This window comes from Burkholderia sp. BKH01 (genome assembly GCF_025685725.1).
Taxonomy (GTDB): domain Bacteria; phylum Pseudomonadota; class Gammaproteobacteria; order Burkholderiales; family Burkholderiaceae; genus Burkholderia; species Burkholderia pyrrocinia_C.
Map to the genome: position 1 here is coordinate 395,412 of NZ_JAOTQT010000003.1, position 53,458 is coordinate 448,869.

57 protein-coding genes (2 of these 57 only partly in view) are annotated in these 53,458 nt (G+C 68.3%); 23 read left to right on the top strand and 34 right to left on the bottom strand.

Annotation, left to right across the window (positions count from 1 at the left end):
- On the top strand, positions 1 to 329 hold the end of the coding sequence (locus OEJ37_RS07415; protein ID WP_152856690.1) for an MFS transporter. 874 nt of this gene lie to the left of the window's left edge; only the last 329 of its 1,203 coding nucleotides appear in the window; its start codon lies off the left edge, out of view; its stop codon occupies positions 327 to 329.
- Between the two features lie 45 nt (positions 330 to 374).
- Here the strand turns inward: OEJ37_RS07415 and OEJ37_RS07420 are convergent, their stop codons facing one another.
- Positions 375 to 1,253 carry an aldo/keto reductase family oxidoreductase gene (locus OEJ37_RS07420; RefSeq protein WP_263343774.1) on the bottom strand — a complete coding sequence of 293 codons (879 nt, stop codon included), beginning with the start codon at positions 1,251 to 1,253 and terminating at the stop codon, positions 375 to 377.
- A 104-nt stretch (positions 1,254 to 1,357) separates the two neighbouring features.
- On the opposite strand from OEJ37_RS07420, the gene OEJ37_RS07425 reads away from it, so the two are divergent.
- Positions 1,358 to 2,257: a LysR family transcriptional regulator gene (locus OEJ37_RS07425; RefSeq protein WP_263343776.1), complete on the top strand. Its 900-nt coding sequence runs from the start codon at positions 1,358 to 1,360 to the stop codon at positions 2,255 to 2,257.
- Between the two features lie 32 nt (positions 2,258 to 2,289).
- On the opposite strand, the gene OEJ37_RS07430 is transcribed toward OEJ37_RS07425, so the two are convergent.
- From OEJ37_RS07430 to OEJ37_RS07445, 4 genes are all read right to left on the bottom strand, one after another.
- Entirely contained in the window at positions 2,290 to 3,135 is an 846-nt protein-coding gene (locus tag OEJ37_RS07430) for a helix-turn-helix domain-containing protein (protein ID WP_263343777.1), read from the bottom strand.
- A gap of 48 nt (positions 3,136 to 3,183) precedes the next feature.
- Positions 3,184 to 3,741: a carboxymuconolactone decarboxylase family protein gene (locus OEJ37_RS07435; protein WP_263343778.1), complete on the bottom strand. Its 558-nt coding sequence runs from the start codon at positions 3,739 to 3,741 to the stop codon at positions 3,184 to 3,186.
- A 136-nt stretch (positions 3,742 to 3,877) separates the two neighbouring features.
- A complete protein-coding gene (locus OEJ37_RS07440) occupies positions 3,878 to 4,639 on the bottom strand; it encodes an isocitrate lyase/phosphoenolpyruvate mutase family protein (RefSeq protein WP_263343779.1) in 762 nt (253 codons plus the stop codon).
- Positions 4,626 to 5,684, bottom strand: coding sequence for a saccharopine dehydrogenase family protein (locus tag OEJ37_RS07445; protein WP_263343780.1), 1,059 nt, complete (start codon positions 5,682 to 5,684; stop codon positions 4,626 to 4,628). The genes OEJ37_RS07440 and OEJ37_RS07445 overlap by 14 nt, the downstream gene beginning before the upstream one ends.
- A 117-nt stretch (positions 5,685 to 5,801) precedes the next feature.
- On the opposite strand from OEJ37_RS07445, the gene OEJ37_RS07450 reads away from it, so the two are divergent.
- The gene (locus OEJ37_RS07450) at positions 5,802 to 6,395 is read left to right on the top strand and encodes a TetR/AcrR family transcriptional regulator (RefSeq protein ID WP_174420284.1); all 594 of its coding nucleotides are present in this window, start codon (positions 5,802 to 5,804) and stop codon (positions 6,393 to 6,395) included.
- Between the two features lie 31 nt (positions 6,396 to 6,426).
- Here OEJ37_RS07450 and OEJ37_RS07455 read toward each other — a convergent pair whose 3' ends face one another.
- A complete protein-coding gene (locus tag OEJ37_RS07455; protein ID WP_175917470.1) occupies positions 6,427 to 6,894 on the bottom strand; it encodes a MarR family winged helix-turn-helix transcriptional regulator in 468 nt (155 codons plus the stop codon).
- Between the two features lie 81 nt (positions 6,895 to 6,975).
- Here OEJ37_RS07455 and OEJ37_RS07460 point away from each other — a divergent pair, with 81 nt between their 5' ends.
- Entirely contained in the window at positions 6,976 to 7,344 is a 369-nt protein-coding gene (locus tag OEJ37_RS07460) for a hypothetical protein (protein ID WP_263343781.1), read from the top strand.
- Between the two features lie 88 nt (positions 7,345 to 7,432).
- Positions 7,433 to 8,050, top strand: coding sequence for a glutathione S-transferase family protein (locus tag OEJ37_RS07465; RefSeq protein ID WP_263343782.1), 618 nt, complete (start codon positions 7,433 to 7,435; stop codon positions 8,048 to 8,050).
- A gap of 127 nt (positions 8,051 to 8,177) precedes the next feature.
- Here the strand turns inward: OEJ37_RS07465 and OEJ37_RS07470 are convergent, their stop codons facing one another.
- The 5 genes from OEJ37_RS07470 to OEJ37_RS07490 form a co-directional block, all read right to left on the bottom strand.
- Positions 8,178 to 8,900: an HAD family hydrolase gene (locus tag OEJ37_RS07470; RefSeq protein ID WP_263343783.1), complete on the bottom strand. Its 723-nt coding sequence runs from the start codon at positions 8,898 to 8,900 to the stop codon at positions 8,178 to 8,180.
- 29 nt (positions 8,901 to 8,929) lie between these two features.
- Positions 8,930 to 9,901: an ornithine cyclodeaminase family protein gene (locus tag OEJ37_RS07475; RefSeq protein WP_263343784.1), complete on the bottom strand. Its 972-nt coding sequence runs from the start codon at positions 9,899 to 9,901 to the stop codon at positions 8,930 to 8,932.
- 111 nt (positions 9,902 to 10,012) lie between these two features.
- Positions 10,013 to 11,143 (bottom strand): DSD1 family PLP-dependent enzyme, encoded by a 1,131-nt coding sequence (locus tag OEJ37_RS07480; protein WP_263343785.1) that lies wholly within the window; start codon positions 11,141 to 11,143, stop codon positions 10,013 to 10,015.
- Between the two features lie 130 nt (positions 11,144 to 11,273).
- Entirely contained in the window at positions 11,274 to 12,200 is a 927-nt protein-coding gene (locus OEJ37_RS07485) for a LysR substrate-binding domain-containing protein (RefSeq protein WP_263343866.1), read from the bottom strand.
- Between the two features lie 342 nt (positions 12,201 to 12,542).
- A complete protein-coding gene (locus tag OEJ37_RS07490; RefSeq protein ID WP_263343786.1) occupies positions 12,543 to 13,457 on the bottom strand; it encodes an NAD(P)/FAD-dependent oxidoreductase in 915 nt (304 codons plus the stop codon).
- 141 nt (positions 13,458 to 13,598) lie between these two features.
- Between OEJ37_RS07490 and OEJ37_RS07495 the strand changes: the two genes are divergently transcribed.
- The 4 genes from OEJ37_RS07495 (at position 13,599) to OEJ37_RS07510 (ending at position 19,538) form a co-directional block, all read left to right on the top strand.
- Positions 13,599 to 14,039 (top strand): Rrf2 family transcriptional regulator, encoded by a 441-nt coding sequence (locus OEJ37_RS07495; protein ID WP_174422016.1) that lies wholly within the window; start codon positions 13,599 to 13,601, stop codon positions 14,037 to 14,039.
- 260 nt (positions 14,040 to 14,299) lie between these two features.
- The gene (locus OEJ37_RS07500; protein ID WP_263343787.1) at positions 14,300 to 14,893 is read left to right on the top strand and encodes a DUF2760 domain-containing protein; all 594 of its coding nucleotides are present in this window, start codon (positions 14,300 to 14,302) and stop codon (positions 14,891 to 14,893) included.
- Positions 14,890 to 16,731, top strand: a complete 1,842-nt coding sequence (locus OEJ37_RS07505; RefSeq protein WP_263343788.1) for an Hsp70 family protein — start codon at positions 14,890 to 14,892, stop codon at positions 16,729 to 16,731. Before OEJ37_RS07500 ends, OEJ37_RS07505 begins: the two co-directional genes overlap by 4 nt.
- A 5-nt stretch (positions 16,732 to 16,736) precedes the next feature.
- Complete coding sequence (locus tag OEJ37_RS07510) at positions 16,737 to 19,538, top strand: Hsp70 family protein (RefSeq protein WP_263343789.1); 2,802 nt, start codon at positions 16,737 to 16,739, stop codon at positions 19,536 to 19,538.
- 154 nt (positions 19,539 to 19,692) lie between these two features.
- Here OEJ37_RS07510 and ctlX read toward each other — a convergent pair whose 3' ends face one another.
- Complete coding sequence (gene ctlX / locus OEJ37_RS07515; protein WP_263343867.1) at positions 19,693 to 20,679, bottom strand: citrulline utilization hydrolase CtlX; 987 nt, start codon at positions 20,677 to 20,679, stop codon at positions 19,693 to 19,695.
- Positions 20,680 to 20,791: 112 nt separating this feature from the next.
- Here ctlX and OEJ37_RS07520 point away from each other — a divergent pair, with 112 nt between their 5' ends.
- Complete coding sequence (locus tag OEJ37_RS07520; RefSeq protein WP_263343790.1) at positions 20,792 to 21,925, top strand: RNA-guided endonuclease InsQ/TnpB family protein; 1,134 nt, start codon at positions 20,792 to 20,794, stop codon at positions 21,923 to 21,925.
- Between the two features lie 122 nt (positions 21,926 to 22,047).
- Here OEJ37_RS07520 and OEJ37_RS07525 read toward each other — a convergent pair whose 3' ends face one another.
- Positions 22,048 to 23,127: an ornithine cyclodeaminase gene (locus tag OEJ37_RS07525; RefSeq protein ID WP_174422021.1), complete on the bottom strand. Its 1,080-nt coding sequence runs from the start codon at positions 23,125 to 23,127 to the stop codon at positions 22,048 to 22,050.
- 295 nt (positions 23,128 to 23,422) lie between these two features.
- On the opposite strand from OEJ37_RS07525, the gene OEJ37_RS07530 reads away from it, so the two are divergent.
- Complete coding sequence (locus OEJ37_RS07530; RefSeq protein WP_006753967.1) at positions 23,423 to 23,854, top strand: Lrp/AsnC family transcriptional regulator; 432 nt, start codon at positions 23,423 to 23,425, stop codon at positions 23,852 to 23,854.
- 73 nt (positions 23,855 to 23,927) lie between these two features.
- On the opposite strand, the gene OEJ37_RS07535 is transcribed toward OEJ37_RS07530, so the two are convergent.
- Both OEJ37_RS07535 and OEJ37_RS07540 read right to left on the bottom strand, forming a co-directional pair.
- Complete coding sequence (locus tag OEJ37_RS07535; protein WP_263343794.1) at positions 23,928 to 24,851, bottom strand: LysR family transcriptional regulator; 924 nt, start codon at positions 24,849 to 24,851, stop codon at positions 23,928 to 23,930.
- A gap of 116 nt (positions 24,852 to 24,967) precedes the next feature.
- Positions 24,968 to 25,108, bottom strand: coding sequence for a hypothetical protein (locus OEJ37_RS07540; protein WP_263343796.1), 141 nt, complete (start codon positions 25,106 to 25,108; stop codon positions 24,968 to 24,970).
- Between OEJ37_RS07540 and OEJ37_RS07545 the strand changes: the two genes are divergently transcribed.
- Complete coding sequence (locus OEJ37_RS07545; protein ID WP_263343797.1) at positions 25,107 to 25,958, top strand: NmrA family NAD(P)-binding protein; 852 nt, start codon at positions 25,107 to 25,109, stop codon at positions 25,956 to 25,958. The genes OEJ37_RS07540 and OEJ37_RS07545 overlap by 2 nt on opposite strands.
- A 240-nt stretch (positions 25,959 to 26,198) precedes the next feature.
- Here the strand turns inward: OEJ37_RS07545 and OEJ37_RS07550 are convergent, their stop codons facing one another.
- Positions 26,199 to 27,620 (bottom strand): sensor histidine kinase, encoded by a 1,422-nt coding sequence (locus tag OEJ37_RS07550; protein ID WP_263343798.1) that lies wholly within the window; start codon positions 27,618 to 27,620, stop codon positions 26,199 to 26,201.
- Entirely contained in the window at positions 27,607 to 28,272 is a 666-nt protein-coding gene (locus OEJ37_RS07555; protein WP_263343800.1) for a response regulator transcription factor, read from the bottom strand. The genes OEJ37_RS07550 and OEJ37_RS07555 overlap by 14 nt, the downstream gene beginning before the upstream one ends.
- 238 nt (positions 28,273 to 28,510) lie before the next feature.
- On the opposite strand from OEJ37_RS07555, the gene OEJ37_RS07560 reads away from it, so the two are divergent.
- Complete coding sequence (locus tag OEJ37_RS07560; protein ID WP_175943593.1) at positions 28,511 to 29,527, top strand: ABC transporter substrate-binding protein; 1,017 nt, start codon at positions 28,511 to 28,513, stop codon at positions 29,525 to 29,527.
- A gap of 113 nt (positions 29,528 to 29,640) precedes the next feature.
- Positions 29,641 to 30,951, top strand: coding sequence for an MFS transporter (locus OEJ37_RS07565; RefSeq protein ID WP_263343801.1), 1,311 nt, complete (start codon positions 29,641 to 29,643; stop codon positions 30,949 to 30,951).
- 12 nt (positions 30,952 to 30,963) lie between these two features.
- Here OEJ37_RS07565 and OEJ37_RS07570 read toward each other — a convergent pair whose 3' ends face one another.
- Positions 30,964 to 31,644, bottom strand: coding sequence for a hypothetical protein (locus OEJ37_RS07570; protein WP_263343802.1), 681 nt, complete (start codon positions 31,642 to 31,644; stop codon positions 30,964 to 30,966).
- Positions 31,645 to 31,775: 131 nt separating this feature from the next.
- Between OEJ37_RS07570 and OEJ37_RS07575 the strand changes: the two genes are divergently transcribed.
- Entirely contained in the window at positions 31,776 to 32,066 is a 291-nt protein-coding gene (locus tag OEJ37_RS07575) for a prevent-host-death protein (protein WP_317891523.1), read from the top strand.
- A 120-nt stretch (positions 32,067 to 32,186) separates the two neighbouring features.
- On the opposite strand, the gene OEJ37_RS07580 is transcribed toward OEJ37_RS07575, so the two are convergent.
- Together OEJ37_RS07580 and OEJ37_RS07585 are read right to left on the bottom strand one after the other, a co-directional pair.
- Positions 32,187 to 33,974 (bottom strand): sensor histidine kinase, encoded by a 1,788-nt coding sequence (locus OEJ37_RS07580; RefSeq protein WP_263343803.1) that lies wholly within the window; start codon positions 33,972 to 33,974, stop codon positions 32,187 to 32,189.
- Positions 33,971 to 34,618 (bottom strand): response regulator transcription factor, encoded by a 648-nt coding sequence (locus OEJ37_RS07585; protein ID WP_174422029.1) that lies wholly within the window; start codon positions 34,616 to 34,618, stop codon positions 33,971 to 33,973. The genes OEJ37_RS07580 and OEJ37_RS07585 overlap by 4 nt, the downstream gene beginning before the upstream one ends.
- A gap of 322 nt (positions 34,619 to 34,940) precedes the next feature.
- Between OEJ37_RS07585 and OEJ37_RS07590 the strand changes: the two genes are divergently transcribed.
- Positions 34,941 to 35,393: a hypothetical protein gene (locus OEJ37_RS07590; RefSeq protein ID WP_174422030.1), complete on the top strand. Its 453-nt coding sequence runs from the start codon at positions 34,941 to 34,943 to the stop codon at positions 35,391 to 35,393.
- A gap of 102 nt (positions 35,394 to 35,495) precedes the next feature.
- Entirely contained in the window at positions 35,496 to 37,514 is a 2,019-nt protein-coding gene (locus tag OEJ37_RS07595) for a VTT domain-containing protein (RefSeq protein WP_263343804.1), read from the top strand.
- 24 nt (positions 37,515 to 37,538) lie between these two features.
- On the opposite strand, the gene OEJ37_RS07600 is transcribed toward OEJ37_RS07595, so the two are convergent.
- Both OEJ37_RS07600 and OEJ37_RS07605 read right to left on the bottom strand, forming a co-directional pair.
- Positions 37,539 to 37,868, bottom strand: coding sequence for an addiction module antidote protein (locus OEJ37_RS07600; RefSeq protein ID WP_263343805.1), 330 nt, complete (start codon positions 37,866 to 37,868; stop codon positions 37,539 to 37,541).
- On the bottom strand, positions 37,865 to 38,197 hold the full coding sequence (locus tag OEJ37_RS07605; protein WP_263343806.1) for a type II toxin-antitoxin system RelE/ParE family toxin: 333 nt from the start codon (positions 38,195 to 38,197) through the stop codon (positions 37,865 to 37,867). Before OEJ37_RS07605 ends, OEJ37_RS07600 begins: the two co-directional genes overlap by 4 nt.
- A 500-nt stretch (positions 38,198 to 38,697) precedes the next feature.
- Between OEJ37_RS07605 and OEJ37_RS07610 the strand changes: the two genes are divergently transcribed.
- Positions 38,698 to 39,207: a GNAT family N-acetyltransferase gene (locus OEJ37_RS07610; protein WP_174420722.1), complete on the top strand. Its 510-nt coding sequence runs from the start codon at positions 38,698 to 38,700 to the stop codon at positions 39,205 to 39,207.
- A gap of 16 nt (positions 39,208 to 39,223) precedes the next feature.
- Here the strand turns inward: OEJ37_RS07610 and OEJ37_RS07615 are convergent, their stop codons facing one another.
- The 3 genes from OEJ37_RS07615 to OEJ37_RS07625 all read right to left on the bottom strand — a co-directional run bounded on the left by OEJ37_RS07615 (position 39,224) and on the right by OEJ37_RS07625 (position 41,062).
- Positions 39,224 to 40,177, bottom strand: coding sequence for a leucyl aminopeptidase (locus tag OEJ37_RS07615; protein WP_174420721.1), 954 nt, complete (start codon positions 40,175 to 40,177; stop codon positions 39,224 to 39,226).
- Positions 40,178 to 40,235: 58 nt separating this feature from the next.
- A complete protein-coding gene (locus tag OEJ37_RS07620) occupies positions 40,236 to 40,358 on the bottom strand; it encodes a hypothetical protein (RefSeq protein ID WP_006766865.1) in 123 nt (40 codons plus the stop codon).
- Positions 40,359 to 40,606: 248 nt separating this feature from the next.
- Positions 40,607 to 41,062 carry an Lrp/AsnC family transcriptional regulator gene (locus OEJ37_RS07625; protein WP_072442157.1) on the bottom strand — a complete coding sequence of 152 codons (456 nt, stop codon included), beginning with the start codon at positions 41,060 to 41,062 and terminating at the stop codon, positions 40,607 to 40,609.
- 117 nt (positions 41,063 to 41,179) lie between these two features.
- On the opposite strand from OEJ37_RS07625, the gene OEJ37_RS07630 reads away from it, so the two are divergent.
- Together OEJ37_RS07630 and OEJ37_RS07635 are read left to right on the top strand one after the other, a co-directional pair.
- Positions 41,180 to 41,725 carry an RBBP9/YdeN family alpha/beta hydrolase gene (locus OEJ37_RS07630; protein ID WP_263343869.1) on the top strand — a complete coding sequence of 182 codons (546 nt, stop codon included), beginning with the start codon at positions 41,180 to 41,182 and terminating at the stop codon, positions 41,723 to 41,725.
- Between the two features lie 276 nt (positions 41,726 to 42,001).
- Positions 42,002 to 43,252: a YbfB/YjiJ family MFS transporter gene (locus OEJ37_RS07635; RefSeq protein WP_175917488.1), complete on the top strand. Its 1,251-nt coding sequence runs from the start codon at positions 42,002 to 42,004 to the stop codon at positions 43,250 to 43,252.
- An 11-nt stretch (positions 43,253 to 43,263) separates the two neighbouring features.
- Here the strand turns inward: OEJ37_RS07635 and hpaC are convergent, their stop codons facing one another.
- A complete protein-coding gene (hpaC, locus tag OEJ37_RS07640; protein ID WP_174420719.1) occupies positions 43,264 to 43,827 on the bottom strand; it encodes a 4-hydroxyphenylacetate 3-monooxygenase, reductase component in 564 nt (187 codons plus the stop codon).
- 351 nt (positions 43,828 to 44,178) lie between these two features.
- Here hpaC and OEJ37_RS07645 point away from each other — a divergent pair, with 351 nt between their 5' ends.
- The gene (locus OEJ37_RS07645; RefSeq protein ID WP_174420718.1) at positions 44,179 to 44,811 is read left to right on the top strand and encodes a response regulator transcription factor; all 633 of its coding nucleotides are present in this window, start codon (positions 44,179 to 44,181) and stop codon (positions 44,809 to 44,811) included.
- A 91-nt stretch (positions 44,812 to 44,902) separates the two neighbouring features.
- Here OEJ37_RS07645 and OEJ37_RS07650 read toward each other — a convergent pair whose 3' ends face one another.
- The 5 genes from OEJ37_RS07650 to OEJ37_RS07670 form a co-directional block, all read right to left on the bottom strand.
- Complete coding sequence (locus tag OEJ37_RS07650; RefSeq protein ID WP_174420717.1) at positions 44,903 to 45,646, bottom strand: SDR family NAD(P)-dependent oxidoreductase; 744 nt, start codon at positions 45,644 to 45,646, stop codon at positions 44,903 to 44,905.
- Between the two features lie 59 nt (positions 45,647 to 45,705).
- Positions 45,706 to 46,830 carry an amidase gene (locus tag OEJ37_RS07655; protein WP_263343807.1) on the bottom strand — a complete coding sequence of 375 codons (1,125 nt, stop codon included), beginning with the start codon at positions 46,828 to 46,830 and terminating at the stop codon, positions 45,706 to 45,708.
- A gap of 31 nt (positions 46,831 to 46,861) precedes the next feature.
- Complete coding sequence (locus tag OEJ37_RS07660; RefSeq protein WP_263343808.1) at positions 46,862 to 47,383, bottom strand: nuclear transport factor 2 family protein; 522 nt, start codon at positions 47,381 to 47,383, stop codon at positions 46,862 to 46,864.
- A gap of 7 nt (positions 47,384 to 47,390) precedes the next feature.
- Positions 47,391 to 47,768 carry a hypothetical protein gene (locus OEJ37_RS07665; protein WP_174420714.1) on the bottom strand — a complete coding sequence of 126 codons (378 nt, stop codon included), beginning with the start codon at positions 47,766 to 47,768 and terminating at the stop codon, positions 47,391 to 47,393.
- Between the two features lie 102 nt (positions 47,769 to 47,870).
- Entirely contained in the window at positions 47,871 to 49,064 is a 1,194-nt protein-coding gene (locus OEJ37_RS07670; RefSeq protein ID WP_263343809.1) for an acyl-CoA dehydrogenase family protein, read from the bottom strand.
- A gap of 174 nt (positions 49,065 to 49,238) precedes the next feature.
- Between OEJ37_RS07670 and OEJ37_RS07675 the strand changes: the two genes are divergently transcribed.
- Complete coding sequence (locus OEJ37_RS07675) at positions 49,239 to 50,792, top strand: sensor histidine kinase (protein ID WP_263343810.1); 1,554 nt, start codon at positions 49,239 to 49,241, stop codon at positions 50,790 to 50,792.
- 98 nt (positions 50,793 to 50,890) lie between these two features.
- Here OEJ37_RS07675 and OEJ37_RS07680 read toward each other — a convergent pair whose 3' ends face one another.
- From OEJ37_RS07680 to OEJ37_RS07690, 3 genes are all read right to left on the bottom strand, one after another.
- Positions 50,891 to 51,277 carry a tautomerase family protein gene (locus OEJ37_RS07680; RefSeq protein WP_131946915.1) on the bottom strand — a complete coding sequence of 129 codons (387 nt, stop codon included), beginning with the start codon at positions 51,275 to 51,277 and terminating at the stop codon, positions 50,891 to 50,893.
- A 65-nt stretch (positions 51,278 to 51,342) separates the two neighbouring features.
- Complete coding sequence (locus OEJ37_RS07685; protein ID WP_263343870.1) at positions 51,343 to 51,846, bottom strand: aromatic-ring-hydroxylating dioxygenase subunit beta; 504 nt, start codon at positions 51,844 to 51,846, stop codon at positions 51,343 to 51,345.
- Positions 51,843 to 53,126, bottom strand: a complete 1,284-nt coding sequence (locus OEJ37_RS07690; RefSeq protein WP_263343811.1) for an aromatic ring-hydroxylating oxygenase subunit alpha — start codon at positions 53,124 to 53,126, stop codon at positions 51,843 to 51,845. Before OEJ37_RS07690 ends, OEJ37_RS07685 begins: the two co-directional genes overlap by 4 nt.
- Positions 53,127 to 53,265: 139 nt before the next feature.
- Between OEJ37_RS07690 and OEJ37_RS07695 the strand changes: the two genes are divergently transcribed.
- Positions 53,266 to 53,458, top strand: partial view of a LysR family transcriptional regulator gene (locus tag OEJ37_RS07695; protein ID WP_263343813.1) — the 5' end (the start) only. 728 nt of this gene lie beyond the right edge of the window; only the first 193 of its 921 coding nucleotides appear in the window; its start codon is at positions 53,266 to 53,268; its stop codon lies off the right edge, out of view.

A 53,458-nucleotide genomic window follows, 5' to 3' on the forward strand; every position in this document is an offset into this window, starting at 1 on the left:
TCGTGCTCGGCATCGCGCTCGTCGCGCTCGGCCGGGCGCCGATGCTCGACGCGGTGCTCGTCGCGTTGTGGGGGATGGCATTCGGCGGCGTGCCCGTCGCATGGTCGACGTGGGTCACGCGCACCGTGCCCGACGAGGCCGAGAGCGCGGGCGGGCTGATCGTCGCGGCGATCCAGCTCGCGATCGCGACGGGCGCGGCAGCCGGCGGCGTCGTGTTCGACGCGAACGGTGCGGCCGGCGTGTTCGTCGGCGCGGCGGTCGTGCTCGCCGTCGCGGTAGCGACGATCGTGACCGGCGTGCCGAAGCGGGTGGGCGTGGTGGTGTCCTAACCGGCCGGGCGGCCCGCGTTTCGCAGGCCCGCCGGCAGTCGTCCGTCAGGCGGCGCCGGCGCCCGCGATGCGGTCGAGTTCCGCGAGCGCATCGTCCGGCAGATCGAGGTCGGCCGCCGCGAGATTCTCGCGCAGATGCGCGACCGACGACGTGCCTGGGATCAGCAGGATGTTCGGCGCGCGGCGCAGCAGCCACGCCAGCGCGACCTGCATCGGCGTCGCGCCGACGCGTGCCGCGACGCCGGACAGCGTCGACGACTGCAGCGGCGAGAAGCCGCCGAGCGGAAAGTACGGCACGTAGGCGATGCCGTCGCGGGCCAGCGCGTCGATCAGCGCGTCGTCGCCGCGATGCGCGATGTTGTAGTGGTTCTGCACGCAGACGATGTCGCAGATCCGCCGGCCTTGCGCGACCTGCGCGGGCGTGACGTTGCTCAGGCCGACGTGGCGGACGAGCCCGCGCCGCTGCAGTTCGGCGAGCGCGCTCAGCGGCGCCTCGATCGATCCTTCGGCCGGCCCGTGTGTGTCGAACATGATGCGCAGGTTGACGACGTCGAGCACATCGAGCCCGAGGTTGCGCAGGTTGTCGTGCACGGCCCGTTCGAGTTCGTCGGGTGCGAACGCGGGCAGCCACGATGCGTCGTCGCCGCGTCGCGCGCCGATCTTGGTGACGATCACGAGATCGTCGCGATAAGGATGCAACGCATCGCGGATCAGCCGGTTGGTGACGTGCGGGCCGTAGAAGTCGCTGGTGTCGATATGGTCGACGCCGGACGCGACGGCTTCGCGCAACACGTTCAATGCTGCGTCGCGGTCCTTCGGCGGGCCGAATACGCCGGGCCCCGCGAGCTGCATCGCGCCGTAGCCGATTCGTCTGACGTTGCGATTGCCGAGCCTGAAGGCGGCGGTGTGCCGAATGTCGGGCATGACTGTGCTCCTGTGAATCCGTGGATGAATGCGCCCAGCATAGGCATTGGCCGTCTGCGCGATAAGCCGTCATAATCCGCACGGGTTGTACGAAAAGGCGAACAATGCAAACCGATCTGGGCGATCTGAATGCGTTCATGGCCGTGGCGCGCGCCAGCGGATTCCGCGACGCCGCACGCATGACGGGCCTCAGCGCGTCGGGGCTGAGCGAGGCCGTGCGCCGGCTGGAGGCGCAGCTTGGCGTGCGGCTGCTGCATCGCACGACGCGCAGCGTCGTGCCCACCGAAGCGGGCGAGCGCCTGCTCGCGCGTCTCGGGCCCGCGTTGACCGAAGTGGCGGCGGCGCTCGACGGTATCGGCGAATTCCGCGACAGACCGGCCGGCACGCTGAAGCTCAACGTGCCGCTCAGCGCGGCCCGGCTCGTGCTGCCCGCGATCGTGCCGCGCTTTCTCGATGCATACCCGGAAATACGGCTGGAAGTGATCGCCGACGAAAATTTCGTCGACGTGCTGGCGGCCGGATGCGACGCGGGCATCCGCTACGACGAACGGCTCGAACAGGACATGATCGCGGTGCCGATCGGCCCGCGCATTCAGCGGTTTGCGACCGCGGCGGCCCCCGCCTATCTCGACCGTCATGGCCGGCCGCGGCATCCGCGCGAATTGCTCGACCATCGTTGCCTGCGCGGGCGCTTCGCGAGCGGCGCGATGCCGCCGTGGGAGTTCGAGCGCGACGGCGAGGTCGTGCGGGTCGAACCGGCTGCCGGGCCGCTGCTGGTGCAGATCGGCGGCGCGTCGGACCTGCTGGTCGACGCGGCGATCGCCGGCACGGGCATCGTGCATCTCTTCGAAGAGTGGCTGCGCCCGCATTTCGAAAGCGGCGCACTCGAACGCATACTCGAACCGTGGTGGCGGCCGTTTTCGGGGCCCTTTCTCTATTACCCGGGGCACCGTCTGGTGCCGCCGGCACTGCGCGCGTTCGTCGATTTCATCAAGGCATCCTGAACGCTGCGGGCGGGCGACGCGCAGCCCCCCGCTCAGCGCACCGGCGCGTGCGCGTCGAGCAACTGCCGGTGGCGCGCTTCGGTCGCGTCGTCGGCGGGAAACATGCACTCCATGCGCAGCTCCTGCGCGGCGGCGCTTTGCGGCGTGCCGACCGTCGTGATCAACGAGAAGTAACGCAGCACGACGCCTTCGTGCACGAAGCCGATCGGGATGACCGGCAGCGCGGGCGCGGCGGCCGGCACCGGCGGCGTTTTCCAGTCGCGCGGTGGATCGGGAAAGGCGAGCAGGTCGTCGAGCAATCGCTGCGTGTCGTCGTCGATCACGCGGCCGACCGATTCGCGATACACGCGCTGCAGCAGGCTGCGCGACACGCTGTCCCAGTCGGCCAGAAACGGCCGCATGCCGTGCGGATCGAACATCAGGCGCAGCAGGTTGCGCGGGCCTTCGCGCGCCGCCATGTCGATGAAGCAGCCGAAAAAGCGCGGCGCCGCATCGTTGGTCATCAGCACGTTCCAGTGGCAATCCATCACGATCGCCGGAAACGGATCGTGCTGGCGCACGACGCGCTCGAGCGCGCGGATCACGCCGTGCATCTCGTGCGCGTTCCACGGCGCTTCCGAATACATCGGCGCATAGCCGGCCGCGAGCAGCAGCGCGTTGCGCTCGCGCAGCGGTACGTCGAGCGTCTGCGCGAGCGTCAGCAGCGTGTCGCGGCCCGGCACGCTGCGTCCGCTTTCGATGAAACTGATCTGGCGCTGCGAGATGCCGGCGTCGAGCGACAGGTCGAGCTGGCTCACGCCGCGCAGGTCGCGCCAGTAGCGCAACAACTGCCCCAGTTCGCGTGGCGGCGCGTTCGGATCGCGACGGCTGGCGTTCATCGGCTTTCCCTGGTCGTTCCGTGATCGACGCGCACGACTATAACGGACTCACGCGGCGCTCGCATGCCATGCGAACGCGTCGAACGGGGCTTCGAGTGTGGGATGCGCCACGCTGCCGACGTAGTTCGTGATCGTCGACGCGGCGACCACCGCGATGACTTCGAGCAACTGTTCTGCGCTGAATCCGGCGTCGAGGAAGGACTGCCGGTCGGCGTCGGCGATGCGGCCACGCGTTTCGATCAGTGTGCGTGCCATGGCCGACAGCGCGGCCAGTTTCGCGTCGCCGGGCAGGCCGCCGCGACGGATCGCGTCGACGTCGGCGTGGAGCACACCCTGTTTCAGCGCGAGCGCGGTATGGAACGCGACGGGCCATTCGCTCGCGTTCGTGACCGCGTTGGTGAGCAGCAGCGTCTGGATCTGCGGCTCCGTGAGGCTGCTGGCGTGCACGCGCTCGAACAGGCCGATGAAGCCGTTGATCAGCACCGGCGATGCGGCCATCGTCGCGGCGATGTTCGGGATCAGGCCGAAGGTTTGCTGAAGCTGCCGGAGTACGGGCTTCGATTCGGCAGGCGCCGAATCGATCGTATGAAGCGGATAGGCGAACATGATGTCTCCCGGGCGACGAGCACCGCCGGAATGGCGGCGCGACACCCGAAGCGTAGGGACGGTCGTGTCGCGCGCCAATTACATCGCATGTAATCGTTCGACGCGCGCCGCGACGCCCGGCCGTCCCGCGAATCCGCTAGCCGCCTTGCTTGACCATTGCCGCAAGCGTCTTCATCGCCTGCAGATACGGATACGGCCCGTGGCTGATGCGGGCCACGCCGTAGTCGGCGAGTTCGGCGAGCGTCGGCGTTTCCGCGACGCGCATCACGTTCACCGGCAGCGGCGACGCGGCCGTCAACTTGCGAATGAGCACGGGCGAGCGCAGGCCCGGCACGAAGAGACCGTCGGCGCCGGCCGCCGCATAGGCGCGTGCGCGGGCCAGCGTTTCGTCGAGCAGGCGTTCGTCGTGCGTGTCGGCCGGCGCCTTGAAGAACACGTCGGTACGCGCATTGATGAAGTAGTCGGCGCCCGCGCGATCGGCCGCCTGCCGTGCAGCCGCGAGACGCGCTACCGCTGCTTCGACGTCACGCAATTCGCCTGTCGCAGGAAAACTGTCCTCGAGGTTGCACCCGACCGCACCCGCTTCGATGCTGAGCGCGATCGTTTCGGCGACATCCTCGGGCCGCTCGCCGTAGCCGCTTTCGAGATCGACGGTGACGGGCAGATTCGTCGCACGCGTGATCCGCTCGAGCACTTCCATCAAGAGCGCGCGCGGCATCTGCTCGCCATCGACGAAACCGTTGGCCGCGGCTACCGACCAGCTCCCGGTCGCCAGCGCGACCGCACCCGCGTCGGCCGCAGTGCGCGCACTGCCGGCGTCCCACACGTTGAACAGCGCCAGCGGCTGGCTCGCGCGGTGAAGCGACCGGAAATACGCGCCTTTCTCATTGCTGCTCATGCTTGTCTCTCCTTGTGAAAACCGGATCGGTGGTCGTGCCGAACGATACTGCCACCGTATCGAGCGCCGCGAGGAAATCGCGCGCATCGAACAATTCGCCGAGGCTGCGCACGCCGCCTGAAACGACGGACTTGCCGGTCATCAGGCGCACGGCCGCCTCGACGATGATCGGCGCGCTGACCGCGTAGATGTCGCGCCCCGACGCCGTGACGCGATGCGTCGTGCCGCCCTGCGCGATGATCGCGTCCATCGCGAACTGCTGCGCCGAGCGGCCCAGCGCATCGGTCGGTTCGGGCGGCGGCGTGGCGGCATCGCGCACGTCGCGCAGCGCGAGCGTCGCGAGCCACGATTCGATCGTATCGATGCGCAGATGACGCGAGAGTGTCATCACTTCCGAAAACGGCAGCAGCGTCACGTCGACGGTGCCGATCGGCGCCGGGAACGGCCACACGCGTTCATGCGCCGTCGACGGCACCGGCGTCGGCTTGCCGTCCTTCTGGACGAGCCGCACCGCGCGATTGCGTTCGCCCGTCACGCGCGTGCCGCGCGTCGGGTGCCAGCTGTCGAGGCCGGTCGCGATATCGACGCGATCGATCGGCTCGCGCTGGTCGACGACGGCCGAAACGAGCAGGTCGGCCAGGCCGCCGTAGAACGCCGCGGCGGGAACGACGGTCACGCCCGCGGCGCGCGCACGGGCATCGGCATGTTCGGCCAGCGCCAGCACCGACGGCTGTTCGGCCGTCAGGTCGAGATAGGGGATGCCGGCCCGCAGCGCGGCATCAGCCAGCGGCAGCGCGGTATCGAGGTACGGGCCCGCGCAGTTGATCACCGCATCCGCGCCGCGCAACGCGGCGTCGAGTGCGGCCGGATCGTCGATCGCCGAGACGCGCGAAGGCGCGGCGTCGCTTGTGCCGCTTTCCGCGAGCCGCGCGGCATCGCGGCCGATGCGGATCGCGCCGATGCCGCGCCGGGCCAGTTCGGCGACGACAAACCGCCCGGTGTGACCCGTGGCGCCATAGACCGCAACCGTCTTTCGATCGTCCATGATCAACTCCGCTACAGAACGGTCTGTTTTATAGTACAGACCTGTATCGTCGTCAACCTCGCGGTGCTATGATCGGTCCACTGTCGCGGTACGGGCGGCCTGGACGGCCGAGCTTGGATGAAAAAGGGAACGGACACACACGGGGGCGCGCCCGACACGCGCGAACGCATTCTGCAAACGGCCAGCGAGCTGTTCTACAGGGAAGGCACGCGCGCGGTCGGCGTGGACCTGATCGTCGCGCAGGCGGGCGTCGCGAAGACGAGTCTCTATCGCCACTTCACGACGAAGGACGACCTGATCGAGGCGTTCCTGCTGCGCGAGGACGCCGATTTCTGGGCGCATTGGGATGTGGTGGCGCAGCAGTACAAGCGCACGCCGCGCGAGGAGCTGGACGCGCAGCTTCAATGGATCGGCGAGCGCATTGCGCGCCCTGGCTATCGCGGCTGCCCGCAGATCAACATCGCCGCAGAATATGCAGACGACAATCATCCGGCCCGCAAGGTCGCCGTCGCGCACAAGCAGGAACTGCGGCGTCGGCTGACGGAGCTGGCGAGCGCGATGCGGATCGACGAGCCGGAAACCTTCGCGCTGCGGCTCGCGACGGTTATCGACGGCGCACTGAGCAGCGGGCGTGCGCTGCATGAACACGGCCCGGTGCATTTCCTGCAGGAATTCGCGCAACTGCTGCTGCCGAAGAAGGGCAGGAAGTAACGCGGCACGCGGCCGCGATCCGCGCGGCGTCTCAGCCGCGGGCAGCCGGCTCCGCCGACAGCGCGCGCAACTGGCCGCGCAACAGATCGACTTCCCCCGGCGCGAATTGCCGCTCGATGTCGGCATGCGTCTGCTGCCACAGCGGGAAGGCCTCGGCCAGCAGGTCGTGGCCGGCCGGCGTCAGCTCGAGCAGGCGGCTGCGCCCGTCGTCCGGATCCTGCGCGATCGTGACGAGCCCGCGCCGCTCGAGCGGCTTGAGCGCGGCGGTCAGCGTGGTGCGGTCCATCGCGAGCAGCGACGCGACCGATTTCATCGGGGCCGGCTGCGGCCGGTTCAGCGACATCAGCAGCGAAAACTGGCCGTTGGTGAGATCCAGCGGGCGCAGCACATCGTCGAAGATGCGCGCAAGGTTGCGCGCCGCGCGCTGCATGTGCAGGCACAGGCAGCAATCGCGCACCATCAGCGTCGTTTCGAAAGGGAGCTTTTCTTTGCGTGCCATGTTGCAATTGTGTTGATATCAACCTATCTTGTCAAGGTCGAGGCGCGGCAGCCCGCCGCGCCCGTCACCGGAGGAGAAAGCATGAGTGCTCAACAGCAGTTGTATCTCGCCGTATTCCTCGGCAGCAAGGACAGCCCGCGGATGAAGGCCTGGGTCGCGCTTTCGGACCAGGAGCGGCGTGCGAAAGAGCAGGAGGGCATCGCCGCATGGAAGGCGTGGGTCGAACGTCATCGCGACGCGATCGTCGAGCTGGGCGGGCCGCTCGGCAAGACCAAGACCATCGATGCTGGCGGCATCAGGGACACGGCCAACGCGCTGAGCGGCTTTACCGTTGTGCGGGCGGCTTCGCACGATGCGGCGGCCGCGCTGTTCGAAGGCCATCCGCATTTCACGATTTTCCCGGGCGAGACGATCGACGTGATGCCGGTGCTGGCGATTCCCGGTGCGTGACGATGCCGGCGCGCAGCGCATCGCGTAGCGTCGATGCGCCGTGGCCTGCATGCGGAGATTTTCCCGACATTCTGGATGGAGACATGCGATGAAGCTTTACGGATTTGCCGGCACCCGCTCGCAACGCGCGCTGTGGGGGCTGAAGGAACTGGATGCGAATTTCGAGTTCGTGTCGGTCAACCTGCTCGCGGGCGAGCACAAGCGGCCCGAATTCCTGCGCCTCAATCCGGCCGGCAAGGTGCCGGTGCTGGTGGACGGCGACCTCGTGATTCCCGAGTCGGCCGCGATCGTGCTGTATCTCGCGGACAAGTATCCGGAGAAGGCATTGCTGCCGGTCGATCCGGCGCTGCGCGCCGAGGCCTATCGGTGGGTCATGTTCGCGGTGACGGAGCTTGAACAGCCGCTGTGGCGGATCACGCGCCATTCGTTCATCTATCCGCCGGAGAAGCGTTCGCCGGCCGACATCGAACTGGCGCGCGAGGATTTCGCGACGATGGCCGCGATCCTCGACAAGCATCTCGAAGGGCGCGAGTTCATCGTCGGCGACACGCTGACGGTGGCCGATTGCGTGACGGCCTACCTGATCGACTGGGCCAGCGAATGCAACCTGATCGAACCGTTCCCGCAACTGCGGGCGTATCTCGACCGCCTTTACGCGCGGCCGAAGGCGCCGCAGCGGATTGCGGAGGCGCGCAAGGCGGCGTGACGGGGCGGTGGCCGGTCATGCGCTGCATTGGCATGGCCGACCGCGATGTTTGCGCAACGGACAACCGGCGGTCAGCCGCGCTTCACAGCGGTGCAGCGTGCAGCGTGAGCGCGGCGCGCGCATGCGGTCACGATACGTTGTCGGGCCCGCCGAGCGCGCGACACAGCATCGACAGGTCGCGGAGGGTGAGGTGCGGCGTCGCGGCATGCTGCGGATCGTGCTCCACTTCCGGCTGATGGTCGCGCACCACCCATGCCGCCTGAAGCCCCGCATTCAATGCACCGACGATATCGAGGTGGAAGTCGTCCCCGATGTGCAGTAATTCCGCCGGCCGCACGTCGAGTGCCTTCGCCGCCGCATGGAATATTTCGGGTTCCGGCTTCGCGATCCCGAACGCACGCGCGCTGAGCGTTTCCCGAAAGAATTCGCCGCCGCCGGTCAGCCGGAGATCCGCGTTGCCGTTCGTTACCGCGATCAACGGAAACCGCGCGCTCAGCCATGCCAGCGCCGGCAACGCGTCTTCATAGAATTCGACGTTGTTCCGAGCGGCATAGAAGACGTCGTAGGCGCGCTCGGTCAGCGCGACATCTTCGTTCGCGCGCTCCAGCGCAAGCCGGATCGAGCCGATTCGCAACGCGCGATAGTCGCTGACGAGGTCCGGGCGCAAACGTTCGTATTCCTCACGTAGCTCGCTCAGCGTCTGTTGCGTGGGCAGCACGCTCGCGGTATCGGGCGCGTGCTCGATCAGCCATGCGCGAAGCGCCGCTTCGGCCCGTGCGACGGAAGGCCCGAACGGCCACAGGGTGTCGTCCAGGTCGAACGAGAGGGCGGATACGTCAGGCAGGCGCATGGCGGATGACGGTGCGGGGTGGAGGGCGTTCACCACGGCCATGGTACTGAGGTTCCCGTGCCGTTTTCAAGGGCCTGCCCATACAGGAAGCGCGCAACGGTCAGGTCCTGGAGCGCGAGTCCGGTCATGTCGAATACGGTGACGTCGCTCGGCGAGCGGTCGATCGACGCCGTTCCGGCGAGCAGGTCGCCGATTTCGGTGCGCGGCAGATCCGGCGCCCACTGACACTCGCCGATGCTGCGCGCCTGATCATGATCGTCCACAAAAACGCGCGCGCGTTCCAGCACGCCTGCCGGTAGCTCGCGCTTGCCCGCGGTGTCGGCACCCACACAGGTCAGGTGGGTACCCGGCTGAACCGCATCCGCATCGAACAACGCACCGCCGCCCGGCGTTGCCGTGATGACCACATCGCTATCGGCCACCGCGTCGTTCCGGTCGCGAGCGACGCGGATCTCGCATCGTTCATGGAAGGCCGATTCGAACACCGGGTCCGGCTCGCCACTGGTGTTCACGTACTGCACCGCGCAACGTTGCGGCAGCAGCCGGAGCGCGTATTCGAGCTGGACGCGCGCCTGCACGCCCGTGCCGAACACGCTGATCCGCGTGCTGTCGCGGCGGGCCAGCAGTTGCAGCCCGAGGCCGCCTGCGGCACCGGTCCGCGCGGTGGTGATCGCGTTGCCGTCCATGATGCAGAGCGGGCGGCCCGTGGCCGGATCGAACAGCGCAACGGTTGCCTGATGCGGCTCGCCGCCGCGGGCCCGGTTGCCGGGCCAGAATCCGGCCGCCTTGAACCCGAGCAGATCCTGGCTCGCGACGTCGCCCGACTTGATGCCGAATACGCCGCCGGTGTGCAGCTTCTCGCGGACCACCGGGAACACGCGTCCGGCTCTTTGGCTGTGCAGCACAAAGGCTTCCCGCACCGCAGCCATCACTTGCTCGGCCTGAAGGGCGGGTTCGACGGCATCGCGGTCGAGAAGAAGGAGTCGGGCGTCTGTCGGCATGTGGGGTCAGGTTTTCCGCCGCAAGGCGAATCGGGAAGGTTTAAAGTGTGTCCAGATTTAGACAAATAGTCAATGTGTGGGCGAGATGGCTTCGATGGGAGGGGGCGCCGCTCACCATCCATAGAAGCGCGGCCATGCGTGTGCGGTGCCGTCTTCTCCGATGGCCTGATATTCGGGATGTTGCGCGCCGGTGGCGCACGCGTGATTCGGCAGGATGCGCAGGCGCGTTCCGATCGGAAGCCGCTGCGCAATGCCCGTGTCGGGCGAGCCCGTGCGCGACACGATGCCGTGCTCCTGGTTCGCTGCGCTCACGATGTAGTCGCCGAGCACTTCGCCGTCTTCGGTGCAGACCTGCCCGTAGCCGAAATCGCGGGCCTGGCGCTGCGTGCCGCGGTCGCGGCTCATCGCCATCCAGCCCGCGTCGACGATCGCCCAGCCTTTTTCTTCCTGATGCCCGATGACGGTGGTCAGCACCGACAACGCGATGTCGGACAGCTCGCACACGCCGATGTTGTGCATCACGAGGTCGAACATCACGTACACACCGGCGCGAACCTCGGTGACGCCGTCGAGGTTTTCCGCCGCGAGGGCGGTGGGCGTCGAACCGATACTGACCACTGGGCAGGGCAACCCGGCGGCCTTGAGGCGTTCCGCGGCCCGCACGGTGCGGCTGCGCTCCTGTTCGGCGATCGCCGCCAGCGCTTCCCGCGTGTCGTATTCGTAGCTGGAGCCCGCGTGGGCCAGAACCCCGCCAAGCATCATCCCGCCGTCGACCAGTGCGCGGCCCATGTCGATCAGCAGGTCGCCTTCGGGCGGGACGCCCGAGCGATGGCCGTCGACGTCGACTTCGATCCAGACCTCGAAGCGTTCGCTGTGCTCGCGCCCGAATTCGGCGATCGCGTGTGCGGCCTGCAGGCTGTCGGCGACGATCTTCAGGTCGCAGCCCTGCCGGCGCAGCGCGAGCGCCTGGCTCAGCTTCGCGGGCACCATGCCGACCGCATAGACGATGTCCCGGACACCGCTCGCGAAGAACTGCTCGGCTTCCTTGAGCGTCGACACCGTGATGCCCTGCGCACCTGCCGCGATTTGTGCGTCGACGACTTGCCGGCACTTGGTGGTCTTGACGTGCGGCCGGAACCTGACGCCGAGTGCGTCCAGGTGTGCCTGCATGCGGTCGATGTTGCGACGCATGCGGCCGACATCGATCAATGCGGCCGGGGTGTTGAGGGTTTGAATGTGCACGATGCGTTGCCTCGGAGTGTTGCCGACGCGAACACTGTAGGGCAACCGACGGTCACGATGTTTAACGCATGACTAATCCATCATTAAGCGACGTTTAATTGGGAATGAATCTCCCGGACCGTGGCGCGGCTCATGCGTTGCCGCGCCACGGTGGCGGATCGAGAAACTGCCGCGCAGCTTCGAGAAAAACCCGTTGCCGTGCGGATCGGCCGGTGCGCGACGGCAACAGCGCCGTGACAGGCGCGGGCGGCAGGCTCCAGTCGGGCAGCAGCCGGACGAGTTTGCCGTTCGCCAGCAGCGGGGCGACGTCCCATTCCGAGCGTTCCACGATCCCGAGCCCGGCCAAGGCCCAATCGGTGATGACGGTGCCGTCGTTGGAGGACAGCGCGCCCGTGACGCGGATCACGGTGGACCGTCGGGACTCGTGTCGACCGTCGCCGCTTGGCGAGAAGCGCCATCGCGGAATGTCCTCGTCGTTCTCGCGCAGGCACAGGCAGTCGTATCGGGCGAGGTCGGACGGATGATTCAGTTCCTTGATGCGGCGCGCGTAGCCGGGGCTCGCGCACAGGAAGCGCTCGTTGGGCGCGAGCGGATAGCCGATCCACGAAGAGGATTTGAGGCTGCCGACGTGCACGACCACATCGGCCGCCGATGCGCTCGTCAACGGGCTCTCCGACAGGTGGAGCGAAATTTCGAGCTTCGGATGCGCGCGTTGTACGTCGCGCACGATCCGCGCGACATACTTGCGGCCGAAGCCGAACGGCGCGACGACGCGCAGCGCGCCCTGCACGTCGCCGTGGTCGCCCGAGATGCTGACCGGCAGCGCCTCCACGCGCTCGAGGATATCGACGGCTTCCTGGTACAGCCGTTGTCCCTCGTCGGTCAACGCAATCCCTTTCGACTGCCGCACGGCGAGCCGCGCGCTCAATCGCGCCTCCATCCGCTGCAGGCGAATCGTGACCGCGGGCGGCGTTAGATCGAGCAGGCGCGCCGCAGCGGCCAATGAACGCGACGCGCCGATCGCGCGCACGAGTCGAAGGTCGTCGAGATCGAGCATTTCAAGTCTCTTAATGCTGGCATTGCCGAGCATTAAACCGCACATCACGCCGCGAATCCATCGATGTGGCGAAATGCCGGCGCGGATTCGGGCATCGGGGCTCGACGTCGTGATCGCGCCGCTGATGCTCACGAACGTCCATACGATGGCCGGCTCGCCGTCGGCCGCGTTGATCGTGCTGCTTGTGCTCGCGTGCCGGGGCCGGTCGCGCGGCCGGCCGGTGGCGGATCAACGGGCGCGAGACGCGGCGGATTTCGCTGGAGGAGTGCAGCACGGAGGGTGGTGCGGAACCGGCGGCGGATGCGGCGGCGCGCGTCTCGTGATCTCCGGCTGCACGCCGCGTCACGCGTGCAGCCCGAAAATCAGCGACCGATGCGCGGCGATCCCCGCCGTCACGCCGGATGCCGACGCGAACGTCGCGTTGGTCATCGGCGTCGACGCGTCGCCGGCCGCGAATACCCCTGCGACGCTCGTCTGCTTCCACGTATCGACTCGGACGACCGGGCCAAGCGGCCCTTCGTCGAACGCGCAACCGAGCTGCTGCGCGAGATCGCTTGCCATTACCGTGCGCGCGCCGACGAACAGCGCATCGATCGGCACGACCTGCCCGTCGGCGAGCCGCAGCGCTTCGATACGCGGTGCATCGCCAAGAATTTCAACGACCGGCGATCGCTCGATGCGCACGCCGCGCGCGTCGAGCAATGCGGCTTCTTCCTCATTCGCTTCGACCACGCCCTGCGTGAACCACGTCGTCGGGCCCCAGTCCGGAATCAGGATCGCCTGATGCACGGAAAGCGGATGCGTGGCGAGCACGCCGAGCCGCTGGCCGCTCACCTCGTACCCATGGCAATACGGACAGTGCAGCACGCTGATGCCCCAGCGTTCCGCGAGCCCCGGCAGCGCGGGCAATTCATCGCGGATGCCGGTCGCGAGAATCAGCCGGTCGGCGCTCGCGCGGCGGCCGTCCGACAGCGTCACGTGGAAGCGGCCGTCCGCATCGCGCTCTGCCGTGCGCACCTCGCCGTCGATCCGCTGCACGGTCGGATACGCGTCCAGTTGCGTGACGGCTTCTGCAACGATCCGCGCGGGCGGCTTGCCGTCCTGCCCGAAAAAACCGTGCGCGTGTTCGGCAAAGCGGTTGCGCGGCCGGCCGGCGTCGATCACGAGCACGCGGCGTCGCGCCCGCGCCAGCTGCATCGCGGCCGACAGCCCCGCAAAGCTGCCGCCGACCACGATCACTTCATGATGGTTATGCATGCACTTGCTCCTGTTCTGAACCTGCGTGAATGACGAACGTGTCCCGATGGCGGCCAACTCATGAAACACGAGAAGTTGCATGATAGGGCGATGGTATCATTCATGCAACTTCATAAGTTTCGAGAGAAGGGAGCACCGCCCGTGAGAACCGACAGCCGTTTGTCGCGCATGCTGCATGCGCTGATCCACATGGACCAGGCCGACGGCCCGCTGACGTCGGAGGCGATCGCGACGATGCTGGCCACGAATCCGGTCGTCGTGCGGCGCCTGCTCGGCGGCTTGCGCGACTGCGGCTACGTGCAATCGGAGAAAGGGCACGGCGGCGGCTGGGTGCTGAGCGTCGCGCTCGACGACATCACGCTGCTCGACGTCTATCGCGCAGTGGGCGAGCCGCCGCTGTTCTCCGATCTGGTGCCGGAGGACGAGCCCGAATGCCTGGTCGAACAGGCCGTCAACTCGCATCTGTCGGCGACGCTTAAGGATGCCGAAGCGTCGCTGTTGGCGCGCTTCGGCGAAGTCACGCTCGGCATGCTGTCGCGCGATTTCGAGGCGAAGGCTGCGCTGCGGGGCTACACGCGCTGACGCGGCGCAGCATCCCGATCGATCGCGCTTGGCGTGCAATTCGGCGCGATCGGGCGCGGCCCAAACCGTCGCGTCGCGATGTTCTGTCCCCCGACTTCTGCCCGGTTCGCCCGCCACAGGGCAAAATACGGGTTTTCCGCACCCGCGAGGGCGCGTCCGAATCACGCGCCGGGCGGCGGCAGTGCGCATTGCGCACGCCGCCACCAGGCGCCCAGGCAAGATTGCTCGCCGTGTCGCGAGCCCACAGGAGTCCAGACCCCATGCCCGAATCCAACCTGTCCTTCTTCGGCCGGCTGTCGCTTGCCGTCGGCACGTTCTTCTCCGTGCTCGGCAACCGCGAGTTCGCGGCCGGTGTGCTGCGCGTGCGCGATGGCGCCCCGGCACCGGTCGCACCGGCACCCGCAGCCGCACCGGCTTCGGCGCCTGCACCCGTGCCCGCGCCCGTGAAGGCACCGGTGCCCGAATTGCGCGAAGCGAGCCCGCAGGCCGCGCTGCAACTGCTCGGCCTGCTGCAGCGTGATGCGCGCTTCATCGACTTCGTCGAGGAAGACATTGCCGGCTACGCGGACGCCGATATCGGCGCGGCCGCCCGCCTCGTGCACGACGGCTGCCGCGCTGCGCTGCGCGAACACTTCACGATCGTGCCGGTGCGCGACGAAGCAGAAGGCAGCCGCGTGACGTTGCCGGCCGGTTTCGACGCGACAGCCGTGCGCGTGACGGGCAACGTGGTCGGCTCGGCGCCGTTCACGGGCACGGTCAGCCATCGCGGCTGGCGCGTCGCCGACGTGCGCCTGCCGAAGCTGACGGGCAGCCACGACGCATCGGTGGTCGCACCGGCGGAGGTGGAGCTGTGAGCGATCCGCGTTATTCGATCGGTATCGACCTCGGTACGACCCACTGCGCGCTGTCGTACGTCGACAGCACCGCGAGCGACGGCGAAAAAATCACGCAGCAGGTGCTGCCGATCGCGCAGCTCACCGCGCCCGGCGCGCTGGAGTCGCGCGACCTGCTGCCGTCGTTCCTCTATCTGCCGCATGAAAGCGAACTGACGCAGGGCGACCTGACGCTGCCGTGGACGGCTTCGCGCGGCTTCGCGGTCGGCGAGATGGCGCGCACGCGCGGCGCGGGCACGCCGATCCGCCTCGTGTCGAGCGCGAAAAGCTGGCTGTGCCACCCGGGCGTCGATCGCCGCGCGGCGATCCTGCCGAGCGACGCGCCGCCCGAAGTGTCGCGCGTGTCGCCGCTGGAAAGCTCGATCCGCTACCTGACGCACCTGCGCGAAGCGTGGGACCACACGCATCCCGATGCGCCGTTCGTCGACCAGGACGTGACGGTGACGATCCCCGCTTCGTTCGACCCGGCCGCGCGCGAACTGACGGCCGAGGCCGCGCGCGCCGCCGGCTACTCGCGGATGACGCTGCTCGAGGAGCCGCAGGCCGCGCTGTACAGCTGGATCCAGAAGAGCGAAGGCGGCTGGCGCAAGCAGGTGCAGGTCGGCGACCTGATCCTGTGCGTCGACGTCGGCGGCGGCACGACCGACCTGTCGCTGATCGCGGTGGTCGAGCGCGACGGCAATCTCGAACTGCATCGCGTGGCGGTCGGCGAGCACATCCTGCTCGGCGGCGACAACATGGACCTCGCGCTCGCGCACGTGGTCGCGCGCAAGCTCGCGCAGCAGGGCACGCAGGCCGATCCGTGGCAATTGCGCGCGCTCACGTACGCATGCCGCGCGGCGAAGGAAACGCTGCTGTCCGACCCGACGGCCGACGCGGTGCCGCTCGTCGTGCCGAGCCGCGGCTCGAAGCTGATCGGCGGTTCGATCCGCACGGAGCTTACGCGCGCGGAACTCACGCAGACGATCCTCGAAGGCTTCTTCCCGCAGGTCGATGCGGCCGCGCGCCCGGTGAGCCGCGCGCGCGTCGGCCTGACGCAGCTCGGCCTGCCGTATGCGCAGGATGCGGGCATCACGCGCCATCTCGCGGCGTTCCTGGGCCGCCAGGTCGCGGCGCTCGACACGCTCGAAGGCGTGCAGCGCACGCTGCCGCAGGGCGCGACGTTCCTGCATCCGACGGCCGTGCTGTTCAACGGCGGCGTGTTCAAGTCGGCGCTGCTCACGCAGCGCGTGCTCGATACGCTCAACAGCTGGCTGGCCGCCGAGGGCGCGCCGCCCGCGCGCCTGCTCGAAGGCGCCGATCTCGATCTCGCGGTCGCGCGCGGCGCGGCTTACTACGGCTACGTGAAGCGCGGCCGTGGCGTGCGCATTCGCGGCGGCACGGCGCGTGCGTACTACGTCGCGATCGAATCGGCGATGCCCGCGGTGCCGGGGCTCGAACCGCCGGTGCAGGCGCTGTGCGTCGCGCCGTTCGGGATGGAGGAAGGCTCGGACGCGGCGCTGCCGCCGCAGGAGTTCGGCCTCGTCGTCGGCGAGCCGGTGCAGTTCCGCTTCTTCGGTTCGTCGGTGCGCCGCCAGGACCAGGTCGGCACGCTGCTCGACTATTGGTCGGCGGAAGAACTGCAGGAGCTCGAGGAAATCCAGGCGACGCTGCCCGCTGAAGGGCGCACGGTCGGCGAGATCGTGCCGGTGAAGCTGCACGCGCGCGTGACCGAAGCCGGCACGCTCGAACTCGAGGCGATCCCGAGCGGCACGAACGAACGCTGGAAGGTCGAGTTCGACGTGCGCGGCGCCGCCTGAGCACGATGAAGCGCTATACGGTCGGCATCGACCTCGGCACGAGCAATACGGTCGTCGCATACGTCGAGGCAGGCTCCGACGCGATCCGCGTGTTCGACGTCGAGCAACTCGTCGGCCCCGGCGCGGTGGCCGCGCAGCCGCTGCTGCCGTCGGTGCGCTATCACCCGGCGGCCGGTGAGCTCGCGGCGGACGCGTTGAGGTTGCCGTGGCAGGCGGCCGGCGCGCGCGACGCGGCCGCCCGTTCGGGCGGCGGCCGTGACGGCGGGTCAGCCGGTCGTGACAGCGGCGCTGGTGATGCGCTGCCGCCCGTGATCGGCCGCTATGCGCGCACGCTCGGCGCGCAGGTGCCGGGCCGGCTCGTGTCGAGCGCGAAGAGCTGGCTGTCGCACGCATCGGTCGACCGGCTCGCGGCGATCCTGCCGTGGGGCGCGGCCGACGGCGTCGACAAGGTGTCGCCGGTCGACGCGAGCGCGAGTTATCTCGCGCATGTGCGCGACGCGTGGGATGCCCGTTTTCCCGACGCGCCGCTCGCGAAGCAGGACGTGATCCTGACGGTGCCCGCGTCGTTCGACGACGGCGCGCGCGCGTTGACGGTCGAGGCCGCGCGGCGCGCGCGGCTGCCCGCGCTGCGGCTGCTGGAAGAGCCGCAGGCCGCGTTTTATGACTGGTTGTACGGGCAGCGCGAGACGTTGCGCGACACGTTCGCCGACGCGCGGCGCGTGCTGATCTGCGACGTCGGCGGCGGCACAACCGACCTCACGCTCGTCGATGTCGCACCGGGCGACGACGGCGAGCCGACCTTTACGCGCGTCGGCGTCGGCAATCACCTGATGCTCGGCGGCGACAACATGGACCTCGCGCTCGCGCGCCTGGTCGAAACGCGGCTGACCGAGCCCGGCACGCGGCTGTCGGCCGCGAGCCTGTCGCAGCTCGTCGAGCGCTGCCGTGCGGCGAAGGAGCGGCTGCTCGGCGACGATGCGCCGGCGTCCGTCACCGTCACGCTGCTCGGCGCGGGCAGCAAGCTCGTCGGCGGCGCGCGCTCGGCCGAGCTGACACGGCAGGAAGTCGAGCAGATCGTCGTCGACGGTTTTTTTCCGCAGGTCGAGGCCGGCGAACTGCCGCGCCGCGCGCGGGCGGCGATCGTCGAATTCGGGTTGCCGTATGCGAGCGACCCGGCCGTCACGCGGCACGTCGCCGCGTTCCTGAACCGTCACGCGGAAGACCCGCTGCCCGACACGCTGCTGCTCAACGGCGGCGTGTTCCGTGCGGGCGCGCTCGCCGGTCGTCTCGCGCAGACGCTCGGCGCGTGGCGCGGCGCGCCGCTCGACGTGCTGCACAACGCGCATCCGGACGTGGCCGTCGCGCGCGGCGCGGTGGCCTACGGGCTCGCGCGCGCCGGGCATGCACCGCGCATCGGCGGCGGTTCCGCGCGCAGCTATTTCCTCGTACTCGACGACGGTGCCGGCGATGCAGCCGCGCGCGGCGTCTGCCTGCTGCCGCGCGGTGCGGAAGAGGGCCGCGAGATCCGGCTCGAGGATCGTACGTTCGCGCTGCAGCTCGGGCAGCCGGTGCGTTTCCACCTCGTGTCGACGGTGGCCGAGACCGCGTACCGGCCTGGCGATCTCGTCGAACTCGACGGCGGCGATTTCGTGCGGCTGCCGCCGATCGCGACGGTCGTCGAACGGCAGGCCGGCAGCGATGCGCGCGAAACGCCGGTGAAGCTCACCGCGTCGCTGACCGAGGTCGGCACGCTCGAAATGCATTGCATCGCGACCGACGACGCGTCACGCCGATGGCGGCTCGAATTCCAGTTGCGCGGCGACGCGCCGGTACAAGGCGGCGATGATGCGCCCGCGCGGCATCCGCGTCTCGACCAGGCCATCGAGCTGATCGAGCGCTCGTTCGGCAGCAAGGCCGCGGACGTCACGCCGAAGGACACGCGCCGGTTGCGCGCGCAGCTCGAACAGATGCTCGGCGCGCGCGAAGAGTGGGACGTCGCGCTCGCGCGCGAACTGTTCGACGCGTTGCTTGCGCGGGCGCGGCGCCGCCGGCGCTCGGCCGATCACGAACGCGCGTGGCTGAACCTCGCCGGGTATTGCCTGCGTCCCGGCTTCGGCCATCCGCTCGACGTGTGGCGCATCGAGCAGCTGTGGCCGCTGTTCGACGATGGCATTCAATACGTGAACGACGGGCAGGTGTGGTCCGAGTGGTGGACGCTGTGGCGGCGCGTGGCCGGCGGCCTCGACGACGACGCGCAGACGCAGGTGCGCGACGCGATTGCGTTCCTCGAACCGTCCGACGACAAGCGGCGCAAGCTGCCGTTCGATCCGGGCAAGGTCGGCCCGGCCGACATGACGCGGCTGTCCGCTTCGCTCGAACGGTTGCCCGTCGAGCGCAAGGTCGAGCTGGCCGAGCGCCTGATCGCGCAATTGCAGAAGCCGGTCGAGCGTGCGCTGTGTGCATGGGCGCTCGGGCGCATCGGTGCGCGCCGGCCGTTCTACGGCAGCGCGCACAGCGTCGTGCCCGCGGAAGTCGCCAACGGCTGGCTCGACGCGCTGTTCGCGCTCGACTGGAAGCAGGTCGAGCCGGCCGCGTTCGCGGCCGCGCAGATCGCACGGATGACCGGCGACCGTTCGCGCGACCTGCCGGACGATACGCGCGACGCGGTGATCAAGCGTCTGTCGGCCGCGAATGCGTCGGCCGCATGGATCGACATGGTGCGCGAGGCGATCGCCTTCGACGAAGCCGACACGGTGCGCGTGTTCGGCGAAACGCTGCCGGCCGGGTTGAAGCTGCTGGCCGGGTGAGCGGCGCGGCGGGCTCCGGTATCGTTCGGATGCCGGAGCATTCCGCGGTGTTGCCGGTGCGGGCTGACGTTTGCTGATTCAATGCCCCGTCGAACAAGAAAGCGGCTGCCGTTGCATCGCATCGGCAGCCGTTTGCGCTTTGTGAGCCTGCTAGTCAGATCCGCGGCGTCGTCTCGCGTGGCGATGCGGTCGATTCCACGGCGATCGCCCGCCGCGCAAGATGAATCCCCGCGAGCATGCAGCGCACCGACCCGCCGGCCAGTTCGATCGTCGGCACGTCGAGCGGCAGCAGCCGTGCGGAGCGCTCGATCGTCGCACGCTGGTCAGGTGTGAGGCAATCGAACGCACGCCGCGACAGCGCGAGCACACGCCCGTTTCTTCCCGACAATTCCAGCGTATTGCCCGCGAAGTTCGCGATCTGCGACTGATCGAGCGCGATCACCGTGCGACCCGTTTCAGTCAGGCGTTGCGCGATCTCGGCGCGGCGCCGGCTGTCGGCGATCAGGTCGAGGCCGACCATCGCGAACTCCGTCGCGACGCTCATCATCACGTTCGTGTGATAGATCGGGCGCCCGTCGGCATCGGCCGTATCGAAGCAGATCGGTTCGAAATTGAAGTGCGTGCAGAAGCGTTCGAGCGCGACCGGATCGGCACGGCGCGACCGCGCGGTGTACGCGATCCGCGCGACGTGGTCGAGCACCATCGCGCCGGTGCCTTCCAGGAACACGTCGTCGTATTCGAGACCCGAATAGTCGATCACGTCCTGCACGCGATACTCGGCCTTCAGCATCTCGACGATGTCCGCGCGCCGCTCGCGGCGGCGGTTCGGGCTGTGCATCGGATACAGCGCGACGTGGCCGCCCGGATGCGTCGAGAACCAGTTGTTCGGGAACACGGAGTCGGGCGTGTCGCGCTCGCCGCGGTCGTCGAACACGTGCACGCGCACGCCCGCATCGGCGAGCGTCTGCGCGGCGGCCGTGACTTCGTCGCGCGCGGCGGCGGACACCGACGACGTGTCGGTTGAGCCGCCGGCGGCCGTGCGCTGGAACGCGTTGTCGGCCGCTGTCTGCGGGTTCGGGAGGAAGCGGTGCGGCCGGATCATCACGACGGCGGCCGGCGCCTGGATCGATACGAGATTCATCATGGTCTCCGAGAAACTCCGGCCTTCAGGCCAGGGAGGAAAGGGACGGTTTTGACATTGCATCCGTGCTCCTGTTGACGGCCACGTAATCGCCGATGGTAGGGTACGAAGCATGGATATCAAACGCGCCTACCGATTCCGGTTCTACCCGACGCCCGAGCAGGCAGCGACGCTTGCCCGGACGTTTGGATGTGCGCGCTTTGTCTATAACGAGATGCTTCGCCGACGCACGGATGCCTGGCATCAGCGACAGGAACGCATGGGTTATCACGAAACCTCCGCGGCGTTGACGGTGCTCAAGAGGACTGATGGGTACGCGTGGCTGAACGAAGTCAGTTCGGTGCCGGTGCAGCAGGCGTTACGCCATTTGCAGACTGCGTTCGCGCACTTCTTCGCGAAGCGGGCGAAGTACCCGACCTTTCGCAGCAAGCACGGCAAGCAATCTGCCGAATACACCGCCAGTGCTTTCAAGTGGGATGGTTCGGCGCTCAAGCTGGCAAAGATGGCTGAGCCACTTGCGATCCGCTGGTCGCGCACGATCCCGAAATCCGCGAGGGTGACGACGGTCACGGTGTCGAAAGACCCGGCCGGCCGATACCACGTATCGATGCTGTGCGACGATGCTGTGAGCCCGCACCCGGGTGCCGACGGAAAGATCGGCATCGACCTCGGGCTGACACATTTCGCCATCCTTTCGACCGGCGAGAAGATTGCCGCGCCGAATACGTTTCGCAAGAACGAGGTCAAGCTCGCGAAGCTGCAGCGGCGGCTGGCGAAGAAGCAAAAGGGCTCGGCCAACCATCGGAAGGCGAAGCTTAAGGTCGCACGCATGTATGCCAAGACGGCGGATTCACGCAGGGATTTCCTGCACAAACTGTCGTCCCGGTTGATCAACGAAAACCAAGTGATCGCCATTGAAAGTCTGTCCGTTAGCCACATGCGGAAGAATCGAAAGCTCGCGAAGTCGATCAGCGATGCAAGCTGGTCGGAGTTCACCCGACAACTTGAGTACAAAGCGCAGTGGTATGGGCGCAGGCTGATCGGCATCGACCGCTGGTATCCCTCCAGCAAACGATGCAGTGACTGCGGGCATACCGTCGCGAGGATGCCGTTGAAGGTGCGTGCATGGGACTGTCTTGAATGCGGGGCCATCCACGACCGCGATATCAATGCTGCGCGCAATGTTTTGGCCGCCGGGCTGGCGGTGTCAGCCTATGGAGAACGCGTAAGTCCCATGTCTCTTTGAGATGATGTCGGGTTGCATTCTGCGAAGTGGGAATCCGCTTCCTTTAGGGAGAGGAGCAGTCAAGGAAGGCAGGAGCGAAAGGCAGGGAACCGGGCAGTGCACAGGCCGCCCGGCGATGAAGGTCAGCGCGCGAAGGCGGCGACGGCTTCGGTGACGAAGGCCGCGTGACCCTGCGCGATCGCGGCCGGATCGTCGATCAGCGCGAACAGGTTCTTCGGATCGACGGCGGGCGGAATCAGCGCGATCTCGACGCCCGCGTTGTGCTGCTGCGCGAGCGCATACAGGTAGCGCAGCGCCGAGTAATCCTCTAGTGCGAAGCCGACCGAGTCGAACACCGTGACCTCGTCCGCGCGTTCGCGGCCGGTCGCTTCACCCTGCAGCACGCGCCACAGCTCGGTGACGGGGAAGTCGGCCGGCATCTGCTGGATCTCGCCTTCGATGCGCGACTGCGGCTCGAATTCGACGAACACGCGGCCCGCTTGCAGCACGCCCGCTTCGAGTTCGGTCTTGCCGGGGCAATCGCCGCCGACCGCGTTCAGGTGCATGCCGGGCTCGATCATGTCGGCCGTGACGATCGTCGCGTACGCCTTGTCGGCGGTGACGGTCGTCACGATGTCGGCGCCGCGCACGGCGTCGGCGGTCGATGCGGCGCGCACGACGCGCAATTTGGGGTACGCGGCGAGGTTTTGCACGAGCTTGTCGGTCGCGAGCGGATCGACGTCGAACACGCGAATTTCGTCGATGCCGAGCAGCGTGTGGAACGCGATCGCCTGGAATTCGCTCTGCGCGCCGTTGCCGATCAACGCCATCGTATGCGAGTCGGGCCGTGCGAGCGCCTGCGCGGCGAGCACCGACGTGGCGGCCGTGCGCAGCGCGGTCGTCAGCGTGAGTTCGGCGAGCAGCAGCGGGTAGCCGGTATCGACTTCGGCGAGCGCGCCGAATGCCATCACCGTGTGCATCCCGCGCGCCGCGTTGACGGGGTGGCCGTTCACGTACTTGAACGCGAACAGCGACGCGTTCGCGACGGGCATCAGTTCGATCACGCCGTCGCGCGAGTGGCACGCGACGCGCGGCGACTTGTCGAAATCGGCCCACTGCAGGTAATCGGCGCGCAGCGTGTCGACGAGTTCGTGCAGGAACGTCGTGACGCCGGTCCTGGCGATCAGTCGGGCGGTGGCGGGAACGTCGAGGAAGCGAGTCATCGGTCTGTCTCCATTGTCTTTGCCGGTACGGGTGTCCTGGCATTCCGGTCGACCGGGCGGTGCTTAGGCTCGGGCGCGGGCTTGCTGAAAAGCGGCGGCACGGCATATTCGGCCGGTCGATGGAGTCATTATTTCCGGGAGTCGAGCCAACAAAAAGACGGCAAAAGTGGCAGATTTATCGATAGACTTGTCAAGATGACAGCCATATCCAGCAGTTTGCCTGGTTCATGCTGGTCGGAATGCGCAGCCTCCGGCACGCTGGCGGCCGGTTCACGCTCAACAGGAAGGCCCCTTCATGATCACGCTCGACGACGTCGACCGGCAGCTCATCGCGCTGCTGCGCGACAACGCGCGACTGCCCGTCGTCGCGCTGGCGAAGGAATTACGCGTCGCGCGCGCGACCGTGCAGAACCGGCTGACGCGGCTGGAGAAAAACGGCGTGATCGTCGGTTATACGGTGCGGCTCAAGCCGGCGGCCGAACGGCACCGGATCCGCGCGCTGATGTCGATCGCGGTGCAGGGCAACCGCGGCGCGGAGGTGGTGAAGGTGCTGCGCGGGCATCCGAACGTCGCGTCGATCCACAGCACCAACGGCCGCTGGGATCTCGTCGCCGAGCTGCATGCCGATTCGCTCGAGCATTTCGATCGCGTGCTCGGCGCGATCCGGCTGATCGACGGCATCGCGAGTACCGAGACGAGCATTCTGCTGTCGACGCACAAGGCATAACGCGGGCCGGGCCCGCGTCGGGAGGTCGGCATGAATCGACCGCGCGTGACAGGCCGGCGCCTGTCGATTCCCGTCAACCGAACGTGTCGACGCGCGCCCGCCAGTCGCTTCGCGAAAACGACTCCGTCAGAAACTCGACGAACGCACGCACCTTCGGTGGCGTGAGGCGCGCGTGCGTGTAGTACACGTAGATCGTGCCGCCCATCGCCGGATAGCGCGTGAGCACGCGCACGAGCCGGCCTTCGTCGAGATGCGGCAGCACATGATGCGCGCCGAGCCGCGCGAGCCCCATGCCTGCCACGGCCGCATCGCAGATGGCATCGAGATCGGTCAGCACGACGCGTCCGTCGATCGGGACCGTCACCGTTTCGCCATTCACCGTGAACGCCCAGTCGCGCACGCGGCCCGTCGTCGCGGAGCGCAACCGGATGCAATCGTGGCGCGACAGCTCGGCGAGCGTCGCCGGCTCGCCGTGCTTCGCCAGATACGCGGGGGATGCGACCGTCAGCAACCGGATCGGCACCAGCTCGCGCGCGACGACGTTTGCGTCGTCCTCGACGCCCGAGCCGATCGCGGCGTCGAAGCCTTCCTTCACCAGATCGACGTGGCGGTTCTCGAGGCTCCAGTCGAGCCGGAGATCCGGAAAGCGTTCGAGAAACGCCGGCATCAGCGGCAACACGTACTGGCGCCCGAACCCCGGCGCGATGCTGATGCGCAGCGTGCCGGCGGGGCGCGCGTCGCGCTCGGTCAGTGTCGCCATCGCCTGGCTCAGCGCGTTGGCCGCCGTCGACGTTTCGGCGTACAGCCTTTCGCCGGCCTCCGTCAGCGTGAGGCTGCGCGTCGTGCGGCGGAACAGCCGCGTGCCGAGGCTGCGCTCCAGTTTCGCGACATGCTTGCTGACGGCCGCCGGCGTGACGCCCAGCCGGCTGGCCGCCGCGGAGAAGCTGCCGGCTTCCACGGTCCGGAGAAAGCTTTCCAGTACACGCAGATCGTTCATGGCGATTCGATCGAAATCGTTGAAATTAATTCGACATATTATGGCCTATTCGGCATGAATGGGCGCGGCTAGGATGATGTCCGTCGGGTCGTGTTCCGCGAACGGGCGGCGCATGTTCAGCTACCCGTGACGAACGCGAACGGGCGCGGAGTTGCTTGCGCGCCGGCACGGCGGCAATGGCGGTTTCGCATGTCGAGGCGGTCGTCGCGGTCCGGCAATACGGCGCGAATTCCATTTGCGATCAGGAGATACATCATGTCCCACACCATTCTCGTGACCGGCGCGACCGGGAACATCGGGCGCGAACTCGTCACGCAACTGAAGGCGGCCGGCGCGCATGTGATCGCCAGCTCGAACAGCGGCAGGGCGGTCGAAGGCGTCGAAACGCGTCGCGCGGATCTCGCCGACGCCGCGAGCCTGGCGCATGCGTTCCAGGGCATCGACACGCTGTTCCTGTTGCTGCCGCTGCAGGCCGACATGGTGACGCTGGCCGGCAATGCGGTCGCGGCGGCCAGGGCGGCCGGGGTCACGCATATCGTCCGCTCGTCGGGCGCGGGTGCCGATGCCGCGTCGCCGGTCGCGATCGGGCGCGTGCAAGGCGAGATCGACCGGCTCGTGATGGAGTCGGGCATCGCATACACGATCACGCGGCCCAACTGCTTCATGCAGAACTTCGTGACGTTCTACGCGGACATGATTCGCGGGGGCGCGCTGTATCTGCCGCAGGGCGACGGGAAGGTGTCGTTCGTCGACGTGCGCGACATCGCCGCCGTCAATGCGACGATCCTGCGGCACCCGGCCGATCATGCCGGCCGGATCTACGAGCTGACGGGCGGCGAAGCACTGTCGAACGCCGATGTGGTCGCACGGATCGGTACGGTGCTCGGGCGCAAGGTCGAGTATGTGCCGGTGACGGACGATGCGGCGATCGCGTCGATGCGCGCCGCAGGTGCCGACGCGTGGTCGATCGATGTGCTGATGAGCCTGAACCGGATAATCGCGGCCGGCCACGCGGCGGCCGTCAGCGCCGACGTGCAGGCGCTGCTCGGCCGGGCGCCGATCGCGTTCGAGCGGTTCGTTGCGGATTACGCCGGAAGCTGGCGCTGAGCGGAGGCGACGCCGCGCAGGTGCGGCGGCCTCCGCGGCGGTACGCACGATGCACGTCGGGGGCGCGCGTTCGGCGGCGGCGACGCATGGCGCGATCGACGAGCGCGTGCGCGATGCTTATCTGGGCGGGGAGGCGGTGGCAGTGTAGTTGGCGTGGCTCAACGGTGACCGACACATGATGACCTGCGGCTCATGAGTTGAAGCAAGTGCCCGATCGACCGTGAGCCGGGTTTCACCGGCCTATGCCTGCCTGGCGCCCATCCCCGCCGCCCGCGGAAACGTCAGCACCACCGCGAACCCGCCCGCGTCGGGAAACGCGAACCCGACGCGCCCGCCGTGCGCCTTCATCACTTCCTGCACGATCGCGAGCCCGAGGCCCGACCCGGTCCGCCGCTCGCTGCCGTCCGGCGCGATTCTCACGAACGGCTGCAAGGCGGCGTCCCAGTGCTCGCGCGGAATTCCGCGGCCGTTGTCGGTGACGGTCAGCATGACCGCGCCGTCGACGTTGCCCGCGGTCGCGACGGATACGACGATGTCGTCCGCATGACCGTGCAGCAACGCGTTGTGCAGCACGTTCGACAGCGCTTCCTGCAGGCTGATCGCATCGCCGTCGATCCACGCGAGCGGCGCGTCGCTCGCGAACGCAACGGCCACGTCGCGCTCGCCCGCGAGCGGAATCGCGCGGCCGAGCACGTCCTTCGCGAGCGCGACGAGTTCGACCGGTTGCAGCGGCACGGCTTCGGTGCGATGGATCACCATCGCGTGATTGAGCAGCTGGCCGGTCAGGCGGCCGACATCCGCAGAAGTCGCGCGCAGCGCGTCGAGGCGTGCCGCGTGGCGCGCGGGATCGGCTTCGCCGTCGAGCAGTTCGATCTGCGCGTCGAGCCGCGCGAGCGGCGTGCGCATCTGGTGCGCGGCATCGGCGATGAAGCGCTGCATCGCGTTGATGCGTTCGGCCAGGCGGCGTATCAACCCGTTGATCGACCCGATGATCGCGTCGATTTCGCTTGGCGTGTCGACGGCCACCGGCCGCAGGTCGGCCGGGTCGCGTGCGGCGATGATCGTGCCGATCTGCGCGAGCGGGCGCAGGCCGCGCCGGATCGCGAGGCCGCTCGCGCCGATCGCGAGCACGCTCATCAGCAGGATCAGCGTCCACACCTTGATGCTCATGTCGTTCGCGAGCTGCTGGCGCGCGTTGGTGGTTTGCGCAACGGTCACGAGCGCCCAGCCCGGCGTGCTTTCCTCGGGCATGTAGCGCGCGATGGTCGCGGTGCGGATCCGGTGCCCCTGGTAGACGGCGTTCGCGAACGCGGGGCCCTGTTTCGCGGCGGCGAGCGTCGCGGGGCTCGCGAGATCGTTGTAGCCGGCCACGACGACGCCGCGCGAATCGACGACCTTGTAGTAGACGAGGTCGTAGCGCGACAGCGTCGACAGCGCGGCCACCGGCGGATTCAGCGCGAGCACGCCGCCCTGCACGTAGAGGTTCTCCGCGACCTGGATCGACGCGCCGGCGAGCAACTGGTCGTACGCGCGTTCGGCCGCGACGCCCGCGTAGTAGCGCGCGATCGCCGCGAGCGCGAGTGCGCCGGTCGCGACGACGAGCGCGATGAAGAGCAGCGTGCGTCCGAACAGCGTCTTCGGGAACCAGTTATTGCGCGGCAATCTGATACCCCATCCCGCGCGCGGTGCGGATCTCGACCGAGCTGCCCTGCAGCTTCCTGCGCACGCGCGTCACATACTGCTCGACCGCGTTCGCGGTCGGCTCGTTGCCGAAGCTGAACAGCTGGTTCAGCAATTCTTCCTTCGAGAAGATACGCTGCGGGCGGCTCGCGAGGATTTCGAGCAGCGCGAACTCCTGGCGCGACAGCGACAGCGGCTGGCCGTCGAGTTCGGCCAGGCGGCTGCTGCGATCGATCACGAGGCCGCCGAGCGTCAGCACGTCGTTCGCGTGGCCGCTGTTGCGGCGCAGGAGCGCCTGCACGCGCGCATCGAGCTCGCGGTAGTCGAACGGCTTCACCAGATAGTCGTCGGCGCCGAGGCCGAGGCCGCTCACGCGGTCGTCGATCGCCGAGCGCGCGGTGACGAGCAGTACGGGCGTCGTGCTGCGCGACGCGCGCAGGTTGCGCAGCACCGAGAAACCGTCCATGCCGGGCAGGTTCGCGTCGAGCACGACGAGATCGAAACGCTCGACGCGCAGCAGCCCGTTCGCGGTCGCGCCGTCGGTTTCGAGATCGACCGCGTGGCCGAGCCGCGCCAGGCGGCTGCGGATCGCCGCGCCGATTTCGGCATCGTCCTCCACGACGAGAATGCGCATGGTGCCGTTTTGCAGGTGGGTGGATTAGGGGTTTTCCCGGGGCCGGGATGTCAGCATTTTCTCAGACTCGGTCGATAACCTGTGTCGAGCCGGAAGAAGCACGCAAGGACGGCATTAATACCAGAAATATTCAAGGAGACGGCAACATGCAGCAAGTCACGGGCACGACGCACGCGCGGCGCAGCGCGCCGCCGGCCCTCGCGTGGCCGTCTGCCGCCCGTCGCATGGCGGCACGCGCATGACGACGTCGCCGCGCCGCCGCGCATTGATCGCCGCCGGGCTCGGCGTGCTCGCCGCGCCGTCGCTCGTGCGCGCGAAGCCGCGCACGGTGCGGATCTCGAAAGGCTACGGCGTGCTGTACCTGCCGCTGCTCGTGATGGAGAAGCAGCGGTTGTTCGAGCGGCACGCGGCGCGGCACGGCGTGCGCGACGTCGCGGTCGACTGGGTGCTGCTCGACGGCGGCAATTCCGTCAACGACGCGATGATGGCCGGCACGCTCGATTTCGCGGGCGCCGGCGCGCCGGGCTTCATCGAGCTGTGGGCGCGGGCGCGCGGCATTCCGAATGTCGAGGTGATCGGCATCAGCGGACTGTCTACCACGTCGCTGTCGCTGAACGCGAATCGGCCGGGCCTCGCATCGCTGCGCGACTTCACGCCGTCCGACCGCATCGCGGTGCCCGGCATCCGCACGTCGCTGTCGGCCGTCGTGCTGCAGATGGTCGCGAGCCGGCAACTCGGTCCGAAGCATTTCGCGCAGCTCGATTCGATCACCGTGAACCTGCCGCATCCGCAGGCGATGCAGGCGCTGATCCGCCGCGAGAACGGCGTCACCGCGCACTTCACGTCGCCGCCGTTCTCGACGCTCGAGTTGCGGCAGCCGGGCATCCACCGTGTCGTGAGCTCGGTCGACGTGCTCGGCCCGATGACGCTCGACGTCGTGTTCGCACCGAAGCGGCTCGTCGATACGGAGCCCGCGCTGGCCGCGGCGTTCCTCGGCGCGCTCGACGAAGCGAACCGCCTGATCGCGCAGGACCCGCGCGCGGCGGCCGCGCTTTATGCGTCGTCGTCGGGCGTCGGCGTGTCGCACGACGACGTGATGCGGATGCTCGCCGCGCCCGACACGCGCTTCTCGGTGCGACCGAACCAGTTGATGGACTACGTCGAATTCCTGTACCTGGCCGGCACGATCAAGGCGAAGCCGCGCGCGTGGCACGAGATGTTCGCGCCGATGCTCGACGACTACCGGTCGGGTTGAGCGCCGCCGACGGCCGACAGGCGACATTCACCGAAACACCCCCGCGCCCGCGCGTTCGTTGCGCGCGGCGCCGAACCAACCGACACGCAACCGATTCACGCAAGGAGCCCGTAGTGAACGCTACCGAAATCCTGGACCCCGCGTCCGCCGAAGAACAACGCATCATGTCGAAGGTGGCGCGGCGCCTGCTGCCCATCCTCGTCGTGATGTTCCTGATCGCGTTCATCGACCGGCAGAACGTCGGCTTCGCGAAACTGCAGATGGTGCACAGCCTCGGGATGACGGAGGCCGCATTCGGGCTCGCGTCGTCGCTGTTCTTCATCGGCTACCTGCTGTTCGAGGTGCCGAGCACGCTCGCGCTGCATCGTTACGGCGCACGCGTATGGCTCGCGCGGATCATGCTGACGTGGGGCCTCATCACCGTGCTGATGGGCTTCACGACGTCGATGCCCGCGTTCTGCTCGCTGCGCTTCCTGCTCGGCATCGCCGAGGCCGGCTTCTATCCGGGCGTGATCTACTACCTGACGCTGTGGTTTCCGCAAAGCTACCGCGCGAAGGTGCTCGGCATCTTCACGCTCGGCAGCGCGCTCGCGAACATGCTCGGCTCGCTGGTCGGCGGCGTGCTGCTGAGCCTGAACGGCGTGTGGGGGCTGGCGGGTTGGCAGTGGGTGTTCATTGCAACCGGCATTCCGGCCGTGATCGTCGCGATCGTCGTGTTCCGCGTGCTGCCCGCGTCGTTCCGCGAGGCGCCGTTCCTCGACGAGCGCGAGAAGCAGATCGTCGCGGCCGCGCTGGAGCGCGAAAAACCCGCGCAGGCCGAGCACGGTCAGCCGTGGAAGGCGCTGCTCGATCCGCGCGTGATGCTGTTCGCGGCGACCTACATGCTGATGTCGACGTCGCTGTACGGCGTCACGTACTGGCTGCCGACGCTCGTGAAATCGTTCGGCGTGTCGAGCAGTACGAACGGTTTCCTGAGCATGCTGCCGTGGGCGCTCGCGGTGCTGCTGCTGCTGTGGCTGCCGGCGAAGCTGCGCCGCGCGAAGAGCATCCTGCGCACGATCGCGATCGTCGCGGCGCTCGGCGCGCTCGGCTTCCTGCTGAGCCTCGTGCTGCCGTCGACGCCGCTGCGCTTCATCGCGCTCGTGCTCGGCGGCGCATGCATCCCGCTGCTGTATCCGTGCTTCTGGTCGATGCCGCCGCGTTATTTCACCGGTGCGCGGGCGGCGGCGAGCGTCGCGGCGATCAATTCGATCGGCAACCTCGGCGGCTTCTTCAGCCAGAACCTGATGCCGTTCGCGGGCAAGGTGACGGGCACCGCGTTCGGGCCGATGATCGTGCCGATCGTGTGCCTCGCGCTGCTCGGGATCGGCGCGCTGGTCGCGTGGACGCGGTCGGAGCGGGGGATGGTGGCGGCGCGGGTGTGACGGCGAGCGGCGTCACCGCATCGTCACCCGGTTCCCGACGACCTTGAAGTTGGTCGATACGTGCGCGTTGTTCGACAGCAGGTACCTGATCGCGCCGATGCTCGGCGCGGTCGTCGAAAAGCGGTCGCCGCCGTCGAACATGAAGTCCCACGTGACGATGCCGCGGCTGTATTCGGGCAGGTCCACGCGGATCTCCTTCAGCGACGCGAGCGGATACGCGCGCTCGTGCCAGTCGAACAGGTGCCGCACGTAGAGGTGATCCGACGTCACGATTTCGTAGCGCCGCAGGAACGGCGTCGCGACGACGAGGAGCACCGCGGTGAGGATCAGCAGCGAGCGGGCCGCGCGCAGCAGAACGGCCCGCGATGCACGACCACGCGGCTTGGTGCGATAGCGCTTGCGCGTGGATGGCACGATCATCAGCACCCCGAACCACAAAATGATCGCGATGAACCCGAGCGGCGCATTAATGAACGGCACCGAAAAGGCGCCGGCGAAGCTGGTCGGAAAATCCATGAGCCGTGCGGTCGACACGAATCCGAGCCCGATATAGCTGCCGGCCGGATGCGGGATGAACAGGGCCGTCGTCAATGTTTGCAGTGCAATCAGGACGGGCCAGCACAGCACCGATACCGCAAGCCAGCCGGCCGCGACGGCGCAGAAGCCGAGTACGTAGGTGAGGATCGTTTTCATCGTGTCGATTGGGGGAGGTGCGTTCGCCCGGCGCGTTGGCATATGACGGATGCGGGGCGGTGATGGCGAGGAATTGTAGCGTCGTGCCGAGGTTCGCGCGGGCAATGCCGAGCGGGGCGGCGGGTAATCGCATGGCCGCGCAGCAAATGCATCGTAGCCGGCAGGCGGACGCATCGCGCATCATGTCGATGCGTTACCATGCGTTGTCGATGTGGCGTATGGAGCGTGCAATGAAAATGACGACGATGACTGTATTTCGCGACGGTATTGCGCGCCGGCGCCTGCAGCGCGAGTTTGTCGCGCGTGGCCTTGCATCGCGCGACGATGCGCGGCGTACCGGCGAATACGTCGATGCTGCGGACTTCCAGGCCGAACTCGAGCGCATGCTGAAAGCGGCACGGGCGACAAAAGCGGTCGAGTAAGCCATCGGGACGGCGATACGTGCATCGCGGACGCAACTCACGATCCTCGCCGTCCGGCATCAACGAGAAGACGACTATCAGTGAACGCGTAGGCGACGCGGCGCAACCGCATTCCGCCGCCTACCCGAGCGACACCCCATCTCCGCCATGCGCAACCGTCACAGGCTCATGCGACAGCGGAATCTCCACCTCGACCGTCGTACCTTCGCCGAGCCTCGTCGCGATTCGCAGCGTGCCGCCGACCAGATACGCACGCTCGCGCAAGCCGACCAGCCCGAACGAGCTCGACTTGCGCGGCGCACCGGGATCGAATCCCGTGCCGTCGTCGCAAATCGTCAGCGCGATCGCCTCGTCCCGGTGCACGAGGTCCACGTCCGCATGCGACGCGGCCGCGTGCCGCGCGACGTTCGCGAGCGCTTCCTGAGCGATGCGGAACACGGCCGTCGCGTACGGTTCGTCGAGTTGCAGTTCGGGCGGTTCGACGTGCAGCGTGCACGCGATCCCGTGACGGTGCCGGAAATCCTCCACGAGCCATTGCATCGCCGCGGCGAAGCCGAGATCGTCGAGCATCAGCGGTCGCAGGTCCGACGCGATGCGCCGCGTCGCGGCGACCGCGCCGCGCGCCATCGTGTGCATTGCCGCAATCTTGCGCGCCAGCAGCGCGTCGTCCTGCGGCACGTGGTCGATCAGCCATTCGAGATCGTTCGTCAGCGTTGCGAGCAGCTGCGCGAGTTCGTCGTGCAACTCGCGCGCGATGCGACGCTGCTCGGCTTCGCGCGCGGTCGCGCTGATCGCGGCGATCTCGCGCAGATCCTCGCGTGACGCCTGCAGCGCACGCTCCGCACGCACGCGCTCCTCGACTTCGCGCCGCAAGTCGCGGTTCGATGCGCTCAGTTGCTCGGTGCGCGCGGCGACGCGCTGTTCGAGCCGTTCGTTCGCCTCGTTCAACTGCGCGCTCTTCTGCACGATGAGCAGATGCTGGTGGCGCTCGCCGGCCAGCGCGCGCACCGTCTGCGCATGCAATCGGCCGTTCTCGAACAGCATCGCGAACAGCACGACGCCGGACGCGACGAGGCCGTACGCGCGGCCCGCGTAGAAGCCGAGATCGTAGCGCCCGTGATTGAGCATCGACGACAGCGCGATGTCGAACAGCCACGCGACGAGCACGGTCATCACCCACAGGTCGAGCACGGAATGGCGGCGCCGCTGCCGCCACATCAGCATCAGCGCAACCAGGTTCAGCCCCCAGACGACCGTGATCGCGTTCTTCATGTTCGCGGCCATCCGGTTGCCGTGCATGATGCGCGGCAGCAGGTCGTGGCCGGCGGTCGCGAGCACCGCGAGCGCGGCCGTCGCGCTGACCGCCGCGGCGATGCAGAGCACCACCGGAATCGCCGCGCGGCGCTGCGGGGCCGGGATCGGGCGCGCGCGCGACGCCGCGCGCAGCAGCGCGTACACGGCGACCGCGAGCGGAAAGCCGCCGTGCCAGAACAGGTACAGCCAGGCCGTGGTCTGTTCGCCGGCGCCGAGCAGGCCCGTCGGCGTGAACAGCCCCGGGAAGGTCAGCATGTGCGTGCCGGCCATGAAGGCCGTGAACAGGTAGCCGCCCGCGAGCGCGAGCAGCGATTTCTCGCGCAGGATCGCGTACTGGCCGAGCAGGAGGCCGGCCGTCACCATGTCGTTGACGACGATCGCCGACTGGTACACGGGGATGAACGCCCAGCCCTGCGCGAGCGGCATGCCCGCGAACGGCGCGAGCGCGGCGAAGATCGCGGCCGACACGAGCACGGTCGCGATCGCGAGCCGCCGTTCGGGCCGGCCCGGCGGCAGCGACGACATGAACAGGCGCGACGTGTCCGGATCGTCGTCGTCCGTGGGGGCGGGCGGTAAGTGGAGGGCGGTCGTCATGCGTCGTCGAAGCCGGGGTCGAGATCGTGGCGCATCGCGTAGCGGACCAGCGCGGCTTCGTGCGGCAGTTCCATCTTCTCGAGGATCCGCGTCTTGTACGTGCTGACCGTCTTCGCGCTCAGCGCGAGTTCGGACGCGATCTGCGTGACGGTCTGGCCCGCGACGATGCGGTGCATCACGTCGAGCTCGCGCGCGGACAGCCGTTCGTGCGGCAGCATCTGGGCCGGCGTGCGCAGCGTGCGCGCGAGGCTTTCGGCCGCCGACGGGCTCACGTAGACGCCGCCCGCCGCGACCTTGCCGACGGCGTCGACGAGCTCGGCGGTCGCGCTGTCCTTCGTCAGGTAGCCGGTTGCGCCGGCCTTGAACGCGCGCGCCGCATACTGCGCCTCCGCGTGCATCGTCAGCACGAGCGTGCGCAGCGACGGCGCGTGGCTCTTGATCATCCGGATCAGCTCGATGCCGGTCGGTGCGGGCATCGACAGGTCGAGCAGCAGCACGTCGGCGGCGCCGCGCTCGGCCAGCGCGAGCGTGGTCGAGCCGTCGCTCGCCTCGCCGACGATTTCGAAACCGCCGGCCGTCTCCAGGATGTGACGCAGTCCGTCCCGCATGACTGCGTGATCGTCAGCCAGAATTACCCTGATCATCGAGCGACCCTCTTCGGGATGACGCCGCGGGCCCTGCCGTCCGGTTGCCGCCGCGACTGTTCTTCCGATCAATATATTCCGCCCAATCCCAAAACGGTACACATCCGGGAAATTTTCGAGATATCCGACCCCGGAATGTGTACCGAACCGAAGTAATCGACGGGAAAGGATGCAGCGTGGACCGCTTGTGTATAGGGTATTCCCGGGTGACTGATGCACCCGGGGCGGACCGGCGCGACGTCACGCGAAGCGCCCCGCGAACCGACCCGATTCGGGACTAAACTGGTGCCCGATGCAACCGCGCCAACCGAGGAGCACCGCGATGATCGACCTTGCCGATATCCTGCCGTCCGCACTGCCTGCCGCCGTCGCGTGGGCCGAAGCGGAGGCGGCGCGCGGGATCGCGCGGGGCGCGCCGCTGACGCCGGCGCAGGCCGACGACGCGCGCAAGGTGGGCGTCGCGCAGCCGCAGCGGATCCGCGTCGTGACCGTCGAGCGCATGCCGTTCCCCGAAACGCCTTCGCTGGCCGCGATCGCACGCGACACCGGGCTGCTGTCGCCGGGGACGATCGGGCTCACGCTCGGCCATGCGGTGTACGTGCTGCGAGGGCAGGACACGCGCCGCCTGCTGACTCACGAATTCCGTCACGTGCATCAATACGAGGCCGCCGGGTCGATCGGTGCGTTTCTCGCGCGCTATCTGTACGAGATCGCGACGGTCGGGTACCACGACGCGCCGCTCGAGGCGGATGCGCGGCAGCACGAGTTCGATTGACCTCCGACGCCGGCGCGACCGCGCGCACCTCGCGATGAACCTTCCCCACGCCACTGCCGGCCCGGTGTTCGCACACCGGGCCGCGCCGCTTTGGAGCGCGCGATGAGCGACACGATCCACGCATGGATCGGCGCGATCGGCGCGCATCCGCTGCTCGTGCTGGCGATCGTGTTCGTGACCGCGTGCGCCGAGGCGATCGCGCTGGTCGGCACGGTCGTGCCGGCCGGTGCCGTGATGTTCGCGGCCGGCGCGCTGATCGGCGCGGGCGCGCTCGACGGGTGGACGACGATCGGCGTCGCGGCCGTCGGCGCCGTGGTCGGCGACGGAATCAGCTATGAGCTCGGGCGGCACTATGGCGGGGTGATCCGCAACGCGTGGGCGCGTTTCGGCTACGCGACCGCTTACTCGCGCGGCGAGGAATTCGTGCTGCGTCACGGCATGAAGAGCATCGTGCTCGCGCGCTTCCTCGCGCCGGTGCGCGCGGTCGTGCCGGTCGTCGTCGGCTGCGCGATGCTGCCGCGCCGGTCGTTTTATCCGGTCAACGTGATATCGGCACTCGTATGGGCGCCCGTGCATGTGGCGCCGGGCATCCTGTTCGGCGCGTCGGCCGTCCTGGCCGCGGCGATCAGCGTGCGGGTCGCCGCGATCCTGGCGGTCGTCGCCGCGCTGGTCGCGCTGGTGTGGATCGGCGTGCGCGTCGCGCTGCGGCGCGGCTGGCCGCTGCTGCGTCGCGCGCTCGTCGAAGTCGTGCACGCCTGCGCGCGCCGCTGGCCGCGCTTCGGCGCGCGGCTGCACGGCACGATCGCGCGCGTGCGCCGCCTGCCGGGCGCGGTGCCCGTGCTCGCGCTGCTGTTCGTCGGCTGCGTGTGGCTGTTCGCGGGGCTCGTGCAGGATGTCGTCGCGAACGATCCGCTGATGCAGGCGGACATCGCGCTGTACGCGTTCCTGCAGAACCTGCGCACGCCGCCCGTCGATGCCGCGATGCGCGCGCTCGCGGTGCTGCACGGGCACGATACGGGGCTGATCGTCGCGGCCGCGTTTCTTGTCTGGCTGATGATTCATCGCTGCTGGCTGACGTCCGCGTGGTGGCTCGCGACGGTCGGCATCGCCGTCGTGCTCGTGCCGGCATTCGGTGCGGGCGTGCCCGGCGCGACGCCCGCGAGCCTGCCGCCCGGCGCGCTGCACGTGCCGCTGCCCGATGCCGATGCGGCGTTCGCGATTCTCGCGAGCAGCGGCCTCGGCTGGGTGCTGGCGCACGACGGGCCCGCGCGGTGGCGCATCCCGGTCGTGACGGCCGTCGGGCTGTGGATCGTGCTCGGCGGCTTCGCGCGGCTGTACGTCGGCGACACATGGCTGTCGGGTTTGCTCGGCGGCTGGAGCCTCGGGCTGGCGTGGTTCGCGGTGCTCGCCGGCGCTTATGCGTACTGGCGCGTGCGCGAGCATGTGCAGCCGAGGGGGGCGCTCGTCGCGGTGGTCGTGGTGCTCGCGACGACCGGCGTATGGACGGTTCCCGCGCAATGGCAGCTCGACCGCGCGGCGCGACCGCATGTCGGCGACGTGGTCGCGATGACCGTCGACCAGTGGATGCGCGGCGGGTGGCAGCGCGTGCCGACGCGGCGCACCGAGATCGGCGGCGATCGTGAGGAATATCTGCCGCTGCAATGGAGTGCGACGTCGGACACGCTCGATCGCCATCTCGCGCAGGCCGGCTGGCAGCGCGCGACGCCGTGGTCGCCGGCCACCGCGCTGCGCTGGCTGTTGCCGCAGGCGCCGGCCGACACGCTGCCGGTGCTGCCGCGCTACGCGCATGGCGAGAGCACGCGCCGCGTGTTCGTCCGCGTCGATCCGGGCCACCCGGAAAGCCGCGTCGTGCTGCGGCTGTGGCGTTATCCGTACGTGCTGCAGGATGCGCTCGGCACGCGGCCGCTGTGGTACGGCGCACTGTATCGCGAGACGCTGCGCCGGCCGGCGCGGCTGCTGACGATCGTGCGGACGACGCCGATCGACGATGCGGCGGCGATCGCGCAGGCGCTGGCGGTCGAGCCGACGATCGAGCATCCGCCGGCGGGGATGACTGCCGCGCCGGCCGGGGTGCTGCTCGTGTGGATGACCAGGCCGTGAGCGAGCGGGCGGGCCGTGCGCCGCTTACGCGCGCGCCGGCTGCGCGGGGACGACGGACAGGCGCAGGCCGACCGTCTTGAGCACCGCGAGCAGGGTTTTCAGCGTCGGGTTGCCGTTGGGGGAGAGCGTGCGATACAGCGATTCGCGGCTGATGCCGGCTTCGGCCGCGACGGCGCCGAGCCCGCCGTACGCTTCCGCGACCGTGCGCAGCGCGAGCAGGGCGGCCGCGCGGTTGTCGGGATCGTCGAGCGATTCCATGGCGACGCGCAGATAGGCCACCGCGAGTTCGCGATCGGCGCCGAGTTCGGCGACTTCCGCGTCGTGGTGCGATACCGCGCCTTTGAGCTTGTTCACATTTGCCTCCGTTTCCAGTTCGACCAGTGTTCCTTTGCGCGCCTGATGTCGTCGGGTTGACTGCCCTTGTCGCCACCGGACACCAGCAGTACCAGTGCACCGCCGTGCCGGCCGAAGTACACGCGATAGCCGGCACCGACATGGATGCGCAGTTCGATCACGCCTTCGCCGACAGGCTCGCAATCGCCGAAGTTGCCCGTCTGCACGCGGCGCAGGCGTTCGCGAATCCGCGCTTGGGCGGGCTTGTCGCGCACAGCGTTCAGCCATTCGGTGAAAGGCTCGCGACCGTCGTCGCGCTGATAGCGAAGCAGTTCGAACTTGGATAGCATTGTAACTTATAAGCTACAAAGGGGTGAAGGGAACGAGGCGGCCATGCGGCCGGCCACAGGCGGTGTGAACGGGGTGCGATGCACGCGTTGCCGGTCGTCGGAGCGAGATGGCGTGCAACGCAACGGCGCCGCGGCCGGAGCGCATGCAGCGCCTTCATGGTTCGGGGTTTCAGGCAGCGAAGCCGGCTTCCCGGACGACGATCATTTTTTCATCCGGTGCGTACGGCGGCGATTCGGCTGAATGGCCGGTGTCGATGGCGCGATGACGAGGCGCGCGCCGAGTGTGGGGTGTCGGGAGGGAATGACGTGAACGGCAAACCTGCCGGCGACGCGCCGACGCAACGGCGAGCGCTTGTCGGGTTTATCGCAGGCATTCAAGCGCCGGTACGGCGTGCCGCCGGGCGCGTATCGCAGCGGCGTTCCGCGGGACGGCGGCCGTCGACGAATCGCGGTACGATCGATCGCATTCCTGCCGACATGCCCTTCACGAGAGAAACCGCATGATCACGCTTCGCCCGATGACCGAGGACGATTTTCCTCGCTTCTGGCCGACCTACCGCGCCATCGTCGCCGCTCAGGAAACCTATGCATTCGATCCCGCGCCGACGCTGGAGGCCGCGCGCGCACTGTGGCTCGACGCGCCGCTCTGCACATGGATTGCCGAAGAGGACGGCGTGGTGCTCGGTTCGTACTACCTGAAGGCGAACGCGGCCGGGCCCGGCAATCACGTATGCAACTGCGGCTACATGGTGAGCGAAGCCGCGCGCGGCCGCGGCGTCGCGCGCCTGATGTGCGAGCACTCGCAGCAGGTCGCGCGCGAGCGCGGTTTCCTCGCGATGCAGTTCAACTCGGTGGTCGCGACGAACGAGGTCGCGGTCGCGCTGTGGCAGAAGCTGGGATTCGAGATCGTCGGCCGACTGCCGCGCGCGTACCGTCACGCGCGGCGCGGGTTCGTCGATTGTTTCGTGATGTTCAAGTGGCTCGGCGACGCGGCGGCCGCCGAAGCCTGAGCACGCAGTGATCCGGTCAGACGGCGAATGCGCCGTCGAACACGATCCGCTCGTCGAGCGCGAGCGTGCCGCGCGCGAAGATCAGGTCGAGATGATGGCTGCCGTTTTCGCCGCCGCCGAGCCCGAGATGCAGGCCCGGATGGCGTTCCTCGAACCCCGCGTTGCGGCCGTACAGCCCGCGGATCCCGAGGTTCGTGCCGATGCCGAATTCCTCGATGCGACGGTGATTCGCGTGCCGGTCGAGATAGGTCGAGAAGTCGCGCCGGAAACCCGCGTCGTCGCTGTCGAAATCGACGATCGTGCTGTTCTCGACGTGCAGCGTCGCGAGCCGCTCGGCCACCTTGTACTTGATCGCGAACGGCACGGTGCCGAGAAACGTACCGCTGAACACGACCGAGCCGTTCAGGTCGGTGACGTGCGTCGCGATCTCGCCGGGCACGACGTCGAGATTGCCCATTCCATCCACGCTCGTCCATTTCTGGTCCGGCGCGAGCGAGCCCGTCAGCGTGTTGCCGGCTTCGTCGATGAAGCGGATCTGCGATGCGCGCGCGGCCGCGTCGATCAGCCGGCCGTTGCGTGCCGCGATGTCGTCGAGCGATTCGGCGAATGCCTCGTCGAGATGCGGGCCGTAATCCTTGAATAAAACCGACTTGCCCCAGTGTTCGACGATCGCGGGGCGGATCGCGGCGAGGAACGGCGGCCCGCTCGGCGACGGCGTCGGCAGGCACGACGAGTCGTACAGCAGCACGAACAGATCGGCGCGATCGAGCGCGGCGGCGATGTCGGCGGGCGCGGTGGTTTCGAGGCAGAGGGTGGTCGCGTCGAGCGAATCGGGCAGGGCGGCAAACGCGCGCAACGCGATGTCGCGGTTGCGGGTGTCATAACCGACCAGCAGTTTTCCCGACTCGCCGCGCGCGAGCTTGTCGCGCAGCGCGGGGTGAAAGCCGAGCGCGCGGTGCAGGTTCAGCATGCGTGTCTCCGGAAGCGGCGGAAGGGCCGCGGCCCTTCCGCGAGAACGGGTGGCCCGCTCAGACCGGCCAGAGCGCGGTGCCGAACGGCACCACGGCGTCCTCGACCATCATGTCGACGGCCTCGGGGTGCGTGTCTTCCTGCATCCAGTCAAGCAATTCGATCTGCTGGGTGTCCTGCATGTCAATTTCTCCTGTGGTGAACATGAGTGATTCAACATGAAAGCGCGGCTAAAAGATCGCCGCTCCTCATCCGGTATTTCGTGAATGCCGGGCGAGTGGCGTCGATATTAGTCTGATGAATTGAGGAAGGCAATGCACTGCAAGGTTTTTAGCCGAGCGGTGCTAAACATCGAGCATGCGCGATCCGGCGCGGCGCAGGAAGCGGATCACGCGAATCGCGCGGGCGCCGAGCGAGGCTGTGACCCGCATCAACCGAGCAGCGCTTTCCCGAGCGGCTTGACCGGCTCGGACCGGAGTACCAGCGAAGTGGTGACTGCGCCGAAGCGGGCAATCGCGTCGACGATGGTTTCCAGTTGCTCCGGTGTCGGCACCCGTACCTTCAGCAGGAAGCAATCCTCGCCGGTCATGCGGTGGACTTCGATCACGTGCGGCATGTCGGCGAACGCGCTCAGGGCGGGCTTGATGTGTTCGTGCGTCGTTCTCAGCCGGATGATGGCCATCATCCCCAGCCCCAGTGCCGCCGGATCGATCCGCGCGCCGTAGCCCGTGATGATGCCCCGCTCTTCCAGGCGTTTGACGCGCTCGGAAGTCGCGGGCTGCGACAGACCGATCTGCCGGCCCACTTCGGAAAGCGGCATTCGCGCGTTTTCCTGCAGGGCTTCGAGGATGGCGATATCCAGGCGATCGAGTTCTCCGTTCGACATTGCCGCCCTCCTGTTCCGTTAAGTCATCGGCATTTTGTCTCAATAACCGATGACTTGCCATTCCGCGCGTGTTTCCGGCCCGTCAGACTGCGAACTCCTGTGTTCATGGAGGCGGGGATGGAACAAGCGATTGTCATCGTGCCGGGTATCGGAAACTCGGGCGCGGATCACTGGCAGAGTCATTGGGAGGCGACGCTTCCCGGCGCCACGCGCATGACTCCGGCTTCGTGGGACGCGCCCGACCTGAGCGACTGGATTGCGGCGTTGGACGAGGCCGTCGCGAAAGCCGCGGCACCGCCGCTGGTGATTTGTCATTCGCTCGGTTGCTTGTTGTTCGCGCATTGGCATGCCGTTTCGACGCGCAGCGTGCGCGGCGCGTTTCTCGTCGCGGTGCCCGATCCGGGCGGCCCGCATTTTCCCGTCGCCGCGAAGGCGTTTGCGAATTTGCCGACCGGTGATTTCGACGGCGTGCCGGTTGTTGCGATCGCCAGTTCGGATGACCCGTACGACCCGTCGGGGCGAGGGGTTGCATGGGCAAGCGCGTACGGTGCGACGCCGCTTCTGCTCGGCGTGCGTGGCCATCTGAACGCGGACGCGGGGTTGAAGGAATGGCGCGAAGGAGGCGCGTTGCTCACGGCCTTTACCGCCGGATTGGGTGGATAGCGCACGCAAGCGGCTGGCGCGCTCCCGCGCTTTTCGTTGCCGTATGGAAGAACCGGAAGCGGTCGCGATCGTCGCGGGATTCCGGTCGCTGCGGCACGCCGTCGGGACGAGCGGTCAAGTATGATCGCTCGACGGCGACGTCAGCCTCGGCAATCGGGATTGACGCATGCCCGGCGGCGGATTCCGCGTCGACGACGCAGCGACTGACGTTCGCGACGTCACGTCGGCATTGCGGGTGCGCACGTCCCGGCCTCGAACAACGATGGAGACGACCTGATGCCCACGGCGCTGCAACCGGAGCGTGCCGGCCCGTCGCGGCCGGACGCCGACGCAACCGACCCCGACCGCATGGCCGCGTGGCGGCTCGCGATCTGCCTGTCGCTCGGCAGTGCGATCGCGCTCGGCCTTGCACGCTTTTCGTATGCGTTGCTGCTGCCGCCGATGAAGGCGGATCTCGGCTGGACGTTCGCGCAGGCCGGCGCGCTGAACACGGCAAACGCCGCGGGCTACCTGATCGGCGCACTCGCGTTTCCGTTGCTGTCGCGGCGCTGGCATGCGGGCACGCTGCTCGCGGCCGGCTGTGCGCTGACCGCGTTGCTGATGGCCGCGTGCGGATTCACGTCGGACATGCACGTGCTGCTCGTGCAGCGGCTCGCGACCGGCGTCGGCAGCGCGTTGATCTTCATCAGCGGCGGCGTGCTGGCCGCGCGGCTCGCATCGGCGTCGCCGCGCGATGCGGGGCTGCTGCTCGGTCTCTATTACGGCGGCACGGGGTGGGGCATCGTCGCGTCGTCGCTGCTCGTGCCGGCCACGCTTACGCAGGGCGCGCACGGCTGGCAGCCCGCATGGTTCGCGCTCGCGATTGCCTGCGTGCTGTTCTCGGCGGTGGCCGTGTCGGCCGCGCGTCGCATCGAGCGCGCGCATGCGGCACCAGCCACGCCGCGCGACGGAACGGCACCGGCCGTCACCGCGAGCCCGGCCCGCTTCGCGCTCGCGCTGGCCGGTTACGGCCTGTTCGGCGTCGGTTATATCGGGTACATGACGTTCATCGTCGCGCTGCTGCGCGGCGCGGGAATGAGCGGCACGGTGGTATCGGCGTTCTACGTGATGCTCGGCGTCGCGACCGTCGTCTCGGCGCGATTGTGGTCGCGCTTGCTCGACCGGATGCGCGGCGGCCAGGCCCTGGCCGTGCTCAACGCGCTGCTCGGCATCGCGACGCTGATGCCCGCGATGTTCGTGCATCCGGCCGCCGCGTTCGCATCGGGCGTGCTGTTCGGCGCGACGTTCCTGTCGGCTGTTGCATCGACCACCGCGTTCGTGCGGCACAACCTGCCGCCCGACGGCTGGGCGAAAGGGATCAGCGCGTTCACGACGGTCTTCGCGTTCGGTCAGATTGCCGGGCCTGTCGCGATCGGCTGGGTGTCGGACAGCGCGGGGCTCGCGCGCGGGCTCGTGTATTCGGCGCTGACGTTGTTCGCGGGCGCCGCGCTCGCGGCCGGGCAGCGTGCGTTGCGGGCTGCCGCGTAGTCACGCGAAGGTCAACGCGCGCACGCCGTGCGCGACACGCGATGGAACGCGCGGCTGAAGTAGATGAGGCTGTCGCCGTCGTCGCGCACACGGATCGACGTCGCCTCGATGAACATCACCGAATGCGAGCCGACTTCCTTCATCTCGGCGATCGTGCCCTGCAGGCTCGCGAGCGCGTCGCGCAGCACGGGCACGTCCTGCTCGCCGCGATCCCACACGGGCAGCTCGAAGCGCCGTTCCATCGGCAGGTCGGTGAGCCCCGCGAAATGCCGCGCGAGCAGTTCGTGTTCGGCCGGCAGCACGTTGATGCAGACATGGCGGTTGCGCTCGAAGGTCGCGTGCATCGCGCTCGACCGGTTCAGGCACACGAGCAGCGTCGGCGGCGCGTCGGTGACGGAGCACACGGCGCTCGCGGTGATCCCGCAGCGGCCGTGCGGCCCGGCGGTGGTGATCACGTTGACGGCCGCGCCGAGGTGGGCCATCGCTTGCCGGAACGCTTTCTGCGCGTCGGTCGGTTCGACGCGTGCAGGTCGCGCGCCAGCGGGCGCGGAGATCGTGGAGGATGTGGCGGACATGGGCGCTCCCGGGTGGACGAAGGCGGCGATCGTGCGCGCTGCCGGTGCAGCGTTCGATCGTCGACGATGACCCAAGCGTACGTCGCGAAAATGCGGACGACCATTCGCACGATTGACGATGAAGATGGCGTTCTCGCCAACGCGTCTGAAGGTTCTACCTAGATGCGCGGCGCGCTGCGCGAAAAAAGCGCGATTGTGCGTTCGTGCGGCACGTAAAAGGGTATTCAGCGGGTTTTCGGCTCGTTATGATGTACCGCACACCCCCAGCGAACGACGCTCGCGACGAGCCGGCAACCGGCCCCATGCGCGGCGCGTGCGATACCCATACCTATATTTTGCGAGACACCCGCGATGACGTCACCCGCACCGATCGTATACATCGTCGACGACGACGGCGGCATGCGCACGTCGCTCGCGTGGTTGCTCGAATCGGTCGGCATCGCGTCCGAAGGGTTCGCGAACGCCGCCGACTTTCTCGCGCGCTTCGACGTGAACCTGCCCGCGTGCCTGGTGCTCGACGTGCGGATGCCGGAGAAGAGCGGCTTCGACGTGCAGGCGGAACTGAATGCGCGCGGCGCGACGCTGCCGGTGATCTTCGTCAGCGGGCACGGCGATATCCCGATGTCCGTGCGTGCGCTGCAGAACGGCGCGATCGATTTCGTCGAGAAGCCGTACAACTCGCAGCAGATGCTCGAGCGCGTGCAGCGCGCGCTGCGGCTCGCGCAGCAGCGGCATGCGGTCGGCCAGCGCCATCGCGAGCTGCGCCAGCGGCTCGATGCGCTGACCGCGCGCGAGAAGGAAGTGTTGCGCGGCGTGGTCGACGGCAAGGGCAGCAAGCAGATCGCGTCGGACCTGTCGATCAGCGTGAAGACCGTCGACGTGCATCGCGCGAGCATCAAGGAGAAGCTCGGCGCGACCTCGATCGCCGCGCTCGTGCGCGACGTGATGGTCGTGTGGGGCGACGACGGGGGGGCGTCGCGCTAACAACGGTCGGTATGCATACGGACGCAGCCGCACCTGCACATGCCCCGTGCGCGGCACCGGTCGGCACCGCACGATCGATGCGCACCGCCGCTCAGCGCATGTACAACCCGCCGTTGATGTCCCAGCACGCGCCGTTCGCGAAATGCGCGTCGCCCGACGCGAGCAGCACGGCTGCGTCCGCAACGAAGCCGGCCGACCCGAGCTTGCCGCCCGGCAGGCTCGCGAGCACCTGACGAAGCTTTTCCGGCGCGACGCTTTCATACACGATCGGCAGATCGAGCGGGCCCGGCGAGATCGCGTTGACGGTCACGCCCTGCGAAGCGAGATCGCGCGCGAACACCTTGGTCAGCGTCAGCGTGCCGCCTTTCGCGGCCGCGTAGTGCGCGCCCGTCGCGGAGCCGCCGTTCTGCCCGGCGAGCGACGCGATGTTGACGATGCGGCCCGCGCCGCGCGCTGCGAAGTACTGGCCGAACACCTGGCAGCCGAACAGCACGCTGCGCAGGTTCACGTCGATCACCTGGTCGAACTGCTCGGCCGTGATCTCCATCGCCGGCACGACCTTCGATGCGCCCGCGTTATTGACGAGCACGTCGATCGTGCCCCAGCGTGCGACGAGTGCATCGCGCGCCGCTTCGAAATCGCGCTTCGACGTGACGTCGAGCGGCAATGCGATCGCGCGTTCGCCGCTCGGGTCGAGTTCGCGTGCATGCGCATGAATCGCGTCGGCGGCGATATCGGCCAGTGCGACGCGGTAGCCGGCCGCATGAAAGCGTTCGGCGATGACGGCGCCGAGCCCGCGCGCGGCGCCGGTGACGAGGACGATTCGCTCTGACATGGTGCGTGATTCCCTGGTTCGCGGGCGCGCGCTTGTTGTCGTCGCGCCCGCATCGTGGTTCATGCGGCGAGTGCCGCTTCGAAGTGTGCCGCGATCGCGCATACCCGTTCGTCCGTGCCCTTGCGCCCGACGATCTGCAAGCCGGCCTTCAGCGGCGAACCGGCCAGCGGCAGCGGCATGCTGAGTGCCGGATGGCCGCTCAGGTTGAACGGCCGGATCAACGACGACATCGCGATGACCGATACGCCGTCGCGCGCCTGCTGCAGCGTGATCGGCAGCGCGGGCAGCGTCGGCAGGACCAGCACGTCGGCGTGTTCGAGCGCGGCGTCGACCTGCGCGGTGAAGCGCAAGCGGACCGCTTCGGCTTCGGCGAGTGCCGCAGGCGTCGTCGTCGCGGCCGTGCGCAGCCGCGCATCGAGATCGGCGCCGAGCTTGGCCGTTGCGACCAGATGGCCGAACGCGCGCGACGTTTCCGCGTTGATCACGGCGAGCCCCGCGGCGAACGCGGCCGGCATCTCGTCGAGCACGATCGCATGCGAGCGCAGGCCCGACGCGCGTAGCGCCGCATCGAGCGCGGCCGCGATCGCCGGATCGGCGTCGACGGTGATTTGCGCGATCGTGCAGTTCGCCGACGATGCCGCCGCACGCGCACGATCGAAGCCCGGCGCGATTGCGGCCATCACCGCGGCCAGCGTGCGGATGTCGCGTGCGAATGGCCCGACGCAATCGAGCGTGGTGTCGACGGGCGCTACACCGCGCCGCGACACGCGGCCGAACGTCGGCTTCAGCCCGACCACGCCGCAGCACGCGGCCGGCCCGCGAATCGAGCCGCCCGTGTCGGTGCCGAGCGCCGCGTCGACCGAGCCGAGCCCGACCAGCGATGCGGAGCCGCTCGACGAGCCGCCCGGAATGCGCGATGCGTCCTGCGGATTGACGGGTGTGCCCGTGTAGTCGTTGATGCCGGTCATGCCGAACGCGAGTTCGTGCATGTTCGCCTTGCCGGCGATCTGCCAGCCGGCGTCGAGCAGCAGGCAGACCACGTCCGCATGCTGCGCTGCCGGCGGCGCATCGGCGAGCGCACGGCTTGCCGCGCGGGTCGGATGGCCGGCGATGTCGATCGTGTCCTTGATCGCGATCGTCGGGCCGGGGCCGCCGAGCGTGAAGGTGTCGATGAAGCCTGTCATGGTCGGTGTCGTGAAGAGGCTATGGAAGGCATCAGGACCGTGGCGCGGTGGTGAGCGGCCACGGGCCGTCGAGCACGCGCTCGGTGCGGAAATGGCGGATCAGCCAGGCGGAACCGTCTGCGGCCGGCGCGAAATCGACGGTCAGCCGCGCGGCGATCAGCTCGGCCGTGCCGTCCGCGTAGCGCGACGCCTGCAGCATGATCCAGCGGCCGCGCGCGCTCGTGCTGCCGGCGCCGACCTCGATCGATTCCGACGTCAGGAAATGCAGGTTCGCCGAGAAGTGCGGATCGGGCGGCAGATAGCGGCGCAGCATCGCGACGATCGCGGCCGTGCCTTCGAGGCGGCCGAACTTGCGCGCGTACTGCGGACCGATGCCTTCCCACACGGCGTCGGCCGTGAACAGGCCGGCGAGCGGCGGGCCGTCGCCGGCATCCTCGGGCACGTCGCACAGCGCCATGTAGCGCGTGATCGTCGCGCGCACCGCGCGCTCGGCGTCGAGCGCCGCGACACGCTGCGCGAGTGCATCGATCAGGCCGGGTGACGGGGCGGTCATCGTTGCCTCACGACGCGGGCCGTGCGGCGGGCGGCACGGCCAGCGCGCGGCCGACGCGCGCCTCGATCTTGCCGTAGCGCCACAGGTTGTATTCGCCGACGGGCGTCGTGCGATACAGGTTACATACGGCGACCGTCGTATCGAAATCGGCGACGTCGGCCATGATGTAGAACGTCCATGGCGCGCCGTCGGCCTGGCCGACCACGAGGCGATCGTCGTCCATCACGCCGAGCACGCGCACGCCGGGCATCGCTTCGACGGCGGCGAGCATCGCGCCGTACGCTTGCCACACTTCGCCGATCTTCTCGCGCGGCAGGTCGAAGAAGTTTTGCGACACGCCGCAGCAGAACAGCACGCGCAGCGGCAGCGGATTCGAATCGGACATGTCAGGTTCTCCTGAGGAATCGGTTGCGTGCATGAGCCGGCCGGCGAGAGCGCTTCGGCATCGGCTTCATGCACGTTCAAAAAAAGCTTCAGTCGATGCGGGTTACAGATAGCCGGGAAACGGCGTGACGCCGGTAAACACCGCGCCGGCGCCGTCGAAGTTGCCTTCGGCGAGAAACGCGTGCTGCGTGACGACCATCGCGTCGCGCAGCAGCCGCTGCAGCGGATGCGACCGGTAGATCGCGGCCGTGCCGCCGAGCCGGTATGCGCGTTCGACGACGCTCGCGCCTTCGCGCGCGATCTGCGTGGCAGCGAGCCGCAGCAGGCTGACCTGGTCGGGCGTCACCGGGTTGCCCGCGAGGATCGATTGCCAGACCGTGTCGGTCGCATCGTAGAAGAACGCGCGTGCCGAGCGCAGTTGCGCCTCTGCTTTCGCAAGCTCGATGCGGAAATACGCTCGATCGGCGAGGCGCGGCGCGCCGGTCGTCGTCTGGCGTCCGCCCGACATGCGGTTCACGACGTCGAGCGCCGCGCGCGCAAGGCCGAGGTTGACGACGGCCAGCACCTGCGCCGCATACGCGACGGTCGGATAGCGGTACAGCGGCTCGTCGACGGTCGGCTCGCCGCCGCGCACGAAGGTCCACGCTTCGGGCACGACACGGTCGTCGATGCGCAGGTCGTGGCTGCCGGTGCCCTGCATGCCGACCACGCTCCAGTTCTCGACGATCTCGACGTCGGCGGCGCGGAATACGGCCGTGCGCGGCTTGTTCGGCGCGGCGTCCTGCGCGCCCGGCACGACGATGCCGACGCCGAGCCAGTCGGCGCCCTTGCAGCCGCTCGCGAATTTCCACGTGCCGTTCACGCGCCAGCCGCCCGGCGCGGGCTGCGCCGGCTGCACCGGGAACAGGCCGCCCGCGAACACCTGGTCGGGGCCGCTCGCGTACAGCTCGGCTTGGGTTTCGAGCGGCAGCGCGGCGAGATAGACGTTCGCGGAGCCGAAGCTCGCGACCCACGCGGCCGAACCGTCTGCGGTCGCGATCCGTTCGACCATGTCGAGGAACGCGGTCGGCGCGAGCGCATCGCCGCCGAAGCGGCGCGGCGTGCCCGCGCGATAGATGCCGGCCTGCTTGAACAGCGCGATCACGTCGCGCGGCACGTGCGACAGGCGGTCGAACTCTTCGCGTCGCGCGGCGACGGTCTCGATCACGGCGTCGAACGGCGACAGCCGCCCGGCCGGGTCGCCCGCCACGGGTGGCGAGGTCGGCGCAGGTTCGATGGCGAGGGCGGCTTGGGGCATGGCTGGCTCCTGGGGGCGGATAGGGTTCGATTGCGGGGCGGCATGCGTGCTGTGCGGCATTTCAACGCGCGGCACGACGATGCAGCCAGTCTAGAAACGCCGATAACACGCAGCAATTGGTGCGTTGGGCCGCGCGACTGGTGAGGTTCCGTGCCGGACTAAAGAAATCTTCAGATGCGATCGGCGCGCGCCGGTGCTATGTTGGGTTTCCGGCTGCGCGATGCCGCGCGCCTTCATTCGAATCCGATCATGAGTTTTCCCGACGAAGACGATTTCCACCGGTTGCTCGATGCGCTCACCACCTGCGTGCTGCTGCACGACGCGCAGACCAAGGCGATCGTGTGGGCCAACCGCGCCGCGTGCATCGCGCTCGGCTTTTCTGTCGAGGAACTGCTGCCGCTGAAGGCGCCGGACATGACGCGCCCCGAACCGAAATACCGGCGCGAGATCGGCGTGGGCGCGATGGACCGCGCGATGGTCGACGGGCCGCAGGTGTACGAGTGGTGCTACCGGTCGCGCACGGGCGTCGACATGCTGTCGGAGGCGATTGCCACCTACGTGCCGCTGCGCGGGCACGATGTCGTGATGGTGCAGTTCCGCGACATCAGCGCGGAAGAAGCGATCCGCCAGCAGTTGCGCCGCTACGAGGCGCGGCTGCGCGAGTTCATGCAGGATCTCGACGAAGGCGTCGCGGTCGTGTCGCCGCACGGCGGCGCGCAGTTCATCAGCGAATCGGGGCGCCGCGTGCTCGGGCTCGCGCCCGACGAAGCGCTCGGCGAGGTGCTCGACTACTGCACCGAGGCCGATCGCGACCGGCTCGTCGCGCAGTTGCGCGATGCGCCGTCGACGTGTCCGTCGGAGCCGCAGCGCTACCGGATCGTGCGGCGCGACGGTTCGACGTGCTGGCTGCGCATCACGTGCCGGCAGGTCGAGATTGAAGGCGACCTCGTCGGGCTGCTCGTGCAGTTCCGCGACGTCAGCGACGAAGTCGCGATCGAGGACGCGCGGCGCGCCGAAGCGCGGATGCTCGAATACGCGGGCCGCTACAACGCGATGGGCGAGATGGCGACGGTGATCGCGCACGAGCTGAGCCAGCCGCTCGCGGCGGTGCGCAACTTCATCGAGGGCGCGGTGCGGCGGCTGAACGGCGGCGGCGCCGTCGACGACGCGATCTGGGGGCTGCGCAGCGCGGATCGGCAGGCCGAGCATGCGGCGCTGATCATCAAGAGCGTGCGCGAATTCATCGTGAAGCGCGAGACGGTCGTCGCGGTTGCGGATCTGCGCGACATCCTGGCCGATGTCGCGTATTTCATCGAGCTGCGCGCGAAGGAGGCCGGCGTGACGGTCGCGATCATGCAGGCCGATACGCCGTTGCCGATTCGCTGCGAGCGCGTGCTGATCGGGCAGGTGATTCTCAATCTCGCGTTCAACGCGATCGAAGCGTTCGCTGGCTGCGAGCGCGTGCCGCGCACGCTGACGCTCGGCACCGCGAACGTGGACGGGTACGCCGAGCTGCGTGCGATCGACAACGGCCCGGGCATCGCGGAAGGCGCGCATGACCGGCTGTTCGACGGCTTCTCGTCGTCGAAGGCGGGCGGTAACGGGATCGGGCTGTCGCTGTGCAAGAGCATCGTCACGCGCCATGGCGGCAGGATCGGCGCGAGCCCGGCCAATGGGGGTGGCCTCGATTGCCGCGTGACGCTGCCGCTCGCCGGTGAGCACGCGTAGCGGCTGCGACGCGCGGTGTGGCGAGGCCCGGCGTATTGAGGCCCGGCGTAGCGACACCCGACGTAGCGATGCCCGACGTACCGACGCCCGCCCCATCGTCAGCGCCCCAGCGCCCGCGCGGTTTGCCCACCGATGCCGAAGTCGGTGTTCGGAATGTCCTTGATGATCACGCGCGTCGCCTGCAGCGGCGCGTCGAGCACGTTCGCGCCGGCATCGGACAACGCGGCGATCAGCGCGCGTTTTTGTTCATCGGTGCGGCCGGCGATCAGGATCGCGACGATCACGGGCAGCGACGGCGGCGCGCCGTCCGCGGCGCTGCGGCCGCCGAGACCGATGTGCGTTGCGGGCAATTCGGTGAGCAGCACGCGCACGGATTCGATCGGCGCGCCGATCGCGTCGACGGTCGCGCGGGTCAGCCGCGCGATCAGCTCGGCCTTGCGGGCGTCGTCATGGCCGGCCGGCAGGAAAACTTCGAGTGTGGGCATGGTCGTCCGGAAAGGTGAAGGTTGCCGGTTCACCGTTGCACTTGCAGCGGCGAACCGGCCACGGCTTACAGCAGGAAGCCGATCGCGCTGAGCGCTTCGGTCGAGTCGATCAGGCGCACGATCTTCTCGGCGATCCGCATCTCGCCTTCGGCATCGACGTGCAGCTTGTGCGTGACGTCGGCCGCGAACAGCGTCGCGACGCCGCGCTTGTACGCGACGACGACCTGCGCGGATTTCAGCTCGACGGTGTCGGCGCCGCCGCTCTCCAGCGTAAAGCGCGACACGGTGCGCACCGTGCGCGCGGCGTCGGTCGCCGACGCCGAGTAACCTGACACCATCCGCTGCACGCGCTTCTCGCGCATGTCCTGGTCGTCGAACACGTAGTTCAGCGTCGCCGCGAAATCGGTCGCGTCGGGATCGATCGGCACCACGTAGTGGCCGGCCGGATCCCACAGGTCGAGCCACGCGCGATAGTCGCGGCGATCGAGCATCTCGGCTTCGCGCCACACGAATTCGATCGCGCGGGCGAAGGTCTGCTGCGAGAAAAGGGCGTTGCGGTCGTCCATTATTGCTGCTCCATCATCTTGCGCCATTGCTGGTAGGCCTCGCGCATGCCGGTCTCGTCGGTCGCATGGGCGGTCTTTTCGCCGTTCGCGGCGGTCGTCTCGCGGTTCAGCCCGCGGTTCACGAGGATCGGCACGTCGGGGCCCGCATGCGCGCCGCGTTGCACGCGCTCCCACGCTTCCGCGTCGTCGGGGCTGCCGAAGCCGAACGGGCCCTGGAAGTGCTCGTGGATGCGCAGCCGCTCGCGGTTCGCTTCGTCGGGGCCGCCGTCCATCGCGAGCGCGACGTGGCGGATCTCGGTTTCGTTCGCGGAGATCGGCCGCAGCACGCGGAAGAACGCCATCGAAAGCGCGAGGTTCGGGAACAGGTTCAGGTTGAAGCCGACGCCCATCAGCGAACGCACGATGCGGCGCACTTCGTCCGGCGCGTGGCGCTCGGCGAGCTTCGCCGCGAGCGGCGCGAAGCGCTCGGGCAGCGGCGCGCCGTCGTCCTCGTCGAGATCGATCAGCTCGGGCATCAGCACCGCGAGGCTGTGGCCGTTGCCGAGCCCGCGGCAGAACGCATCCTCGCTCGTCATGAAGCTCGTGATCGCGGCGGCCGTCTCGTCGTCGATCGACTTCATCCACGACTTGTGCACGACCGGGAAGTGATAGAGGTCGGTCGTGTTCTCGAGCTGGATCTTCCAGTTGCCCTTGAACTTGAACTTGTGCTCGCCGTTCGCCTTGATCGGGTAGCCGGCGCCCTGCTTCATGAACAGGTCGATCCACGGTTTCGCGCCGCCGAGGAAATCCTCGAGCGGTTCGATGTCGTCGTCGAAGCTCGCGAAGATCAGCCCCTGGTACACGCCGACACGCAGCTTCACGAGCGGCAGGTCGCCTTTCTCGCACACGCCTTCGTAGCCGTCGCCGTACGGCAGCGCGCGCAGCGTGCCGTCGAGCGCGTACGACCAGCTGTGATACGGGCACGTGAAGCCCTTCGCGTTGCCTTTGTGCGATTCGCACACGGTCGCGCCGCGATGGCGGCAGCGGTTCTGCAGCACGTTGATCTCGCCGGTCTTGTCGCGCACGACGATCACCGGCTGGCGGCCGATCGTCGTCGTGACGAAGTCGCCGAGCTGCGGCAGTTCGCTCTCGTGCGCAACCCAGATCCAGGTGCGGTAGAAGATGCGGTCGAGCTCGGCTTCGAACAGCGCGGGATCGTGATACATCGCGGGCGCGATGCGGTCGGGCTGCGCGAGGCCGTGCAACGCGCGGGTGTCGATCGTCTGGTAGGGAATGTCGCTCATCGTCGTCGTGGGGAAAGAGTCGCGAAATCGGGCCGCGCGGGGCGCGGTATCGAATGCCCAGTCTCGTCTTCTGCTATATATCCGTCAAATTGATCTAAAATCGTAGAGTCAATAAATACGGCAAATGATGGAGGCTACGATGACGTCGGTCGATCATCTCGATCTGAACCTGTTGCGTGTGTTCCAGGCGATCGTCGAGGAACGCAGCCTGACGAAGGCCGGCGAGCGGCTCGCGCTGTCGCAGCCGGCCGTCAGCTATTCGCTCGGCCGGCTGCGTACGCTGTTCGACGATCCGCTGTTCGTGCGCACGCGTTCGGGCATGCAGCCGACGC

What these genes read in the sequence shown, in the direction of transcription:
- OEJ37_RS07420 (WP_263343774.1), bottom strand. Translation starts at nt 1,253, where the DNA reads ATGCCCGACATTCGGCACACCGCCGCCTTCAGGCTCGGCAATCGCAAC.
- OEJ37_RS07425 (WP_263343776.1), top strand. Translation starts at nt 1,358, where the DNA reads ATGCAAACCGATCTGGGCGATCTGAATGCGTTCATGGCCGTGGCGCGC.
- OEJ37_RS07430 (WP_263343777.1), bottom strand. Translation starts at nt 3,135, where the DNA reads ATGAACGCCAGCCGTCGCGATCCGAACGCGCCGCCACGCGAACTGGGG.
- OEJ37_RS07435 (WP_263343778.1), bottom strand. Translation starts at nt 3,741, where the DNA reads ATGTTCGCCTATCCGCTTCATACGATCGATTCGGCGCCTGCCGAATCG.
- OEJ37_RS07440 (WP_263343779.1), bottom strand. Translation starts at nt 4,639, where the DNA reads ATGAGCAGCAATGAGAAAGGCGCGTATTTCCGGTCGCTTCACCGCGCG.
- OEJ37_RS07445 (WP_263343780.1), bottom strand. Translation starts at nt 5,684, where the DNA reads ATGGACGATCGAAAGACGGTTGCGGTCTATGGCGCCACGGGTCACACC.
- OEJ37_RS07450 (WP_174420284.1), top strand. Translation starts at nt 5,802, where the DNA reads ATGAAAAAGGGAACGGACACACACGGGGGCGCGCCCGACACGCGCGAA.
- OEJ37_RS07455 (WP_175917470.1), bottom strand. Translation starts at nt 6,894, where the DNA reads ATGGCACGCAAAGAAAAGCTCCCTTTCGAAACGACGCTGATGGTGCGC.
- OEJ37_RS07460 (WP_263343781.1), top strand. Translation starts at nt 6,976, where the DNA reads ATGAGTGCTCAACAGCAGTTGTATCTCGCCGTATTCCTCGGCAGCAAG.
- OEJ37_RS07465 (WP_263343782.1), top strand. Translation starts at nt 7,433, where the DNA reads ATGAAGCTTTACGGATTTGCCGGCACCCGCTCGCAACGCGCGCTGTGG.
- OEJ37_RS07470 (WP_263343783.1), bottom strand. Translation starts at nt 8,900, where the DNA reads ATGCGCCTGCCTGACGTATCCGCCCTCTCGTTCGACCTGGACGACACC.
- OEJ37_RS07475 (WP_263343784.1), bottom strand. Translation starts at nt 9,901, where the DNA reads ATGCCGACAGACGCCCGACTCCTTCTTCTCGACCGCGATGCCGTCGAA.
- OEJ37_RS07485 (WP_263343866.1), bottom strand. Translation starts at nt 12,200, where the DNA reads ATGCTCGATCTCGACGACCTTCGACTCGTGCGCGCGATCGGCGCGTCG.
- OEJ37_RS07490 (WP_263343786.1), bottom strand. Translation starts at nt 13,457, where the DNA reads ATGCATAACCATCATGAAGTGATCGTGGTCGGCGGCAGCTTTGCGGGG.
- OEJ37_RS07500 (WP_263343787.1), top strand. Translation starts at nt 14,300, where the DNA reads ATGCCCGAATCCAACCTGTCCTTCTTCGGCCGGCTGTCGCTTGCCGTC.
- OEJ37_RS07510 (WP_263343789.1), top strand. Translation starts at nt 16,737, where the DNA reads ATGAAGCGCTATACGGTCGGCATCGACCTCGGCACGAGCAATACGGTC.
- ctlX (WP_263343867.1), bottom strand. Translation starts at nt 20,679, where the DNA reads ATGAATCTCGTATCGATCCAGGCGCCGGCCGCCGTCGTGATGATCCGG.
- OEJ37_RS07520 (WP_263343790.1), top strand. Translation starts at nt 20,792, where the DNA reads ATGGATATCAAACGCGCCTACCGATTCCGGTTCTACCCGACGCCCGAG.
- OEJ37_RS07525 (WP_174422021.1), bottom strand. Translation starts at nt 23,127, where the DNA reads ATGACTCGCTTCCTCGACGTTCCCGCCACCGCCCGACTGATCGCCAGG.
- OEJ37_RS07530 (WP_006753967.1), top strand. Translation starts at nt 23,423, where the DNA reads ATGATCACGCTCGACGACGTCGACCGGCAGCTCATCGCGCTGCTGCGC.
- OEJ37_RS07535 (WP_263343794.1), bottom strand. Translation starts at nt 24,851, where the DNA reads ATGAACGATCTGCGTGTACTGGAAAGCTTTCTCCGGACCGTGGAAGCC.
- OEJ37_RS07545 (WP_263343797.1), top strand. Translation starts at nt 25,107, where the DNA reads ATGTCCCACACCATTCTCGTGACCGGCGCGACCGGGAACATCGGGCGC.
- OEJ37_RS07540 (WP_263343796.1), bottom strand. Translation starts at nt 25,108, where the DNA reads ATGATGTATCTCCTGATCGCAAATGGAATTCGCGCCGTATTGCCGGAC.
- OEJ37_RS07555 (WP_263343800.1), bottom strand. Translation starts at nt 28,272, where the DNA reads ATGCGCATTCTCGTCGTGGAGGACGATGCCGAAATCGGCGCGGCGATC.
- OEJ37_RS07560 (WP_175943593.1), top strand. Translation starts at nt 28,511, where the DNA reads ATGACGACGTCGCCGCGCCGCCGCGCATTGATCGCCGCCGGGCTCGGC.
- OEJ37_RS07570 (WP_263343802.1), bottom strand. Translation starts at nt 31,644, where the DNA reads ATGAAAACGATCCTCACCTACGTACTCGGCTTCTGCGCCGTCGCGGCC.
- OEJ37_RS07575 (WP_317891523.1), top strand. Translation starts at nt 31,776, where the DNA reads ATGGCCGCGCAGCAAATGCATCGTAGCCGGCAGGCGGACGCATCGCGC.
- OEJ37_RS07580 (WP_263343803.1), bottom strand. Translation starts at nt 33,974, where the DNA reads ATGACGACCGCCCTCCACTTACCGCCCGCCCCCACGGACGACGACGAT.
- OEJ37_RS07585 (WP_174422029.1), bottom strand. Translation starts at nt 34,618, where the DNA reads ATGATCAGGGTAATTCTGGCTGACGATCACGCAGTCATGCGGGACGGA.
- OEJ37_RS07590 (WP_174422030.1), top strand. Translation starts at nt 34,941, where the DNA reads ATGATCGACCTTGCCGATATCCTGCCGTCCGCACTGCCTGCCGCCGTC.
- OEJ37_RS07595 (WP_263343804.1), top strand. Translation starts at nt 35,496, where the DNA reads ATGAGCGACACGATCCACGCATGGATCGGCGCGATCGGCGCGCATCCG.
- OEJ37_RS07605 (WP_263343806.1), bottom strand. Translation starts at nt 38,197, where the DNA reads ATGCTATCCAAGTTCGAACTGCTTCGCTATCAGCGCGACGACGGTCGC.
- OEJ37_RS07610 (WP_174420722.1), top strand. Translation starts at nt 38,698, where the DNA reads ATGATCACGCTTCGCCCGATGACCGAGGACGATTTTCCTCGCTTCTGG.
- OEJ37_RS07615 (WP_174420721.1), bottom strand. Translation starts at nt 40,177, where the DNA reads ATGCTGAACCTGCACCGCGCGCTCGGCTTTCACCCCGCGCTGCGCGAC.
- OEJ37_RS07620 (WP_006766865.1), bottom strand. Translation starts at nt 40,358, where the DNA reads ATGCAGGACACCCAGCAGATCGAATTGCTTGACTGGATGCAGGAAGAC.
- OEJ37_RS07625 (WP_072442157.1), bottom strand. Translation starts at nt 41,062, where the DNA reads ATGTCGAACGGAGAACTCGATCGCCTGGATATCGCCATCCTCGAAGCC.
- OEJ37_RS07630 (WP_263343869.1), top strand. Translation starts at nt 41,180, where the DNA reads ATGGAACAAGCGATTGTCATCGTGCCGGGTATCGGAAACTCGGGCGCG.
- OEJ37_RS07635 (WP_175917488.1), top strand. Translation starts at nt 42,002, where the DNA reads ATGCCCACGGCGCTGCAACCGGAGCGTGCCGGCCCGTCGCGGCCGGAC.
- hpaC (WP_174420719.1), bottom strand. Translation starts at nt 43,827, where the DNA reads ATGTCCGCCACATCCTCCACGATCTCCGCGCCCGCTGGCGCGCGACCT.
- OEJ37_RS07645 (WP_174420718.1), top strand. Translation starts at nt 44,179, where the DNA reads ATGACGTCACCCGCACCGATCGTATACATCGTCGACGACGACGGCGGC.
- OEJ37_RS07650 (WP_174420717.1), bottom strand. Translation starts at nt 45,646, where the DNA reads ATGTCAGAGCGAATCGTCCTCGTCACCGGCGCCGCGCGCGGGCTCGGC.
- OEJ37_RS07655 (WP_263343807.1), bottom strand. Translation starts at nt 46,830, where the DNA reads ATGACAGGCTTCATCGACACCTTCACGCTCGGCGGCCCCGGCCCGACG.
- OEJ37_RS07660 (WP_263343808.1), bottom strand. Translation starts at nt 47,383, where the DNA reads ATGACCGCCCCGTCACCCGGCCTGATCGATGCACTCGCGCAGCGTGTC.
- OEJ37_RS07665 (WP_174420714.1), bottom strand. Translation starts at nt 47,768, where the DNA reads ATGTCCGATTCGAATCCGCTGCCGCTGCGCGTGCTGTTCTGCTGCGGC.
- OEJ37_RS07670 (WP_263343809.1), bottom strand. Translation starts at nt 49,064, where the DNA reads ATGCCCCAAGCCGCCCTCGCCATCGAACCTGCGCCGACCTCGCCACCC.
- OEJ37_RS07675 (WP_263343810.1), top strand. Translation starts at nt 49,239, where the DNA reads ATGCGATCGGCGCGCGCCGGTGCTATGTTGGGTTTCCGGCTGCGCGAT.
- OEJ37_RS07680 (WP_131946915.1), bottom strand. Translation starts at nt 51,277, where the DNA reads ATGCCCACACTCGAAGTTTTCCTGCCGGCCGGCCATGACGACGCCCGC.
- OEJ37_RS07690 (WP_263343811.1), bottom strand. Translation starts at nt 53,126, where the DNA reads ATGAGCGACATTCCCTACCAGACGATCGACACCCGCGCGTTGCACGGC.